This window comes from Halorientalis pallida, from assembly GCF_004118325.1.
GTDB lineage: Archaea > Halobacteriota > Halobacteria > Halobacteriales > Haloarculaceae > Halorientalis > Halorientalis pallida.
In genome coordinates, this window is record NZ_RDFA01000005.1 from 288,358 (window position 1) to 345,030 (window position 56,673).

Below are 56,673 nucleotides of genomic sequence, written 5' to 3' on the forward strand. Positions count from 1 at the left end.
GGAGGGTCGAGTGCCGCGTACTGTGCGTCGAAGGGCGGCGTTACGAATCTGACACGGCAGATGGCCCTCGACTACGCCGAAGACGAGATCAACGTCAACGCACTCGCGCCGGGTATCATCAAAACGGCCCAGAACGTGGAGTGGCGTGAGAACGATCCGGAGATCTTGGCAGACTGGGAGGAGAAGACGCCCTGGCCGCGCTTTGGCGACCCCGAGGACGTCGCTGACGCCGCAGTGTTCCTCGCGAGTGACGAGAGCGACTTCATCACCGGCGACATCCTCAGCGTGGACGGTGGCTGGACGGCGCAATAAGGAAGCACTCAAACAATGATCGAAACCATACTCATCGCAGTCGAGAACCAGAGAGAACGAATGCAGCCGGTCATCGACCACGCCGCCGAGATGGCCGCCGGTCTGGACGCGGATGTCGTACTGTATCACGTCTACGAGGACGAGGAGTTCCAGTCGTTGCTCGAGGCTCGTAACATCGAGTCGGCTGACCCCGACGAACTAGCGCGACAGAACGCGACGGTGGAGGCAGCGGCCGCGACGCTCCGTGAGTCCGGCGTCGACTTCTCGGTCGGAGCGTCGACGGGCGACCCCAGTGACGAACTGCTCGGGTACATCGCCAGTAGCGACATCGATCACGTGTTCGTCGGCAGCCGCAGGCGCTCGCGGACCGGGAAGGCGATTTTCGGGAGCGTTTCCCAACAGATCCTCTTCGAGACCGACGTGCCCTGCACGCTCGTTTGATAGTGGCGATAAACACATCCAACCATAACTACTAATACACGCCGTATCCGTCTGTTCTCCATAATGAGTTCCGAGCCAGCTGTGTCGATAGACGACCTTTCAAAACGGTTCTCGAACGAGACCGTCCTCCAAGACATCTCGCTCGACATCGAGACCGGGGAGTTCTGTGTCATCATGGGGCCGAGCGGAAGCGGGAAGAGCACATTTCTGCGGTGTATCGCCGGGTTGATCGAGCACCAGTCCGGGTCCATCGCGTTCGACGGCACGCCCGCAGAGACGATTCCAGTCGAGGAGCGAGAACTCGGATACGTCTTCCAGGAGTTCGAGGACGCGCTCTTCCCGCACAAGACGGTCGGCGAGAACGTCATCTTCGGCCTCGAACAGCAGGACACCGAGTACAGCGAGTCGGAGATCGACGAGCGCATCGACGAGATGCTCGACCTCCTGGCTATCTCGCACACGCGCGACGACGTCCCCACGGAGCTGAGCGGTGGACAACAACAGCGCGTCGAACTGGCACGACAGTTGGTCCGGGAGTGCGACGTGATGCTGCTAGACGATCCACTGGCAGACCTCGACTACAAGCTCCAGAAGCGTATGGAGCTCGAGATTCGGCAGCTCCACCAGGAGATGAGCAGCACTTTCCTCTACGTAACACACAATCAGGATCAGGCGCTCAAGCTGGCGGACAAGCTGGTGATCCTCAACCACGGCCGGATCGAACAGATCGGGACGCCGGAGGAGATCTACCACAACCCGGCGTCCGCCTTCGTCGGTCAGTTCGTCGGCGACTCGAATCCGTTCATCGCAACGGCGACGACACACGGTGACGGGACGGCTACTGTCCAGACCGAACTCGGCGAGATGGAGGCGACGGTTCAGGGAGATCCGCCCGGCAACGACCAGCGCTCGCTCACGATCGTTCGCCCGGAGAACATCGTCATCGGTGAGGCGGCCATCGACCGGGACAACGTCTACGAGGCCACGTTCGTCGACTGGACGTACATGGGCAAAGAGACGGAGTACGCCTTCGAGGTCGACGAACTCGACTACACGCTGCAGGCGATCAGGGACGGGATGCCTGCGGTATCCGACGAGGACATCGGTTCGAAGATGTCCCTCGGCTGGGACCGCGAGGACACCCTCTGTTTCGGGCGGTTGAGTTCTGAGCCGACAGTAACGCTCGAAACGATGATGGAGGATTGACAATGTCTGATTCGGAACACCACAACGAAAGCAAGTCGCACGGAACGCTCGAACAGTCACAGTCCGGGTCCCCGGCGGGACAAGACGCCGCCGACGAGGCGATTCTGGAGGTCTCGGGGCTGACGAAGATCTACCCGGACGGGACTCTGGCTGTCGACGATATCGACTTCAGCGTCCAGGACGGTGACTTCTGTGTCATCATCGGGCCGAGCGGGTGTGGCAAATCGACGACGTTGCACTCGCTGGTCGGCAAGGTCGAGGTGACCGAGGGAACGGTAGAACTCGACGGTGAGGATATCACCGACGCCAAGACCCACGATAGGGACATCGGGCTGGTGTTCCAGGACTTCCAGCTCTTCCCGCACCTCAACGTCGAGGAGAACATCCGATACGGTCTCGAGCGGTTGGAGTTGCCGAGCAGCGAGATAGACCAGCGGGTCGACGAGATTATCGAGACGATGAAACTCAGTGGGAACCGCGACCGCGACCCCACGGAACTATCCGCCGGTCAGAAACAGCGCGTTGCCTTGGCACGGAGCTTGGTTCTCGAACCGAAGCTCCTGTTGCTGGATGAGCCTCTCGGTGACATGGATTATAAACTCCAGAAACACATGGAGGAGGAACTGCTCCGTATCCACCGGGAGTTCGATACCACATTCGTCTATGTCACGCACGACCAGACGCAGGCGATGCGTCTCGCCGACCAGGTGGTCGTGATGAACGACGGGAAGGTAGAGCAGGCGGAGTCGGTCAATCGAACTTACAACAGCCCCGAGACCGCGTTCGTGGCGACGTTCGTCGGGGACTCGAACATCTTCAGTGGCCGGGTCACGGACGTCAGCGAAGATGAGACGACCGCGAGCATCGACACCCATCTCGGCGAGTTCGTCGGCTCGACGGACAACCTCGACTCGACGCCCGGGGACGTGGTCGGGCAGGAACTGTCGTTTTCGGTGCGGCCACAGCACCTCTCGCTCGACGGCGAGGGCGACAACCACATCGAGTGTCGAGTTCTGGACGTCATCACACACGCTAGCCAAGGGACGCAGGTACTCCTCGAACCGGTGGCCGACGACTCGATGGAACTGCAGTTGTTGAGTCGTGAACTGATCTCCGATCTGGACGAGCGCGTAACCGTCTCCTGGGACGCAGGCGCCACAGTCTTGCTCGAACGCACGAGCGTCGTCGACGGTGTGGACCTGCAGAAAGATATTCTCGGCGAATAACCCACTCTCACGGCCTCCGTCCTCGTGAGCGCTCCACGTCGCCCCCGCAGAATTCTGATAATTAACTCACTGGTTCAGCAATGTTTTAGTACCGAATGGTACAATTGGGAACTGCATGACGTCGACAGTATGCCTTACGTACGACTTCGACGCAGTATCGACGTGGCTCTGGTCATACGACTCTTGGGACATGCCGACCCGGCATTCTCGGGGTGTGTACGGCGCAAAGACGGGCGCACCGCGACTGCTTGACCTTCACGACAAACACGACGTCCCGGCGACGTGGTTCGTCCCGGGCCACACCATCGACAGCTTCCCGGAAATCTGTGGTGAGATCCACGACCGTGACTACGACATCCAGCACCACGGCTGGAGTCACACGGGGCCGGCGACGTACGACTCGAAAGAAGACGAAAAGGCAGACGTTGACCGTGCGATCGAGTCCATCGTCGACCTCACTGGCGAGAAGCCCAGCGGTTACCGCTCGCCCGCGTGGGACTACTCCGAGAACACGCTCGAAATCCTCGACGAAGTCGGTATCGAGTGGGACTCCAGCAAGATGGCCTCGGACTTCGAGCCCCACTGGGTCTACGACGGCTGGAGCGCACCCGAAGACGGTCCGTACGACCGCGGTGAACCCACCGACATCGTCGAACTGCCGGTTTCGTGGCAGCGCGACGACTGGCCGGCGCTGACGTTCACCTGGGCACGACCTCACCGGATGGGTTACGTGAGCGAGGATTCGCTGTTCCAGCGGTACTACGATCAGTTCGACTGGATGCACGAGCACGTCGACGACGGCGTCTTCATCCTGACGATGCACCCGCAGGTCATCGGCCAGGGCCACCGCCTCAGCCGACTCGAGGACCTCGTCCAGCACATGAAACAGCAGGAGGACGTCGAGTTCAAGGAAATGCACGACGTCGCGACCGAGTTCCGCGAGAACAACTGAGCGCGCGTCCGCGCCACTCAGATCCGGTCGAGCAGTTCCGTCTTCTTTTGTGCGAACTCCTCGTCGGTGAGAGCGCCACGCTCGTGGAGATCAGCGAGACGGTCCAGTGTGTCGAGCGGTGTGTCGGCCCCAGCCTCGCTCCCGGGTTCCGGTCGCACTTCGCGGAGAAACTCACTGGCGTCTCTCGTCTCTCCGTCCGCCGACCGGGACGTGTCGATGTGGTAGGCTTTGTCAGCCGTCTGCAGGACCAGCCGTTCGTTGCCACCGGGCGCACTTTCCGGCTCGGCAGTTTCCACCGCCCCCAGGTCGATGTCGAGACGCTCGGCCGTGTCCGGGCGAGGGATCAACACGAGTACACGTTCGTCGGTGACGAGGGTCACGAGCACGCCGCCACTACTGGCAACCTTCCGGCTCCGCCGGCCATCCTCGGACTCCGGAACCGTCCTGTCGACGATGTCGAGGATACTCCCACGGAGCAGGAACTGTGGTTGCTCGGCGTCCGCCAGGTGTTCCCGTAACTCCCGACCACCGACATCCGCCCGGAGTGCCTCTGCAGTCACCGAATCACCGGCCGCCTCCCCGGCGACACCGTCCGCGTCACGTTCGCTCATACAGTGGGGCACAGCGCGCAACAACTTGAATACAGCGCCCGAAAACGGCGAGCCAACAGTCGTGTCGACGTGACGGTCTCCCATCGCGAACGCAGGGAGTTCGCATCTCGGGTCGTGGCACGTTCCACGTCTCCAAAACCGGTTTGCGAGATGCAAAAATTCGTTTGTGAGGGCATGACAAACGCTGCGTGCTAGTCCGCCACGTACGTCGGTATTTATTCGACCCCGAGCAGCGGGTGGAAGAGAATCGGTTGAGAGCAGGGTGTTTTGCAGACAGTAAATCGAACCAGTCGTACCACTGCTGCTAGCTGTCGGTACCAATGCGACGGATGTCGTGTGTTAAGTAGTGTGAGGCGGACGTTGGTCGTTTGACGAGCGAGACCCCGACTATTTACACCTCGCAAATGTTTAAGTACACTCAGTCACACATTAGGGATATCGATGGGAAACGATACCAACCAAACCTCCAAGCCGCGAACTCTCCAGACGGCCGAGCGTACACTGAAAGTGATCGAGACGCTCAAGGAGTCCAACGGCATGACGGTCACGGAGATGGCCAACGAGTTGGACTGTTCGATGGGCGGTGCGTACAACCATCTGGCGACCCTGCGGGAGAAAGACTTCGTCGTCCAGGTCGACAACGTCTACAAGTTGAGCCCCCGGTTCGTCCTGATGGGCGAGCACGTCCGTCAGGACAACCTGATGTACCAGTTCGGCAAGGACGAACTCGAGGAGATCGTGGAGGAAACCGGCGAGTACGGCCAACTCATCACCGAGGAACACGGACTCGGCATCGTCATCTATCTCCACAGGGGTGAAAAGGCAGTGGGAAGTGACTATCGTTCACACATGGAAAAGAAACCGCTCTACCTCCATCACCTCGCCGCAGGGAAGGCAATCCTCGCGGAACTCCCCGAGGATCGCGTCGAGGCGATACTCGATAAACACGAGCTCATCCAACGGACGAGCGACACGATAACCGATCGAGAATCGTTGTACAGCGAACTCGAATCGGTTCGAGAGCAGGGGTACGCGTACAACGACGAGGAAGAGGTCGATGGACTCAGGGCAATCGGCGCACCTATCGTCGGGCCTGACGACGACGTTCTGGGTGCGTTGAGTATTTCCGGTCCGAAAAGTCGCATGCAGGGCGACCGCTTCGAGACGAAGCTACCGAAGATGGTGAAAAACACCGCCGACGTGATCGAGATCAACATTCAGATGGAGCACAGCACCAAGGACCTCTGAGCACTCGGATTTGTACACAACAAATTGTGGTTTGAGAACCCAGAACACGACTCGAGTCGCCGATAGAGACTCGACGCCAGTTCCCTCCACTGTACTCGGAACGTCTCGTCGTCGAACCCGAGCAGGTCGAATAGGGGCTACCGCAATCAAATAACAACACTATATTTGTTATCCATGGTTGGAAATATTATATTTCGACGGTTGCTCAGAACCGTCGAACATCCCTTGATTTTAATGTCAGGTCAGTCGTAGCTGATCGTGAACGATGGCCAATAACGAAGGCGACGAGGAGACAGGCACGGTCGACAGCAAGGTCGCCCGCCTGATCGACGAGTACGCGCTGGGAGAGGGGTACGGGGACCGCCTCGAAGCACTCTGGACCGCCAACGCCGGCGAACGTGAGAGCCTCAGAGCGCTCGCCGACCGATTCAACGAGCGCCTACTCAAAGCTGCGATTGCAGATACCGGTTTTTCGACCGTCGACGGTGAGGTTGCCAACATCTACCGACTACTGACGGCCGACGACGTAAGTAGCGGGAATCGGGTCGAGGCTCAACGGCGTCTCGAACAGCACGGCGTAGACGTCGACCAGCTCGAGCGGGACTTCGTCACGTATCAGGCAATTCGCTCGTATCTCAAGGAGTACCGCGGTGCCCAATACGAGGGCGATAGCGAGGAAGACCGGGTGGAAAGCGTAGTTGATACGATCCAGCGACTGAAATCACGCACGCGGTCCGTGGCCGAGCAGAGCCTCGAACAACTCCGTACGGTTGGCCACATCAGGCTCGGTGAGTTCCGCTTGTTCATCGATATCAGTGTTCTCTGTGAGGAGTGTAACTCTCAGTACGAGTTCATCGAACTGGTGAAACGAGGCGGCTGCGATTGTCAGTCGGAGTGATTCAGGTCATATATCAGTCACTCTGTCGTAGTCGTCGGAGAGCGCCTGTGCGTCTTCGGGCAGTAGTGCGACGACGAGGAACTGCACGTACTCCGAGAAGTAATCGACGAGATCGGCCAGCCGACTGGAATCGATGGCCTCCAACGAGTCCAGTAGCATGAACGGCACAGTTTCGTAAACATCGTGGACCAGATACCCGGCCAGTGCGAACGTCAGGCCCGTGACCTCGCGTTCGCTCTCCGAGAGGTGGTCGATAGTGTCCTCGTAAGTGGCGCCGGATTCGGTGGTCCGAACGACGTGAATCTCGAACACCGTCTTTTCGACGTTTCGCCGTCCCTCCTTGACGGTTTTCTCGATACGCTCGATCCAGATGCGGGCGAGGTTTTCGTAGCTTAGCAGGTCCAGCACCTCGTCCATGTGTTCGTTGAACTCCGCGACGGCCTGCTGTTCGATCTGGTCGATACGCGTCCGCTGGGTCTCGAGTTCGTCGCCAATCTCCTCGCGCCGCGCACGGAGGCTGTCTTCCTCGGTCAAGCGATCTTCGATCGTCGCGATCCGATCGGCGACATCGTCTAATTCGGATTCGAGCTGGCCCAGCTCGAACTCTAGCTCGTTGGCCTCCTTGTGCAGGTCGAGTATCTCGGAGAAGTCCTCGGACTCCAGAGATTCGACCTCCGTTTCGACCGTCTCGACTTCGTCGCTGAGTTCGCCACGCCGGTCTCTGAGATCAGCGAGTCGGTTCTCACGCTCCTGGATTTCCGCTTGGATGTCATCGATCTTCCGCTCCAGGGATTCGCGCTGGCGCTGCTGTTTCTCCCGTTCGCGCTTGTCGGCACGCAGCTCTTCGAGTTCGTCCTCGATTTCACGGATCTCGCTCATCTGGTTTTGCCGGACGGTCCGGAGCGTGTCCAGGGTGTCCTCGATACGTTCTGGGTCGACTTCGCTCCCGCAGGTCCAACAGATCGTCTGTTCTGATTCCAGCAGTTGGTCAGTCAGGTCCTCGTATGGATCGTCGTCTCGACTAAGGGCTTCGGTAACGGTTTCGTCTTCGCCGTCGAGCATCTCCTCGTTGAACTGAATGATGTCCTGGAGATCGCTAACGTCGGACTCGAGCGTCTGTTTGCGCTCGCGGAGCCGCGACACCTCACGGTCGATCTCCTCGTGACCACCCATCGGCGCGTCGGGTAACTCCTCGCGATCGGCTTCGAGGTCGGCCAACTCACGGGTGAGCGACTCGATGCTCTCCTCCTGGACGTCGATGTCAGACCGGACGGATTCGAGGTCCGAACGGAGTTCTCGGAGGTCGTCCAGCCGCGACTCGAGTTCACGCTTATCCTCGCGGGTTTCGTCGACATCGGCGTCGACCGACTCGATCTCATCTTCCTTTTCACCGATTTCTTCCCGTTTCGTCTCGATTTTCTCGTCGAGTTCCCGTTTGCGCTCTTCGAGGGACGGCAGTTTTTCTTTGAGCGAGTCCAGTTCGTCCAGTTCCTCGTCGATCTCGTCACGCTGGCGTTCGAGCCGATTGATCTCGGCCTGGATCTCGTCGGTATCGACGGGTCGCATGATCAGCTCTCGAAGATCACGCTGCTGGACAACCCCCCGGCGGGCTTCGTTCGATTCGATCAGGAAGGCAAAGAGGTCGGCGAGCGTGGGATCATGGAGATACGGATCACCACCGAACGCGATCGATCCATTCGTGTGGTGGAGTGTCCGCTGGTACGTGTCTCCGTCGATGGAGAGTTCGACTTCGCCTTCGTCAGCATCGCCTTTCAGTGTAACGTCGTCACTCCCCATGACAGCCATGATGGACTGCAGAAACGACGTGCGGTTTGTCGCGTTACGGCCGGACAGGACAGTCACCCCCTCTCGGATGTCGACCTCTGTCTGTGCAATGCCGCCGATGTTCTCCGCATAGACGGTGGCTCTTGATACACTGGTGTCAGCTTTCGACATACCTAATGGTTGATGACGAGGATACAAATAAGTATCTACTGTCATCTTTTTCGTTCTGATTATATCTTGGCTGTTCTATCGTACCCCACCTCTGTCTCAGTATTAATGTTACGAGACAAACGAGAAGTCGGGCGGTCGACACGAAAACGACGGACACCGAGCCGCACGAATCGACGCGACCGACCAGCAGAATCGGCAAACACGTGCTGTATTTCGTGGATTCTGCTTCGACGTCTGAAATAACTCTCGGGAATAACAGCTGAAGTGTTGTCGTTCTGCTTCGCAGGTCACTTCGTCGGTGTTCGCTACAGTTCGCCCCCTTGTCCAGTTCCCGGGCTTTCGTCGCCCCGACAGAGCGGTGTCCGGATGCGGTCGTTGTGTGTAGCGTCGCGTTTGCGAGTGCCCGTGCACGAAGACGCAACCGCCGGAGCGGCATCCACAGGACCGGATTAGTCTCCGTGTAGTGAGAGCCGACACAACAACTGCCGACGGTGCTCAGTATGCAGTTACATTTCGAGCACCTACCGCTTTCGAATACTGTTTCGACTTTCTATATTTTTCCGTTCGACACACCCGGTCACCGTCGAGAACTGAGTTCCAAAGTCGAATTCCGACACGGCGGCGGAGTTGGGCGACGTTGCAGTCGGCAAAGCTGTGGTCAGACTCACAACGAGTACCACTGGCAATCCGCCGCCGTCAATCCACGAACCGATTTACTACTTTCGAGGTTTGAACCGTCGTGATCCAACGGTCCCACCGATGCTCTCTGCCGGTCTTCGCAGAAAACACGCCGTCGAGGACGGCGTGCTTCTCATCGGTGACGTGACACGGTTGCTGGACGCCTGGCAGTGCCACGACGTCGATCTCAGAGACGGGAGTCACGGAAATCGAAACCGTGTCGAACATACCATGTTCGAAGTAATATGACTAAAATGTATGATTTTATACTATTCCAGCCAGTCGCGCTTCTTGTTCGCGATGTTCGGCGAGTTCCTCGGCAGGTCGAGCGATCCGCCGGAGTACCTCCGGGGATCGTTCATCGAGTTTCGAAGCGATGTCTGCTGGGACTTTCCGAAGTGAATCTGTTGAAAAACAGGACGTGGACTCAGCGCCGTTGACTAATATCGTCGGCCGAAATAGTAGAACTATCGTTCAATTTACTCGTCTGCACGATCGAGAACTCATCGAGAACCCTGCCCGTAGCTTGAAGATTCGACTGTCGTCCTACGCGTTCTTCGATCTCTTGCTCCAATTTACGATGCGTATCGGTCATGGATGTGTGTCGGAGCTTCAACCGGACAATCTGTCCCTCGCATCGTCAATCGCTTCCGGGAGTCACTATCCGGTTTCGCCCTCTACGTAGCCCACCGTCCACCGATCACTCTCGTTCTCTACAACGTCTTCGGCGGGGGCGGGTATCCGTTCCGAACCAGGATCGGCAGCTTGTAGAGCGGTTCTATCGCAGCGACGGTCAGCTTCGTGCCCACTCGAGAGCGACTTCCAAATCGTCGAAATCGTCGACCTCTGCACCCTGGATGTCCATCTTTGATGCGACCGCCATGGCGACGATTCCATCCGAGACGAACCCAACTTTGTCAACGCCCGTATACTCACCGTTTTTCGACCACTCTTCACCCATGTACTCCTGCGTCTCGTTCGGGAGATTCGTTTCCTCTCCGAAAACAGCTATCGTCGCTTCGATATCGTCTTGGACACCTCGTTCTCTGTAATGGTTGCTAGCGGCTTCGAGGTCCTCGTCCGGGAACCCCTTCCAGCCTTCCATATGCCAGATTCCAACTGTTCCTCGTTTCTCGAAGTCCCACTCGTAGTCGTCGGAATCGGGGATCGTTGCCATCACCGTACAAGTAGCATGGTGAATTTAATTAGATTCCCGACAGTATGCAGTACTGAGTTCTCCAAAACGCGTAAGTAACGGTCATCAGGTACCGGCAGCGTACGGTGAAGGATGCGTCCTCTATATTCAGTCGCTCCCTTCTGACAGATGCTGCGTAAATCACGTCCCAGACTGTCTCAGGACGCTTCTGTACTGACCGACTCCAGGGCGATGGTGGGTATCAGAACCCTCTTATAACGGATCGGACCGCTTTCGAAACGGTGGGTGCGACGTCCCCGGCATCTCCTCTTCTGCTGTTGGAGAGCGTCCGCAGCGACGCGAGCACGATCCCTCCAGCCGCGTTTCTGAGCGACGAAGGCCATCCACTCGTCGATACTCGCAGCTGCCAACTCGGCGACGTACTCACGATCGCCATCCGGAGCGACGGCGACAACTCGGTCAGTGACCGTATCGTAGATGTGATCGGTACCAGTCTCGTCCGTGCCACAAAAGAGCCACCGTGGCCGGACAGAAGGCTTTCAGCAGTGCGTGTGTTCGTTGCTATGGGTTCGAATCCCGTTTGGAACCCCAGCTCGCCTGTCTCTAGCAGGCGGGCGTCTTTCTACAAGGAACCGCCCAAAAGAGCCAGGACTCCGTAGCAAACTGTTGTGGGAGCACAGCCATACTACTGTTGTCCCACTACAACTTATCTCAGATGCGATCAGATGGCCACGAAAGGACCAGACCCGACTGTGAGTGATCGGGAATTAATCGATGCTATCGCCAAAGCGTCCGAACCATTTGCAACCGCAAGTGGTGTCGCTGACCGGTTGGACTCTCAGATTGGCGAGTTCGACAGCGATAAAGACCACTCGACGAGCGTGGTGAGCGTAATCGGGCACGCGTTGGCGGTGGTCCATGGATCTACTGGCCCGATGATTCGTTTTCTTCGGGATCTAGCTGACGACGCCCGTCATCCGTGAGCCACCAGACACGCGCATTTCCGATTTTGTCAGATTCCACCAACCGATAGTCTTCAAGACGTTGCAATCGCTTGGAAGTTGCCTGTTGGCTGAGTCCCACCCGTTCGGCTACTTCCGTTGTTCCAAGAGCTGGTTTGTACGCCAAATGAATCTCCAGTAGGAACGTCTCGTCCTCGACAGTGGGGTCTGGACCACGGCGATCTGACACGTCTCCATCTACAGCGCCACGACTACAAGATAAATTTGTACGAATTATGCTGTGCTTACACAACAAATAGGTCGTCTCTCTTCGAGATGCCAATTGGGCTCCACTGCGGATAGTCGTCTACGCAGCAGGTGCAAAAGACGACCCGATCCAGCGGGCCGCCGTGTGGGCTCGCTTGTCGGACGAAGCCATGTTTGGATATACTCGTGGGGGTGGTGAAATCCCCAAACGCCCGGTCGCATCGTTCGCAACCACACCCACCACGGGCGGCCACCGATGACGGACCTCGGAACCCTCGAAGCCCGAATCGCTGACCTCGAGGCCACCGTCGAGGCCCAACGAGACCAGATCGACCAACACCAGACGGACCTCGAACGTGAGCGCCAGGGCCGACGAAACGCTGAATCTCGCGTCGACAACCTCGAAATCACCGTCGAGTAACAGTCAGCCCTCCTCGACGCACTGCGAAACCGTACGGACACCACCCAGTGGGTGTCCTTGTTGGAGGTCGGCAGGTCTTCACAGGAGACTGAAAATGAAAGTACGTTCGACACCCTCGCCGACGTTTTCTTTGGAGAGTGACCCCTCGAGGTGTTTCTCGACATTTTTGATGTCTGCACCGGAGAAATATAGTTCATCGAGACACTTGGGAAGTCAAAGAAGACCTCGCGGTCATCGAACGTCTCACTGAGGTGCTCTGTACTGTGATTCTCGATTTTCCTGCTGCCGTCATGGTCTTGAAACTCGAAGCCCCCAGCCGTGCTTCCAGTTTCTCGTTGAGTTCTTCTTCGACACCCTCGGAGGTCGCGTCGACCAGTTCTCCTACTTCACCGCCGCGCTTTGTGGTTGAACCCATCTCTTTGACCGCCGGGATCGTGATGACATCGGGGAGAATATCTTCGTGAACGGCCGTTATCGAACCTTGGGGGAAGTCAGTGGGTGCAATTGTCAGGGCGAGTTCTTCCTCGTACTGCATTACATGTTCCTGGTGCTTGCTGATTCAGATGCCCTCGTTGCGCTGCTTTTCTCTGGGGATGCTGTCTGCCAATCGTTCGTAACGGTCCACCATCTCGCTCCGTTAATCGGCTTTTGAATACTTCGGGTCTGGTTTCTGCTTCTCCCAGAGACCGTTCCGTACCTCCTCGATCGAGGGTTTTCCGCAAAGCTTCTTCTTGTGGAACTCTCTGCAAAATATTGAACGATGGACTAAAATCTTCCTCACCGTCGAACTGGCGACAAATTCCCAGAACCCTATCATAGGAATCATACTCAGAAATATGAATATTTCTGATCGCGTTCCTTTTTCGGTGTCTTTGACTCTCTCCAAACCCTCGGAACTTATCTCGAAAAACCTCTCACTTCGACGACTTCGTCATCCCGTTTTTGTCAAAAGAGCGCATCGTCGTTTGGCTTCTTCTTTTCCCTGAGCAGGAACCGTACCGCGGATAGGGTACTGGTTTTGCCAGCGGTATTCCCGCCAACTAAACGGTCGAGGCCCCGAAATTCGATTGAGTCCTCCGCTATCTGGTTCTGGATCGATAGACGGGGTTCTGTCTCAGTGTCGACCGACTTCGTGGAGAGCAACAATCAACTACAGATAATGAAGTTACTGCATACAAGTTGGACAGTGGATTGTGCTGAGCCCCCTATGGGATATACCGCTTGCTCCAGCCTCTTCACTTACCAACGAAGAGATCGAGACCTGTAACATTGTTTGAATTCTGGGGATCATCTGTCGAACGGCTAGAGCCAAATTCGGCTGGCATAGGGAACCGATCTCATGAGATGGTCACGGAGCCGACATATGTAAAAGGAAGTGCATCATGTTTTGATTCCCCGATAGGACGTTCGATGTATCGGTTGTTCAATCTGTGTTCCCATTACTCAGACCGGAAGAGCTCGTACCGGATGGAGAGACTCGAAATGGGGCAGATCGAGTGATGAGTTCGGATAGTCGTAATCCGAACCGGATGCGATCGTCCCATCCGTCTGGATAGTTCACAGATTCACAGCGTAGCGTTGTCGATGGTGGCGCTTTCAGAACTGTTTACGGTCACGTTAGCTACTGAATTGAACGATTTCTTCGGATCCTATCCCGAAAATTATATAACGAGCATTTTTACAATTGCTCGATATAACCCCCTAGTCGTCAGTGGTTGAGATACTGAATGATACATATTGGACCGTCCTGAGATTCATTGCCGGGCTGTTATGTACTCTATTTGTAATATCAATCGTTTATTTTAGAATACTGGTAGATCTGGGGCGACGTGACTCGTCCAGTTGTTCCATTAGTCCAAATTATATCTGTAGCTACACTTTTCTTGGATCGATACCGATCAAAGGTAGAACCGGGAGTTTGCTGCACCGAGGCCGAAGTGCCGAGAGACGACGTGGGCGACGCCTCGGCTTCGGCGTCGAGTTTGGCTTCTTCCTCGTCCGGCTCGGAGTGGAGAATCGCGTGAGCGATCTCGTGGATCAGTGCCCGAGGGAGGTCGGCACTGTCGTCCCGGTCCCGAACTTCGATGACCGAGTGTATCGTCACGGGACTGCGACGCTTACAGATGCCCTTACTCGACCCGTGCTCCCACTGGTCGGGGGCGACGAGTTCGACCTCGAAACCAAGCTCTTCGCCGGCGTCGATCAGTGCGTCGACGAGGCCGTGCACGTTGCTCCGCCGGCCTGCGGTTCACGTGTAGTCGACCGTCCCCTGCCGACGTGGAGAGGACGGTTCGATCCGATCGGTCGCTCGTACCACTGCTACGCTGGTCGGAACCATACCTCTTGACGTATGTACAACTGCGATGGGGTCCAGTACGCAGGCGATGAGGGTCGGGAGTCCCGACCCCGACGACCGTAGTGGGGTCGCCACGGACGTCCCGTGGACCAGCTCGCTGTACCGCTCGCGGAGGGCACTGATATCCGTATCGGCGATCGTCTGTGGTCCCATCCACTGCACGTCGAGGGGATGGGGTGCAACCTGCCTCCGCGAAACGGCGCGGAGCTATCGTGTACCTTTTTCGCGCGGAACCCGTCTGGTGGGTATGAACCAAACGGCGATTTTGCACGCGACAGCCGCACTGGTAGCCGGCGGGGGGTTTCTCGTTTCGGGACGACTTCTCAAACTCGGGCTGTTCGGCCTGGCGGGTGTCCTCTTCGTCACCGGTATCGTGGTCGCCCGACGGGGCGACGACGGCACCGATTCCGTCGGCGGTGCCTGACCGCGCCCGTCGGCGACACGTTCTCCGTTACCGGCTGTGATCTACCCGCCCCGGAGTTTCAACAGCGTCCGCTCTTTCCCGTAGCTCTCCAGCATCACGTCCGCCCGCGCACTGAGCCAGTCGGGGACGCCGGCGACGTGTTCGGCGTGATCCTGTGGTCGTGCCTCCGGGTCGCCGTGGAGGCGTGCGGGCTCGGAGTAGTGGGCGATCGGCCGGACGCCGTCCCAGGTGTCCCGGCAAAGGGCGAACCCTTCGCGGTATGTGGTTCCGCGGTCTGTGAACGAGTGATGGTGATAGTCGAAGGTGACCGGGATGCCGACTCTGTCGGCCACCTGGTTGACGAGCTCCGCGACGCTCCACAGTGATCGCGTGTCGTCGTTTTCGACGACGAGTCGCTCGCGGGCACGTGGGGGGAGGTCCTCGACGACACTGCAGAACCGCTCGGCGGTGGCGACCTTGTCGCCGTAGTGGGCGCCGATGTGGACGTTGATCGCGTACCGGGGTGAGCGTGGGAGTCCCAGCAAATCCAGCCACCGGCCGTGGTGAGCGACCGACTCGACTGAACGCTCGACGGTTCCCTCGGATTCGCTCGCCAGCTTGCACCAGTGGCTCGGGTGGAAGGTAAGACGCATGTCGTTGTTCCTGACGAGATTGCCACACCGTTGCGCGATGCTGCGAACCCGCTCGTAGTTGGGGAGGTCCGTGAGCTGGAACTGGGAGTTCCACGGGACCAGCTTCGAACTACAGCGATAGAACCGGATGTCGTGGTCGAGGTTCCACTCGAGGATGCGTTCGAGATCGGCGAAGTTTCGCTCTGTGAGCGTGGCCGCGTATTCGATGCCCTCTGACTCCCAGGTGGACTCGTGCATGTCGCGGTTGCACCGACGCGGTTGGTCTCGGTCCCGAAGCGTGTGGTTCATCGCCGCGTACCCGAGCATGGCCGCCAGTACGAGCGCCGTCTGGATAGCTCCCCGGATCGCCACCGATCGTCACTGCCGGGCTCTGCGACGGTGCGGGCCGGTCGCTCACTGACGGCTTCCGGGGTGTGGCCGACACCACGTGTCCCTGGGTGGGCGGCCAGCGCCGAGGGTAGCGCCACAAGATGCATCTGGTAGCGGCGCCTTTCGAAACCAATGCGGGTTCTCGTTGTGGGTGCAACCGGGTTCGTCGGCAGCCGACTCGTCGAAGCGCTGGTCGAGGCGGAGCACGAAGTCGTGGCTTTCTCCAGGAGCGCCACGCCGTCGGACTTCCCAACCGGGGTCGAGGTGTTCAACGGCGACTTCGCAGAGCCAGCGTCACTGGCGGGCTTCTGTGACGATATCGACGTGGCGTACTACCTGATCCACTCGTTGACGGCCGAGAACTTTGCCGATCTGGACCGGACGTACGCACGCCGGTTCCGTGAGCGGGCCTCGGCGGCCGGCGTCGACAGGGTGGTGTACCTGAGCGGTATCAGCGGCGACGAGCGTGACCTGTCGCCACACCTGGCCTCTCGCCGGGAGGTGGAGTCGGTCTTGGAATCCGGGACGTTCGACCTCACCGTCCTGCGGGCGGCGATAATCATCGGGGCAGGGAGTTCCAGTTTCCGTATCGTCGACGATCTCACCGACAGGCTCCCGCTCATGACGGTCCCGAAGTGGGTTCGGACGCCGTGTCAGCCCATCGGCGTCGGCGACGCCGTCGAGTACCTCGTCGGCGTGCTGGACGCCCCCGAGACCCGCGGCGGCATCTACGACATCGGCGCAGAGTCCGAGTGGACCTACGAGTCCCTGCTAAACGTGACCGCCGAGCAGAAGGGCAAGCGAATCCGCATCGTCCCGGTTCCAGTCATGTCGCCGGAACTCTCTTCGCACTGGCTCCGGCTGACGACGGACGTCAAGTACGCCATCGCGCGGCCGCTCGTCGAGAGTATGCGCAACCCGGTGACGGTCGACCCGGAGCGGGACCTGCAGGCGGTCGTTCCCATCGACCGGACGCCCGTCGACGAGGCGATCCGGCAGGCACTCGCCGAGTGACGACCAGAGGCCGTCACCGTCGGTCACTCTGCTCGTCGTCCGACCCACTTCCGGTGACCGCCGAGAGGTCCGTCTCGCCGTGTGTCTCGGCGAGCACTTCCGCGAGCGCGTCGGCCAGTGCGTGGACGGACGTCGCGTCGACTTGCACCTCGGCGAACCCACGGTCACCGCGGAGTCTGACGGTCTTTATGTTCGGCGCGTCGTGGATGACGTCGCTCGCCTGGAGGAATCCGACCTCGACGGGGTAGTCGCCTTCGAGCGCCTCCCGGCCGGATCGTGTGATCTGGTAGAGGTCGCGGTCGACTTCGACGACGAGATGCGCCCCACAGAGGTCCGCGAGGACCGCCTTCACGCTCCGCTCGTCGAGGTCGGCCTGTTGGCAGACGTGATGCGTGTTCGACCGACCGTGGGCGAGTACCTGGAGCGCGCGTTCGTGCTCGTCCGTGAGGTCCATGATCGTCACCAGGGGCTCCGTGGACATACCGCTGGTTGATTCACACGATCGGTATTCGGCCGCCGGACGAATCCGTTCGGCTGTCCACCGAGGCGGTCGCCTCCCAGCCTCGCCGCGAAAGGGGAGCGGGGAGTTCGGCGATGCAGACGAGTGAACCGGACGTGGAGTTTCGGGTGGGTTTCCACACAATGATGTGACTGTGCGACCAACCGTTGCGCATGACCGATTCGCGCGTGTCCCGTCGCCGCCTGCTCGTCGCGGTCGCCGCTTCCGGCGCTGTAGCGGGCTGTTCCGGCGTGCTCGAAGGAGGCTCCGGATCGGGCCCGTCCGGGGGTTCCCCCACCGGCGTCTCGGTTACCGAGGCACTGACCGACCTCTCGAATCCCTGGGGGCTCGCCTTCCTCCCCGACGAGTCGGGGCTACTGGTGACCGAACAGGCCGGACGGCTCCTGCTGACGACGCCCGAAACCGGCGAGCGAACCACGCTGGCCGGCGTTCCGGACGTTTACGATCGGGGACAGGGTGGTTTGCTGGACGTGACGACCCACCCCGAATTCGAGACGAATCGACTCGTCTACCTCACCTATTCCGTCGCTGGTGAGGGGGGTTCGACCACGCGCGTCGGTCGCGGACGGCTGGACCGTGACAGTGGTCGACTCGCCGACTTCGAGCCGGTCTACACCGCTCGCCCGTTCGTCGAGTCGACCGGCCACTACGGCTCGCGGGCGGTTTTCGGTCCCGAGGGGTACCTCTACGTGAGCGTCGGTGACAGACAGTTCAAGGACTTCGGCCCGGATCACGTCGGGCAGCGACTGGGGGACGACCTCGGGTCGGTGTTGCGACTGCGCGAGGACGGGTCGATCCCGGACTCGAACCCGTTCGTCGACGATCCGGACGCCTCGGATGCAGTGTTCACCTACGGCAACCGGAACCCGCAGGGACTCGCGGTCCATCCCGAGACGGGCGCGGTGTGGGAGACGGAATACGGCGAGCGTGACGGCGACGAGATCAACGTCCTCGAGGCGGGTGGGAACTACGGCTGGCCCGTCGCGGACAACTCCTGTGAGTACGGGACCGACGACCCCGTCGGCGTCTCACACGCCGACCGCGAGGACGTCATCGGCCCGGTCTACGGGTGGCCCTGCGGGAGTGGCGGCTTCCCGCCCAGCGGCACCAGTTTCTACGACGGTGACGCGTTCCCCGACTGGCGCGGTGACCTGTTCGTCGCCGGGCTGGCGAAACGGTACCTCGCACACTTCACTGTCGACGGTCGCGAGGTCACCGAGGTGGAACCGCTCCTCGCCGACCGCGACCAGCGGATCCGTGACGTGACGGTATCGCCCGTTTCCGGGACCCTCTACGCGGCGGTCGACGCGGACAGTGCGCCGCTATACCGGATCGCGCCCGCCGAGTGAGTGCTCGATACGCCCCGCTCGGCTGCTCCCTCTTTGTCACGCGTCGAGGACTGCCACGTCTGTGAGGGAGACCGTCACGGCTGTCCCACCGAGGTCGCTCTCGTCGAACGAGAGCGACCCGCCCATGCTCTGGACGGCCCAGTTGGTCCCCCAGAGGCCCAGGCTACTGGCGTGTTCGAGAGGTGTCTCGCCGCCAGCTTCGATCACCGCTCGTTCCGACTCCGGAATCCCCGGACCGTCGTCCGCGACGACGAGACGGACGTCCGCCTCCGTCCGTTCTGCACGAACCACGACGCGTGGGGACTCCCCGTCGTTGTGCTCGACAGCGTTCTCGACGAGGTGGTCGATCACGTACCGGCACCGCTCCGGATCGATGGTTACGCTCACGTCGGGGGCAGTGACGGTCACGTCGGCGCTCACACCGGCCGTCGCGTCGGCGACGACAGCTTCCAGATGCGGGCGTAACCTGACTTCGGTTCGGTCGGCCGCGGATCGCTCCATGAGGTCTTGGATTCGCCGTGCCTGCTCGCTCAGTGCGCTCAGCCTGTCCACCCCGTCGACCGCCGGGGCGAGGTCGACCTCCTCCGCGTGCGCCCGGATCACGTCCAGTTCGTTCCTGACGTTGTGACGGAGAATACGGTTGAGCACCGCCAGTCGCTGGCGCCGTATCTCGCGGTCCGTCACGTCGATCAACATGACGGTGTATCCGAACGTCTCCTCGTACCCGTCGACGAGCGGCGAGACGCTGGGTTCGAACTGTCTGCGGCCCGCCGTCGTCCGGCAGGTGATGGTATCGTGCTCGGTCAGGGACGTCACCGAGTGGTCGGTGACATCGGCCAGCGTCTGTGCGCCGCCGAACATTCGCTCGGCCGGTTCGTTGACTCGGACCACCCGTGCCCGGTCGTCGAGGACGACAATCGCCTCGTCGGTCTCCGTCAGTGCCGCCCGCTCACCCAGTCGCCGGGTCGCGGGGACACGCGTCACCACATCGTATCGAGTGACCCCCAGCGTGAGGCCAGCGGCGACCACGAGGAACGTACTCCCGATCAGCACGTCGTTCAAAAGCGGCGTCGCAGGGCGAGTCGTCTGAACGGTAAAGATGAACCCGGCGATCGGTAGCACGACGAGGAGACCCTGCACCGTCGACAGTCGGTCGTGTCGATACGTCGCGACGACGACTCCCCCGATCAGTCCGAACACGAGCGTCAGGAGCGCGAGTGTGACCACCGACTGTGCCGTTTCGAGCGTCTGGAGCGCCTCGTTCCCCACCAGCGAGGTCGTGATCCACCCTTCCTGTATCAACCGTCCGAAGACGTTTACGCCGACGAGGACCGTCACGGCCAGGATCCCCGCGAACACCCGTCCGAGTGTGACGTACCGCCCGATCCCGATGTACCGTGCTGCGAACGTCGTCCACGGAACGGCCAACAGGAGGATGCCGGACCCCAGCGGCAGGTTCCAGAGCGGCGTCGCCGCGTGTAGACCGGCGTACCCGATCCCGAGGAGCGACACCACCACGGCGAGGACGACGTAGGGCCTGGCGAGTCCGGTGCGAGCATCGCCGTGCCGGAGCCGTCGGTACACCGTCACCCCCACTACCCCGGCGACACCGCCACTCGCCGCTGGAATACCGATCTCGAACAGCGCCCACGGATCGAGTTGAATCACCGTATCGTGTTGGATGTCCTCAGTGTCAAAGCGGTTGTGGACCGACCGTATTCGGACGGAACCCGGCACCTGCACGAGCTCCACGGACCGCGGTCACGCCCCGCCGACGGTCGACGACTGCACTGCAGTATCGGAACCGACAGGCTGTCGTCGCCTCGATCGACGCCACGAGCACCGGCCGGTCGGGCGACGCGTCGGGGTCGAATCCGAACGGCGTGGACGGGGTGTCTCTCGCCCTGAAACACCGCCAGCCCAGTTTTACTATTCGGTGCCCGAGCTCGGTGTACGGATGACCGACCACGGTATTCCACTCTATCCGATCGCCCTCGGCTGTGCTAACGTCGGGGTAGCGACCGCTCTGACAGCAGTCGCGGCACCCGTTCCTGTGCTACTACTGGGGGCCGTGACGGTGTTGCTTCTCGGGTGTCTCGCCGATTCCTGGTACCGCGCCGACCGGACCGACGGGCGACGGCCGAAGGAAAGCCAGCGGGGAGACCCGACCCGTCTCGACCGATCGAACGGGCGTCATCGGCCGTAGATGGACCGTGTGGCTCGTCCGTATCATCAGGGTCCGGGACTGCGACACAGCCACACTGCTCGATCGAGATGGTCTCCACTCGAGGACGGAACCGCAGGTCGTATGTCCCACCGTCTGTCTTGTTCACATAGCATGACCACAGTGAGTGTAGTCGGTTGCGGAAACATGGGCGGGGCCTTGGTGGCCGGGCTCGCGATGACCGACGACTACGACGTGACGGCGATCGATCTCGATCCGGACGCGCTGGCTGCGGTCGCCGACGACGCAGACCGGACGACCGACGACATCGCCGCCGCTCGAGAGGCCGACATCGTCGTGCTGGCGGTGAAACCGAAAGCGGTCGACGCAGTCCTCGAAGACCTCGACCTGCGTGGGGACCAGTCGCTGGTCACTATCGCCGCGGGTGTTCCGCGGGCGTACGTCGCCGATCGGACGGACGCCACCGTCGTCCGGATCATGCCGAACCTCGCGGCGGAAAGCGGTGACATGGCCGCCGCGGCAACCGAGACAGGCATCACAGACGAGGTGCGTGAGATGCTCGACGCCGTCGGCGAGTTCGCCGAGATCGACGAAGACCACATGGATATCTCGACGGCCGTCAACGGTAGCGGGCCGGCCTTCGCGTTCTACCTCATCGACGCGGTGAAGCAGGCCGGCATCGACGGGGGTCTCGACCCGGAGCAAGCCGAGACGCTGGCGGCGCAGACGTTCAAGGGTGCCGCCGAGACGGTCCTCAACGACGAACGGAGTGTCTCGGAACTCATCGACGCCGTCTGTTCGCCGAACGGGACCACCATCGAGGGGATGGAGGTTCTGTGGGATAGTGACGCCGACCAGGCCGTTATCGAGGCCGTCGCCGCCGCCGAGGAGCGGTCGCGCGAACTGAGCACACAATTTCAGGATGAGTGATTCCACCCTCACCGAAACCGTGGGCAGCGACACCGTCGAGCAGGCGCGTGAGCAGGCCGCCGCGGCGGACCGTGTGATCGTCAAGGCGGGGACGAACTCCCTGACGGACGACGATTCACGGCTCGACCGTGTGAAACTCGACAAACTGGTCAGCGACATCATGGATCTCCGGAGCCGAGGCAAGGAGGTCCTGCTGGTGTCGTCGGGTGCAGTGGGTGCCGGGAAGGGGATGCTCAACAGTGCGGAGATCGAAACCGGGACCCTCGAGGAGAGTCAGGCGCTGTCGACCGTCGGTCAGAGCCACCTGATGCGCCATTACACGCAGAGTTTCGACCGGTACGACCAGACGGTCGCCCAGATATTGCTCACCGAGCACGACCTGACCAACCCCGAACGGTTCACCAACGTCCGCAACACGATCGAGACGCTGTTCGACTGGGGCATCGTCCCCATAATCAACGAGAACGACGCCATCGCGACCGAGGAGATACAGATCGGTGACAACGATATGCTGTCGGCGTCGGTGGCGATCGGGATGGACGTCGATCTGCTGGTGACACTGACCGACGTCGACGGCGTGTACACCGGCAACCCCAAACACGACCCCGACGCCGAACTGATCGAGGCCGTCGAAGCCAACTACGACGCCGTCCAGTCACTCGTGGACGAGAGTACGACCGCCGAGTTCGGTGGCATCCGGACGAAAGTCGAAGGCGCTCGTGACGCGAGCGAACACGGGATGCCAGCCATCATCGCGGGGTCACAGGAACCGGACGTGCTGGAGCGAATCGCGACTGGCAAATCAGCAGGGACAATATTCGTGCCGATAAACGGAGCCACAGATGACTGAGTACGACACCGAATCCCAGGTCACGGAGGCACAGCAGGCAGCACTGAAACTGGCGAACGTCGACGAAGCGACGCGCGACGCGGCACTGGCGTCGATCGCCGACGCCATCAGAGACCACGCCGAGGAGCTCCTCGACGCGAACGCCGCCGACGTCGAAGAGGCCGAAGCCATGCTGGAACAGGGCGAGTACACGCAGGCACTCGTCGACCGTCTCGAACTCGACGACGGGAAACTCGAGAGCATCGCCGAGATGGTCGAGAGCGTCGCCGAGCAGTCGGACCCACTAGGTGAGACCCTCGAGGCCCGGGAACTGGACGACGGCCTCGAACTGTACGAGGTGGCGGTCCCGATCGGCGTCGTCGGAACGATCTTCGAGTCACGGCCGGACGCGCTGGTCCAGATCGCCGCACTCGCGCTCAAATCCGGCAACGCCGTCATCCTCAAAGGTGGCAGCGAAGCCAGTGAATCCAACCGCGTCCTCTACGAACTGATCAGGGAGGCGACCGCCGAGTTGCCCGACGGGTGGGTCCAGCTCATCGAAGCCCACGAGGAGGTCGACCAGTTGCTAGAGCTGGACGACAGGGTCGACCTGCTCATGCCCCGTGGCTCCTCGGAGTTCGTCTCGTACATCCAGGACAACACACAGATTCCCGTCCTCGGCCACACGGAGGGGGTGTGCCACGTCTACGTGGACGAAGCCGCCGACCTCGACATGGCAGCGGACATCGCATTCGACGCGAAGGTGCAGTACCCAGCGGTCTGCAACGCCGTGGAGACGCTGCTGGTCGACGACGACGTCGCAGCGGAATTCCTCCCCACCATCGTCGAGCGGTACGAGGAGGCAGGGGTCGAACTCCGCGGTGACGCTGCGACACGGGAAATCGTCGACGTGGGCGACGCGACCGACGACGACTGGGACAGCGAGTACGGGGACCTCGAACTGTCGATCAAGATCGTCTCGGACGTGTACGAGGCTGTCGAACACATCAACGCTCACGGCTCGAAACACACCGAGTCGATCGTCACCGAAGACGCCGAGGCCGCCGAGCTGTTCATGACTGGCATCGACGCCGCGAGCGTCTTCCACAACGCCTCGACGCGCTTCGCCGACGGATATCGCTACGGTCTCGGCGCAGAGGTCGGCATCTCGACCGGGAAGATCCACGCTCGGGGTCCCGTCGGCCTGGCGGGACTGACGACCTACAAGTACTACCTCGAGGGTGACGGCCACCTCGTGGCCACCTACGCAGGTGAAGACGCCACACCGTTCTCCCACGAGTCCTTCGATGGCGAGTGGACGCCCGGCCGACTCGAAGACGAATAGTCGAGATCGCGGCCGGGCGTCCGTTTTCGGAGATGAGCGACAGCCGAACAGACAGCCCTCGAACTGGATCGACTACCCATAATAGCTGACCGGTATAGCTATACCGATTAGTTGGCTTGCCTATTCAGATAGTATAGCTGAGTGGACTATCTAGACAGCATATCCAGATAGTATAGTTCGACAGCACATCTGAGTAGTGCATCCGGCTGGTCCGCCCAGATAGTTCGATTGGGTGGTACAGTCGTCCGGCCCATCCGAGTATTGTAGCCAGGTGGTACAGATAGACCGACCAGTGGATGCGACCAGCTGAACGGTTCCAGCTAACGGTCCCGGTGCCCTCGATACGGGAAGAGTAAACCGGTTTAGCTATACGCTATAGCTATACCGTCTGACTTACCTTTATAGTTAATCGCCGCAACGTGTCGCGTATGTTGGCGTACACGGTATACAGCGAGGCGGGCGGCGTGGGGAAGACGACACTCGCCGCGAACCTGGCGAAGGCGGAGGTGCGTGCGGGTCGAGACGTACTCGTCATCGACCTGGATACACAGGAGGCATCACTCTCACACCTCCTGGACGTCGCGGATCGACGGAACGATTCGGAAGCGGATAGCCTGCTTCGGCACATGATCGACCGGCCGCGAGGACCGTTCGAGGAGCTCGTCCGGACCAGCGAGGGGATCGACATCGTTCCGGCACACAATATCCTCGAGTACGCCTCGAAACACCTGCGTCGTCGGGAGGAAGAGGCGGCGGACTTCGGCGAGACGTTCAACCCCAACAAGCAGCTGTTGCGTGTACTCAGAGAAGCGGGCGTTCACGAGACGTACGACACGCTGATCGTCGATCCGCCGGCGACGGCCGACATTAAACTGCATAACGCGATACACACCACCCGTCACGTGGTCATTCCCTTCGAGCCCTCGGGGAAGGGGTACGAGTCAGTCCAGGGACTCGATCAACTCGTGGGTGGACTCGAAGCGAACCTCGACATCGAGGTCGGCGTCCTGGCGGTCGTTCCCAACCGGTACAAGGGGATGAACGACCAGGATCGGTTCCTGGAGACGCTCCAGGAGGACGGCTGGGACATTCCGGTAACGTTGCGGGAACGCTCGTCGATGCTCGAAGGCTGCTGGGCGGAGCAATGTACGGCCTACCGCTACGTCGAGGAGCATCGTGACCGCGAGCGCGACCACGAGCTGGAGACGTTGGAGAAGCTCGACGAGCTCGCCGAGCACATCCGACTGCAGACGGAGGTGCCGGCATGAAACAGGGCTCGACCGACGATCCGTTCGCGGACGACACCGCGACGGACACGGACACCGAGGAGACCACGGTAGCCGACCCGGAGGCGACACCGTCACAGGACACCACGGCTGGGGGCACGGCCGAGGAATCGGACGCCGCGGACTCAGACGACGAGAGCGGTTCGGAACCGGGCCGTCTCCCCTACATCTACGCCCGCGATACGGTCAAAGACGGCAGACAACAGCGACCGATCTTCCTCCGAGACGAGGTCGAAGACGGGATTCCGGAACTGGTCGGCGAACTCGAGGATCGATTCGGTGAGAACGTCTATCGGACGGACGTGATGGAGGCCGCCGTGGCGGTGGCGCAGGAACATCCGGACCTCCTCGAAGCGAAACTCGGAGAGTGGGGGTACGGCTGGGACTGAGGTCAGAGCTGGAGTGTGATACCGGCGACGACGAGGAGTGGCCCGGCGAGTCCGGTGCGTCGCTGCGCGGTCGGAAGGTGTTCACCAGGTCGTGCTACTCCGCGAACGGCACCGGTGCCAGCCCGTAGTGGGAGTTGGGAAAGTGTACTGCCTATGGAGTCGAGGTGACGGGGTGAAGGCCGTCCGCCGGGAGGAGACTCGCCTGCGTGAAGCCCGTCGTGGTTCGGTGGCGAGAGCACTCACTCGCTGATACGGAGTGTGGCGTCGAGGGCACCCTCGCGCAGGGTCCGTTCTTCGAGTTCGGCCAGTTCGTCTCGCGGTGTGTCGAGTGTCGCGAAGTGGTTCCCGGCCAGCTCACCGGCCGGACTCTTGAAGCAGGTCGGACCACAGGGTACCAGAATCTCCTGTTCGTTCCTGTAGCCAGGGTAGAGCAGGAGATCACCGTACGACGGGTAGACGGTGTGGTTCTCGCGTGGGATCTCGGGGAGGTCGATCCCGTCGATGTTGATCCAGGTGGCGTGGCCGCTCCATCGAACGTGCAGCAACTCGGTCTCGAGTGGCGTGAACTCCCTGACTGCGGCGACCGACTCCGGTGCTGCATCGGGTAGCAACGCCGCCGACAACACGTCGCCGTCGACGACGAGTTCCAGTTCGCTCATGCTGGCCTCTCTGGGGGGTGCGCGGCGGTGTGTTCGATGGCCGTTACTGTCGCTGAGGTTCGTCGGGGCAGTCGTGTCATGAGTGCTGTGATGGGTGCGCGGTATCTTCGCTGTTCGCGAGCGTGGACAGTGCTTCGGTCAGGAGGCTAGTGGTGACGGCACAATCGTGCCAGTCGGTCCACTCGAGGGGGTTGTGTGAGTGGCCGCCCCTGGACGGGGCGAACAACAGGCCGGCGTCGGTCGCGGTGGCGACCTGCATCGTGTCGTGACCTGCACCCGAGTGGACGTCGACGGTTTCGACGTCGAGTGACCGGCCGGCCTCGTGGAGCGCGGTTCGGCAAGTCGGTGCCATGTCGACTGGTGGGACGTCGTACGAGCGGTCGAGTGTCGTCTCGACACCGCGGTCGGTCTCGAGCGCCTGGAGTGTCTCCTCGGCGTGGGTGACGAGACGGTCGATCACGGGTTTCTCGACGTCACGGATGTCGATACTGAACTCGACCTCGCCGGGGACGACGTTGACGACGCCGGGGTCGACCGACAGCTCACCGACCGTCGCGACGGTCGTATCGGTCCGTTCGGCTTCGGTTCGCGCCGCCTGCTCCACGGCGAGGACGAACTCGCTTGCGGCCGCGAGGGCGTCGGTCCGATCCGCCATCGACGTCGTGCCGGTGTGATCGGCCTCGCCTTCGATCGTCCCGTGCAGACGGGTCGTCCCGGCGATCGTCGTCACGACGCCGGCCGTGACCCCCATCTCTTCGAGACGGTCGGTCTGTTCGACGTGGAGTTCCAGCCATGCGTGCCAGTCGCCGGCGTCGAGACGCCCCTCACCCTGAAAGCCGATTTCCAGTAGTGCGTCCCGGAGCGTCTCCCCGTCGTCTGTACGTTCCAGCGCTGTCTCCGTCTCAGTGAGGCCGGCGGCGACCGAGGACCCGAGGACACCGTCCGAGAACCGCGTTCCCTCCTCACCGGTGAACGAGACGACCTGTATCGGCCGGGTCGGGGTAGTGCCGGCGTCCTGCATCGCCCGAACCGCTTCGAGGCCTGCGTAGACGCCGAGTGGGCCGTCGAAGATGCCGCCGGAGGGCACCGAATCGAGGTGACTCCCGACGGCGACCGGTGCCGCGGACGGGTCACACCCGTCCGGGCGCCACGTGCCGGCGACGTTCCCGACGGCGTCGACGGTGACGTCCAGTCCGGCGACTATCATGCGGTCGACCAGGTGTTCCCGGGCACGCTGGTTCGGCTTCGTCCCCGGAAGCACTGTCCGGCCGCGGCCCTCGTCGGTCGGGACGGCACCGAACTGCGCGTTGTCCTCGATGTCTCGTCGAAGGCGGTCGCCATCGATCGGGAATCGGGACCCCGTCATGGGTTCGACCCGGCGGGTGCTCTCGCGACCGTGTGGTACTCGACGATCCGAATCGGAGCCGTTCGTGCCATGGTCGGCGTCCCTGTGATCGTCACTCCGTTAGCTCCCCCTGTAGGTCGTGTAGCCCCCGGGGGACAACAGGAGCGGAACGTGATAGTGTTCGTCGGCGTCGTCGACGACGAACCGTACCGGGACCGTCTCCAGAAACGTGGATTCGCTCGGGCCCTCTCTGTAGTAGGCCCCGACGTCGAACTCCAGTTCGTACGTCCCGGGCTCGATCTCCGTCTCCGTCAGGAGCGGGTCGTCGAGTCGACCGTCGTCGTTGGTTGTCCCCTGACTGATCGTCTCCGGTTCGCCGTCGGACGGCAGCCGTCTCAGCGTCACCACGACGCCATCGGCGGGTCCCTCACGGCTCGTGTCGAGGACGTGTGTCGTCAATCCGGCGCTCATTCCGGCGTGCCCTCCTCGAGATCGCTGTGGTCCATCGAGAACTGCTGGAATCCGGTGGGGCGAGGCGGCTCACGGAGTACCTTCGCGTCGCCCTCCAGGTCGTCACGAACCTTGAGCCAGGTGCGGTTGTTCGCCTCGAAACTGACCGATTCCAGCTGCGGGAACCGTTCGAGCGTGCGTTCCCCGATCCGGTAGATCAGGTCCTGGATCGAGTTCACGTCGTACTCGTCGAACACCACCTGCGCGATGTCCGAGACCTGCTCGGGCGGGACGTACCGCTCCGGGTCCTCGCCCAGCGCGTCGGCGGCCTCGGCGTACGTCCAGTAAATATCCATGCCCACGTACAGCGTCCGGTTCTCCCGCTCGGGCAGGGTCGTGTACTCGTCCTGGACGTAGCCGGTGAAGGAGTTGTCCTTCACTTTCACGAGTTCGATGTCGGTCACGCCGCTCTTTTGCTCCTCGACGACCGGGCCGTCGTCGCTGCGGCTGAGGACCACGTGGCCGAATCCGGACTCGCCATCGGCGACACGGAAGACGAGATCGCTCGGCTCGAATCCATCCTCGCCGGGAACCATCCGCTCCTCGAAGGGGAGCTCGTCGGCCGACACCTGCACGGTTTCCATCTGTGAGTAGGTCTCCAGGAACTTCCGGCCCACGAACTCGAGGAACCCTTCGACCGTGGCACCCTCGTACTCACCCATGTGGTGGTGGATGAAGTTCTTCATCGTGTCCGTCGCGACCACCTTGCTGTTGTCGCCCTCGCTGAACGACGGCAGGAACTCCTCCCCTGCGACCTGGACGCGAACCTCCATGCCCAAGAGGGTGTTGTCACGACCGTCGAACTCCGACTCCGGAATCGTCCGTACACCGTCCAGGGCGGTGGCGTAGGTCCGATAGACCGCGACGTGTTCCTTCCCGTAATTCATCGTCCGCTCCTGGCCGGAGCTGGGTCCGTCCGCGACCATACGTTATCGATCCCTCCCGACAGGTCCGACGTGCGCTTTCCGGCCGCTGTGCCGTCGCTTCTGAGTCTGCGTGCTGCCTACCGTCATATTCCGGTTCGATCTGCCCGCCCAGGGTACAAAATATTTTGTCTTAGCTCTCGATCCACCGCAACTGTCCGAATATTCCAAATATATACAGATACTCGGGCACGCTGTGGCAAAGGAACCACAGGTATTTCCAGGCTCGCATTCGTCGGATCGGCCGGCTACGCGAGCAGGTCCTCGAGCCGTAGCCGCGCGATCCGGTGAACCTGGTCCAGAGCGGTTCGGAACTCCACCTCTTCGGTGTTCTCGATTCGGTCTTCCATGGCGGCCTGGATCGCGTCGGGTGACTCGTTTTTCACAGCCATGATGAACGGGAAGCCAAAGCGCTCGCGGTACGTCTCGTTGAGCCGCTGGAAGGTCTCGTACTGGTCGGGCGAGAGTGAATCGAGACCGGCCGACGCTTGCTCCGCCTCGGAGGCGTCGGTCATCTCGGTCCGGTCCCCGAGGTCGGGATGTGCGCGCAGGAGTTCGAGTCGTTTCGCCCGTGGAGCCTCCTCGACGGCGTTACGCATGCTCTCGTGGAGAGCTTCGAGGGATTCGAACGGCCGGTCCGACCAGCTCCGTTCCGCGACCCACGGCGAAGTCTCGTAGACTTCACCGAGCACGTCCACGAAGGACGTTTCGTCCAGATCGTTCAACTCGTCGATCGTGTACTCACTCATCCGTCGGTGGTCTCCGCACACTCGCTACTTAATCGCTCGCATCACCCCCCTCCCGAACGGACCACAGCACCGGACTGGCGATCTGTGGCACACACGTGTGGCGTGTGTCGTGTACAGGCCCGAACCGACGCCACGACAGCCCCGCGACTCCCGAGCAGGCATGTTTTTCCGATATGGCAGCTTCGTTCGAGATAAAACAACTAATAGTCGGTTATAGCGACGCAATCGACACAGATTTCCGAATATTATGTGTATAAAGAAAGATTTGAAGTGATCGGGTTTGGCACGAGTGCACATGGCAAGTTCGAACGACGGCAGTTCGGTCGTGCTGTACGACATCGAGGACAGACCACCGCTCGGGGAGGCGGTCCCGCTCGGCATCCAGCACGTACTGGCGATGTTCCTTGGGAACGTCGCGCCCCCGCTGATACTCGCGGGCGCGGTGGGATCCGTCACGGGTGAGACGACGTTCCTGGTCCAGATGGCGTTGATCGTCGCCGGTGTGGCGACGCTCGTCCAGGCGTTTCCGATCGGGCCGGTCGGTGCGAAACTTCCCATCGTCATGGGAACGAGTTTCGCGTTCCTGGGGCCACTCATCGCAGTCGGGAACCAGTACGGGCTCGCGGCAGTGTTCGGAGCGGCACTGATCGCCGCACCCGTGGAGATGGTCATGGGGGTCTCGCTCGATCGGTTCCGGGAGTACTTCCCGCCCCTGGTGACCGGCATCGTCGTCATGCTCATCGGGTTGACGCTGATCCCGACCGGCATGAACTACGCGGCAGGGGCCTCCGCCGGGCCGTCGGCACCCGGGTACGGCTCTTTCACGAACCTCGGCCTCGCGGGACTGGTCCTCGTCGTGACCGTCGGCCTCAACCAGTTCTTCGAGGGGTTTCTCCGGGTCATCAGCGTCTTCGTCGGCATCGTCGTCGGGTACGTCGCCGCGCTCGCGCTGGGCGTCGTCGACCTGTCGGCCGTCGCGTCGGCCGGGTGGGTGACCGTTCCCGTCCCGCTGAAGTACGGAATCGCCTTCGAGCCCAGCGCGATCGTCACCGTGGCGTTTCTCTACGTGATCACCGGCATGGAGACCATCGGTGACATCTCCGGGACCGTCTCCGCCACGGGCCGGGACGCGACGCAGGAAGAAATGCGCGGTGGACTCATCGCAGACGGCGTTATGAGCGCGTTCGGCGCCATCTTCAACGCGCTCCCGAACACGTCCTTTTCCCAGAACGTCGGCCTCGTCAACTTCACGGGCGTCGCGAGCCGCTACGTCGTCGGGATCGGCGGGGTCGCCCTGCTGATCCTGGGATTCGTCCCGAAAGTCGGCGCCGTCGTCTCCGCGATGCCCGACGCGGTCCTGGGCGGTGGTGCGTTGATCCTGTTCGCGATGATCTTCTCCTCGGGCGCCCGGATCGTCACCCAGAACGTCACGCTCGATCACCGGAACTCGACGATCCTCGCGCTGTCGATGGCGCTGGGGCTCGGCGTCGCGTTCCGCCCCGAAGTCCTCCAGCAGTTCCCGAGTGAGATCCAGACGCTGTTCGGCTCCGCGCTCGTGACCGGCGGCTTCACCGCGCTGGTGCTCAACATCGTGATTCCCGGTGGCGGCGTCGGTGCGGGGCCGACCGAGTACACCACTGGGCTCGCGCCCGAGACGCCGACCAACGTGGAGGAGGACATCCCCGACCCGGCGCCCTCCCCCGACGACGACTGAGTCCCGGCACACGGAGCACAACACCTCCGACACACCCGGACACGCCCGCTGTGTGGGTCGAAGCTATGAAGATTCGCGACGGAGTCCGCTCCCCCATGAGACTGATTCACGATGCAGACAGCGGGAACCGCGGTCAGGTGGCCGGCGTCGTCGGTCGCTCGCTCCGGACCGCTGTCGCTTTCGAGAGTCCCGTGGAGCGCACGTCCATTTCGGGAGACGACCGAACGGAGCGCCACTCGTAACCGATGGCCGCCATCGATACACTGCTCACCGGCGGGACGGTCGTGACGGCCGAGACCACCGTCGACGCCGCGGTCGGCATCGACGACGGGACCATCGTCGGCGTGGCGGAAGAGCAGGTCTTCCCCGAGGCGGACCGTCGGATCGACGTCGACGGCGACCTCGTCCTCCCCGGCGTCGTCGACCCGCACGTCCACGTCGCCGGCTACAACTCGATCGACTCGTACGAGACCGGCTCGAAAGCCGCCGCTGCCGGCGGCGTCACGACCTTCCTGAACTTCGCGTGGCAAGGGTGGGACGACGGCGACTGGGACACGACGGCGTCCCTGTCCGAAGCCGTCGAACGCCACCGCGATCAGGCGGCCCCGGTCATCGATTACGGTCTACACCCCGTCATAACCCAGGAGACGACCGCAGTCCTCGACGAACTCTCCGGCCTCGTCGCGGACGGCGTGACCTCGTTCAAGATGTTCACGACCGACGACATCCGGCTGTCCACCGGGTTCGTCGGGGAGGTGTTCCGAACACTCGCGGACCTGGGCGCCGTGGGCATGGTCCACACCGAGGACTACGCCGTCTGTGAGCAGCGCACAGAGGCGGTGAAGTCGGCGCCATCCGGCGAGTCGACAGCCAACTATCCACGGTCGCGACCCGACTACGCCGAGGCGATGGCTGCCGACTCGGTCGCGCGGCTGGCCGCCGCCGCCGACGCGAAGTACTATGGCGTCCACACGACCTCGGCGGCCGCCGCCGACGCCATCGCGTCGGTACGGACCGACGGCTCGAACGTCAGAGCCGAGACCTGTACGCACTACACCGTCTTCGACGAGTCGCTGTACGAACGCCTCGGGAACCGCGCCATCATGTCTCCGCCGCTCCGGACACCGCACGACATCGACGCCCTGTTCGAGCACCTCCGGGACGGGACGCTCTCGGTCGTCTCGACCGACCACGTCCCGCTCCCGCGCAGTCGCAAGGAGGGCGGTCCCTGGTGGGAGAGTGCGTTCGGCGTCAACGGCCTCCAGCGCAGTCTCCCCGTGTTCCACGACGAAGCCGTCACTCGACGCGGCTTCTCGTATCCGGAACTCGTCGCACTCATGTGTACCAACCCGGCGCGCACGTTCGGTCTCCCGAGGAAGGGTCGGATCGAACCCGGCGCCGACGCCGATATCGTGGTCTTCGATCCCGAGGAGACCTACACGATCTCCGCGGAGCGAAACCACTCGAACGCCGACTACTCGATCTACGACGGCCGGGAGGTAACGGGACGGGTCCAGCAGACGTTCGTCCGTGGAACGCTGGTCGCTGAGGATGGCGAGATCGTCGCCGAACCGGGCCACGGTGAGTTCCGACGCCGTGTGCTACCCAGTTGGGACTGACGGGGATACGGCTCAGTTCGACTGCTCTCTCATCTGTCTGGTGATGTACCCGGAGATACGGTTGCGGACGCGTCTGGACTCGACTTCGGTCAGGTTCGCCACACGGTGTTTGTTCTCCTCGAAATCGTCGGTGAACCGATCCGGGTGGCGCTGTACGAGCGTCTCTCCGATGTCGATGATCTCCTCGGAATCCAGCGTCACGTCACTCGGTTGCTCGGCATCGCGCATAGTTCTTTCGCGTCGTCGAGCGCGGGGAACCGCCGGACGGGCCGATCACTCGGCGTCGAGTGCGGCCCTGATCTTCTCGGCAGTGATCGGGAGGTCGTCGATGCGAACACCGACTGCGTCACGGATCGCGTTGCTCAACGCTGGCGGCACGCCGTTGGTCGGAATCTCGGCGACGGCTTTCGCCCCGAACGGCCCGCTCGGTTCGTGTGTCTCCACGAAGATGGGCGTCAGTGGCGGCTGGGTGTCGGCTTTCGGGATGCCGTAATCGCCGAACCCGACGACCTCGGGCTGGCCGTCGTCGTCGAACGAGAAGCCACTGCCCACCGCCAACTCGTAGCTCATGTGCATCGCCCCGGTCACCTGTCCTTCGGCGAGGTCGGGATTGATGACGGTACCACAGTCGATAGCGTACACGAGGTCGTGAACCTCGAACTCGCCGGTCCGCTCGTCGACGGTAACGTCGGCGAACTGCGCGCCGAACGGTGGGGGTGATTCGGGTGTGCTGTGGCTCGCCTCGCCCATCACCTGGGCCCGTTCCTCGTCGCCGTAGATGGACTCGTATCCGATCGCTTCGAGCGAGACCGACTCGCCGGACCGCTCGGCGTAGACCGCGCCGTCGCGGGCAGTGAGCGTGTCGCGGGGCTCCCCGAGCATCCGCGCGGCGAAGTCGAACAGTTGCTCGCGGGCGTCCTGGGCCGCCTTCTTCACCGCCGTGCCCGTCACGTACGTCGTCGAGGAGGCGTAGGCCCCGTAATCGAAGGGGGAGACGTCGGTATCCGATGGCTGGACGAGGATGTCCTCGGGCCGGGCACCGAGGATTTCGGCCGCGATCTGTGCCATGGCGGTGTCGGCACCCGTCCCGATGTCCACGGCCCCCGTCTGGAGGATGAACGAACCGTCTTCGTTCATCTTGATGTGTGCGGCACCGAGTTCGTCGTTCGGAACCCCACTGCTCTGGATCGTCAGCGCGGCGCCGATGCCCCGGTGAAGGTGGGGCGCGTCCGGCTGCTCGACGTCACCCCATCCGATCGCCGCCTTGCCCCGTTCGATACACTCCGGGAGGCCACACGAACGGACCCGGCGTGCACCGCCTTTGATCTCCCCGTCGCCTTCCTTGAGGATGCTCGAAGCGACGTCGAGATCGCCTTCCCCGATGACGTTTCGTGAGCGAAATTCGAGGGGATCCATCCCGAGCTCACGGGCGACCGCGTCCATGTGCCCTTCGAGTGCGAAGTGCCCCTGAGGCGCCCCGTAGCCGCGCATCGCGCCGGCGACGGGGAGGTTCGTGTGAGCGGCGGTCATCTCGAGCCGGATGTTGGGCGTGTGGGTGTACAGGGCCAGCTGTTTCTTGCCGATGGCACCGGACGCCGTCAGTCCGTGGGACCCGTACGCGCCGGAGTTCGTGAGCACGGACATGTCGATCGCTTCGAGGTCACCCTCGTCGGTCACGACGCTGCGGACCGTGATCGAGGCGGGCCGACGGACCCGCATCGCGTGGAACTCTTCTTTCCGTGTGGCCTCCAGTTTGACCGGGCGGTCGGTCGCCATCGTGAGCGCCAGCGCGATCGGTTCGAGGACGATGGACTGTTTGCCGCCGAAGCCGCCACCGATCCGCGGTTTGGTCACACGGATATCCCGGATCGGCACGTCGAACAGCCGTGCCAGCTGTCGGCGTGCGTGATAGGGGACCTGTGTGCTCGTGATGAAGTGGTACCGGTCGTCCTGATCGCGCCGTGCGATGGTGGTGTGCGGTTCGCCGACGCAGTGAGACTGGTGTGGCGTCGCCCACTCCGTCTCGACGACCGTCAGGTCCGACCGGTCGGCTGCTGCCTCGAAAGCGCCATCGACGTCGCCGATCTCGCCCTCGGCGTGGGCCTCGATGTTCCGCTCGTAGTCGGCCCCGGGCTGGTGGTTCTCGACGCGCTCGGGGTCGTGGATGCGCGGCGCGTCCGGCTCGATCGCCGTCTCGGCATCGAACACCGCGTCACGTTCGTCGTAGGTGACGTCGATGGCTTGCACGGCGGCACTGGCGGTCGCGACGTCTTCGGCGGCGACGGCGGCGATCGGATCGCCGACGTACCGGACCCGTTTGCGCAGGACACGCAGGTCGTAGGGTGACGGCTCGGGATAGGACTGCCCCGCCGAGGTGTAGGGATCGTTCGGCACCTCGGGCGAGTCGGGTGTGACGACGGCGTAGACACCGTCCATCTCCTCGGCGGCGCTCGTGTCGATCGCCGTGACGACGCCGTTGGCGACCGTCGAGCGGAGAACTTTGGCCGCTGCGAGGTCCGGGAACTCCCGGGCGTAATCCGCCGTGTACTTCGCCTCCCCGGTGACGATCTTCCGCGCGTCGGCTTTCTCCTCGCGACTCGACACGGCGGTGAGTTCGTCGGGGCCCCGCCTGTTGTCCGGTCCCTCCTCGAACTCCACTGGTGGTGCATCGGTCTGGGACGCTCCGTCCGGCGTCGTCTCTTCGTCTCCGTCTTCGGTCCGACTCATTCGCCGTCACCACCGTGGCAACCACCGCAGTCCACACACGATCGGTTCGACGAGACGGGACGGCCGCCGTCGGAGACCACCGCCCCGTCGTTCGACAACCGCGTCGCGGCGTCTTGCACCGCGTCGACGATCTTCTCGTAGCCAGTGCAGCGACAGATGTTACCCGACAGCGCCTCCCGGATCTCCCTCTCGTCGGGGTCGGGATTCGATTCGAGTAACTGCGTCACGCGCATGATCATCCCGGGAATGCAGAAGCCACACTGCAGCGCCGCGTTGTCGACGAAGGCAGCCTGGACGGGATGCAGTTCGTCCTGCGTTCCCAGGTTCTCGATGGTCTCGACGGTCGCACCCTCCACGCGAGCGACCGGCTGGAGACACGACTTCACCGACTCGCCGTCGACTGCGACGGTACAGAATCCGCAGTCACCCGTTCCACAGCCGCGTTTCGTCCCGGTGTAGCCGGCACCTCGAAGCGCGTCGAGCAGCGTGTCCGACTGAGCCGCGGTGAGCGTTACGTCTTCGCCGTTCAGCGTGAGTTCGACGTCCATGGGTGTCCCGTCAGCGACCCCCTTCGAAGGCGCTGTGGCGGTCTCGGTCGTGGGTCGGGACACGCAGCGGTTCAACTCCTCCCGCCGACGTCGCGTCCGTGCTCGATATTCCTACGTCTCTCATGGTTCGCCGTACTCGTGAGAGGGTTTTTAATCTTAGCATCGAAAATAGAGACAAATCGATTGTTTCTGGGCATATTCTCATTTGTTTGTAAATTATCGATCGATGCGGGCTGGGGATGCCGGCCCCCACCGGTGGGCAGGCGTCGACGACGGTGACTCTCCCGAGAACGTTATCCCACAGCGTGGGACCCAGGGTGGACCGCCGCCACCGGTGCCACAATGCGGACACATCCGTGGATCCTGTGGCAACGTCGTGCCAGCGATTCGTCGACTGGTCCACGATCGGGACACAGGGGCAAAGAGCGCCACGGCGGAGTGCCCACGACCCGGCAGTCACCCCTGCCCGGATGGGCACACGGACCGTGAATATACACCCTAAGTCCGTTAAAAACACTCCCGGACAGCACCACAGGAGCGACGGGTCGGGGACGGACCGTACACGGATCGTAACAAACTATATTAGCGGGCGGCGGATTGGACGAGACGATGACTACGGACGCTGGTTGCAAGGTCGATCGGGTGATCGAGACTTACGGACTCACGTCGGCCGATCCAGTCTTCGACTCTATCGACGAGGGGCTTCTGTCTCGCTGGACGGGTGCCGGCGAGCGCTCGGCGGTCGGCTACCGATCGCTCACCGAGTGGTTCAACAAACGGCTGCTGAAGACAGTCTACGACGACTACGGCCGTGACACGCTCGGTGCGACCGTGGACCGCGACTACGAGGTCCTCGAGGGTGACGACGAACTGGTCACCGCCGAACTGGCGGAGAGTCTGCGCGCCGATGGGATCGACGCCGACGAACTCCGGGGAGCCCTCGTCTCGTGGGGCACCATGCGAACGCACCTGCAGGACTGTCTCGACGGGCAAAAAGAGCCACAGACGGCCACCACCGACTGGGAGGTAGAGAGCGTTCGGAAGGCGATGGGAGTGACCGAATCCAAGGTCGAATCGGCGCTCTCCGCACTCGCCCAGAAGGAACGGCTCGCCGGCGGTGGCACTGCGGACATCGAGGTACAGGTGCAACTGGGCTGTGACTCCTGTCCGACCCGGGTTCCGTTCGACGTCGCGCTCGAGCGCGGGTACGTCTGTGAAACGCACCACGCACGATCGCTCTCACGGGACGCACGATGACCTGGACGGTCGACGTCGAACGGATCGCAGGCATCCTCGCGGGCAGTGCGACGATCGACCCCGGCGTCAACGCCGTTCGGGGCTCGAACTGGCAGGGCAAATCGAGCTTCATCGAGGCCCTCAAGGCGGGATTGGGCACGTCGACGGAACTGACGGAGGGCGCCGACAGCGGGCGCGTCGAGTTACGGACTCCAGATGGTACGGTCACCGTCGACCTGGTTCGGGAGAACGGGAGCGTCGTCCGGCAGGGGACGCCGTACCTCGACGACGAGTACGACGTCATCCGGGCGGAGCTGTTCGCCTGCCTGGACGAACGAAACGAGATCCGACGAACGGTCCGACGCGGCGAGAACCTGGAGGACGTACTCATGCGCCCGCTCGACTTCCAGGACATCGACGAGCGAATCGCCGATCTGAAACGCGAGCGCGAGCAGGTCGACGCCGAACTCTCCCAGGCCGAAGAGGCCAGCAAGCGGCTCCCGTCGGTCCAGCGGAAGGTCCAGAACCTCGAAGCGGAGATCGAGGAGTTGCAGGGGAAACGCGAGAAGATAGCGTCCGCCGACGAGGACGGAGACGACGACGGGTCGGCCCAGCGTGCGCTCAGTCGGGCACAGACCGAACGCAACGAAGCCGAACAGCGGGTCGAGCGGCTGGAGGCGAGCATCGAGCGAACGGAACAGCGACTCGAGGAACGTCGCGAGGAACTGGCCGAACTGGAGGTGCCCGAGGACGACGTCGAGGAGCGTCTGGTAGCGGCGCGAGATCGACTCTCCGAACACGAACGCGATCTGGAGATCCTCCAGTCGCTGTACTCGGCGACAGAGCTGGTCCTCGACGAGAATCGGGTCGACCTCGTCACGGAAGTCCAGCGTGATCTCGTGGCCGACGAACTCACCTGCTGGATCTGTGGACAGGAGACGACCCGCAGCGACGTCGAGTCACAACTGGACGCGCTAGGGGACGAACTCACGGAACGTAGAGCGACGACCGAATCGCTCCAGTCGGAAGTGGAAGACCTCGAGAACAGGCGCGAGGAAATCCAACAGCGGCGACGCCGGCGGACGGACCTCGAAACCGAAATCGTCGACCTCGAAGACACGCTCGCGGACCGGGAGGAGAGCCTCGAGGCGGCCCAGGAACGACTGCGGGAAGCGACCACGCGTGTCGAGGATCTCTCGGAAGATATCGACGAGACGATGGAGGAACTGTCCGACGTCGAGAGCGAGATCAAGTTCCGCGAAGCCGAACTCGACGATTCGCAGGCGGAACTGGAACAGCTCCAGACCCGGGCCGACAGGCTCGACACGTTGCGGGCCGAGCGCGAGGACCTGACTTCGGAGATCGAGACACTCCGGAACCGGAAGGATCGGATCCGACGCGAAGCCCGCGAGGCGTTCGACGAGACGATGGGGGAGATCATCTCGCGGTTCGACACCGGCTTCGAGACGGCACGGCTCACGGCCGATTTCGAGATCGTCGTCGCACGCGACGGGCGCGAGGCGAGCCTCGACGCCCTGAGTGAGGGTGAACTCGAGTTGATCGGGTTCGTGGCCGCCCTCGCGGGACGGGAATCGTTCGACGTGGACGAGTCGGTGCCACTGTTGCTCGTCGACGGCGTCGGCGGCCTCGACGACGCGAACCTCCACACGCTCGTCAGGTACCTGCAGGACCGCGCGGAGTACCTCGTGTTCACCGTGTACCCCGAGTACGATGGGTTCGACGGCCGCGAGATCGATCCGGCCGAGTGGACCGTCGCGAACGACGGCCGCGTCTCAGTCGACTGAACGACCGTCGAGACCCGAGAGATTGTGTATTCGTCACCCCCGACGTCACCGCTGTGCCCCGTCCCGCCACGCCGAGTCGCCCGTGGCGAACGTCGTCACCACCCCAGCCAGCGTAGCTGAGTGGACGTTCGTATTATTCTACTCCGAGCTAGTTCCACATTCACATCGTAATTCGCAGAGTTGTAGAAGAAGTTGAGGAAAATATGGCCGAAGACAGGATATAATAGTATCACTGGCCGCAGGTACTGCACATGGCTGTTAGTAACGCCTTCGAAGAACTGTCGGCTGTGGTCGCGCGGCTCGAGGCGGCGAACGCCGACGTCCGCGCGGCGACAGTCCAGGAGTCAGAACTCGGTCCCGGTGGTGAATTGACCGCGAAACTCACGGTAGCGGTTCCACTCTTCGCCGCATCGTCGCTCGGAGACGGCATCACGGTCGAGGCCGAGAATGCCGACGTACAGGACCAGCGCGTGTCGGTCGATCTCACGGTGACGGTCGCAGTGACCGACGACGACCCGGCAACCAGCCTGGCGGGGCTGGTCGACCAGCCGAACTCGGCGACCCAATCCGACAGGACGCCGGCGTACAAGGATCCCGACGCGCTGGCGACTGCGTACGCGGAGTGTGACACGTTCCCGGAGATGACGACGGCACTGGGTGTCGACGTGACGTCCGAAACCGTCCGCAGACACGCGATCAAGTACGGGATCCACGACCCTGACGACAGCACCCCGCGAGCGGGACAGGACGGCATCCTCGGCGAGGGCCACGGCACCGAGACGGGCGGGGCTGTCGAGGAGGCGGAACCCGGCGCCGTGGCCGGAACCACCGCTACGGGTTCGGGTGACTCGGGCACGGCGGAAGCGCCTCGGAAGGAGGACGAACGTTCAGCGGCGGACGAGACGACCAATCGGGCTGGTGACGCCCCAGCGAACTCGTCAGAGTCGTCGGATCACGGTGGGCACGCGTCGTCGCGGGCGGCGAAGCCGGTGCTGGACTCGCCACTCGCGGACCGTCCGGTCGCGGAATTCCTCTCGAAGACGAGCGAGGAGGAACACGAGAACACCGTCGTCACCGATGGATTGGGTATCTCGTCGGACCTGACCGTCGGGAAACTCACGACGGCGATCAACCGGTCGCGCACGGTTCACGAGGCGAAACAACACCTCGACATGAGCCGGAACAACGCCCACCAGTTGTTACAGCGACTCGATCTCATACAGTTCGTCTCACACCCGCTGGCGACCGATCAGATCGAGGTCACCCCGGAGGAGGTCGTGCGCCGCATCGACCCCGAGCGAGCCTGATCCCGTGCACGACGGACCGACACGGTCGCGGACGAGTAGTGACGACGCCGGATCTCGAACGGGGGCGACACGTTCACATCCAGAGACCGGTACCCAACACCGTCACTCGTCGGTGATCGAGACGACGACGTTTTTCGTCTGTGTGTAGTTTTCCAGGGCCTGTTGGCCTTTGGCGCGGCCGATCCCGCTCTTCTTGTAGCCGCCCGACGGTGCCTGCTGGGAGGCAAACAGGTACTCGTTGATCAGGACGGTCCCGGCTTCCAGTTTCCGCGCCATCCGGTGGGCGCGGCTCACGTCGGTCGTCCACACGAGCCCGTACAGACCGTACTCGGTGTCGTTCGCGCGGCTGACAGCCTCCGACTCCGAACCGAACTCGGAGACGGTGACGACCGGCCCGAAGATTTCGGTACAGGAGACCGGTGCATCGTCGGCCACGTTCGCCAGCACCGTCGGTTCGTAGAAGTACCCATCGCGATCGAGACGAGCGCCACCGGTCAGCAACGTCGCGCCGTCGGCCAGCGCCGATTCGACGAACGACTCGACGCGGTCGAGCGCGGCCGCGTCGATGAGTGGTCCGATCGTGTTCCCGTCGATTCCCGGCCCGACGTCCATCTCCTCGACGGCCTCGACGAGCATGTCCGTGAACGGTTCGGAGACGTCTTCGTGGACGAAGATCCGCGTTGGTGCGAAGCAGGTCTGCCCGGTGTTCCAGAAGGCCTTCGCCGAGTCCGCGGCCGCCCGTGTCAGATCGGCGTCCGGGAAGACGACGTTCGGGCTCTTCCCGCCCAGTTCCAGGTGGACCGGCGTGATATGATCCGCCGCCGTCTTCATCACCTCCCTGCCGGTCTCCGTCGATCCCGTGAACTCGATGTGTGCGACACGGTCGTCGTCGGTGAGCTGTCGGCCGGTTCTCGCTTCACCACCGGTCACGACGTTGAACACGCCGTCCGGGATCCCCGCCTCCGTGGCGATCTCCGCGAGCGTGAGCATCGACAGCGGCGCTCGCTCGGGCGCTTTCGCGACGACCGTGTTCCCGGCGGCCAGCGCCGGCGCGACACTGCGTGCGGTCAAGACCAGCGCGGCGTTCCAGGGCACGACGTGTGCCGTTACGCCGTAAGGTTCCCGTATGGTGTAGTCCAGCACGTCGCCATCGCCGTGGATCGGGATCGTCTCACCCTCGATCTTGTCGGCGATGCCCCCGTAGTAGTCGAAGTACTGGGCTGTCTTTCCCGCCTGTGCCTCCGAGGCACCCAGCGACCGCCCCATCTCGAGGGTCTCTGTCCGTGCAAGTCGGGAGACGGTCTCCCGAATCCGGTCGGCGAATCGACCGAGCAGCTGGCTGCGCTCGACCGGGTCGAAATCGGCCCAGGCGTCGGCCGCCGCGTCGGCCGCGGCGATGGCCGCCTCGACGTCGTCCGGTGTGGCCACTGCCACCTCGCCGATGGCCGCTTCGGTGGCGGGGTTCAGGATCTCGAACGTCGCTCCGGTCGTTCGCTCCGCACCGTCGATCCAGCTCCCGACGGTACCGAACTCCATGTTCGTCATTCGGTGTTCGGTTCGCCTGTCGGTTTCATAGTGGTATCGGGGGAAAGGGACCACACACTTCGAATTGGATCCGGCCGTGGGAGAAAGACACGGCGACGTGGGGCACGGGGACTCAGTCCGGGTCGTCACACGGCACTGGCTCCGTCTCGAACGTCGATTCCACGTCGCCACTCGGGAAAAAGCCCAGCAGGCGGGCCGTCTCGGTTCCCGTGTTCCGGACCGAGTGCGGGACGTCGGCCGGGACGACGGCCAGGTCTCCGGTCGCAGCCGTCGTCGTCTCGTCGTCGACGGTCGTTTCGATAGTGCCGTCGATGACGTACACGAGTTCGTCGACGCCGTCCCGGTGTGTCCCGATCATCGTTCCCGGTTCGAGTTCGTTGTAGACGACGGTGTAGTCCGTCGCCTCCGCCACCGTCTCCCCTGGTCTGTCCGCGGTGAACGGGAACGTCCCCAGCCACCGGGCACCGTCGATGCCCTCCTGTTCGACCGCTTCGAGTGCGAGCGAATCGAGTCGCAACGGGTCCATGCCCCAGGGTTCTCGGGCCGGCTGTTATGCGTTCGGGTGCCACTGTGTCGGAGCCGCGTTTGGCACATCCGACACAGGTGTTGGAACGGGTCCACGAGCGTCGTGGTCGGTGTCGACGTTCGTTCACGCCGCACACGCCCCGTGCCCCCCGTACTGTTTAGTCGCGGCCCGTCCCAGCGGGGATATGGAGACACGTTTCACCTGCTGGGCGAAGCGTCGCGGCTGCCGGCCGAGCGCGTCGGTCCCGTCGCCGCCGCAGTCGAACGGGATGCCGAAGTGGTGTGCATGAGTGGGTACGAGTACGTCGTCGTCGGCGGCGGGTCGGCGGGGTGCGTGCTGGCGAACCGGCTCTCGGCCGACGGCGAGGACGTGTTACTGCTGGAAGCCGGGCAGGACTGGCGAGCCGACACCGTCGACGAGACGGTACTGACCGGGAACTTCATGGACCTGCTGGCGGCCGACCGCATGGTGTGGCCGGAGCTAGAGGCCACCCTGAGTAGCGCGAAGCCGCCCGAACGGTACTACGTCGGAAAGGGGCTCGGCGGTGGGTCGGCGGTCAACGGGCAGCTGTGGCTCCGGCCGCCGCTCGCCGATTTCGACCGCTGGGTGGAGGCGGGCTGTGCCGGCTGGTCGGCCGAGGAGATGGCCGACCGCCTGCGACAGTGCGAGGCCGACGAACTCGGCGATCGGGCCCACCACGGACGGGACGGGCCCACGCCAGTGTGGCGACCGCGACCGGAGCGCGACGAGTGGGGCCCCGTCGATCACGCGTTCCGAGACGCGGCGGTGGAACTTGGCCACCCCGTCGCGCCCGATTTCGACCTGAACGCACCCGACACGACGGGGCTGGGCGCGACGCCGCGGAACGTCGAAGCCGGGGCCCGGGTGTCGACCAAGCAGGCGTATCTCGACCCGATCCGCGAGCGCGACACCCTGACCGTCCGGACGGGTGCCCTGGTCGACACCGTCCAGTTCGACGGACGTGTCGCGACCGGCGTCGAGGCCCTCGTCGACGGGACCCGACAGTCCTACGAGGCCGACACCGTCGTCCTCTCGGCCGGCGCGATCTACACCCCGACGATCCTGGTCCGGTCGGGGATCGGGCCGCGGGCGCAGGTGGAGGCGGTCGACGCCCCCCTGCGCTCGGTTCAGCCCGGACTGGGTCGGGTGATCGATCACCCGCTACTGGCGCTGTCGTTCCCACTGGAACCGGACGCTCGCGTCGACGACCCGTCGGGGTTCTTCGCGTCGACGATCCTCTTCTGGGAGGCCGACCTGCCTTACTCCCGACCGCGGGAACTCCACGCGCTCGCACGGAACTTCACCGAGACGAACCGAAAGGGAGCCGAACGCGGTGGTCTGGTGATCGGGATGTTCGACACCCACTCGCAGGGGCGGGTCGAGGTCACCTCGGCCAACCCGCGGGACGACCCAACAGTCGACGTGGGGATGCTCTCGGATCGCCGCGACCTCGTCCGGCTCCGCGAAGGCGTCAGACACGCCGTCGAACTGCTGGACACGGAGCCGATGCGGTCGATCAGGGCCGGCCCACCGGTCCTGGAAACCCACGACGGGGGCACCGAACCGATCGACGTCTCTGACGACGCCGCGCTCGACGCTCGGATCAAACGCAACGTCGCCCAGTACTACCACCCGGTCGGCACCTGTCGGATGGGTGCGCTCGACGATGAAGCGGCCGTCGTGACGCCACAGTGTCAGGTCGCCGGCGTCGAGGACCTGTTCGTCGTCGACGCGTCGATCATGCCGACGACGGTGCGTGCCCACACCAACCTCGCGACGGTCGCGATCGCGGAACGGGCCGTCGAGTTCCTCTCCGCCTAGAGTCGGGGAGGTTCTGGAGTTCGGATGCGGTCGCCCTCGTCAGAGCGGTCCTTCGACCGGATCGTCCTCGGGGCCGAAGGGCGTCCGAAACCACTCGGAGAACACGTAGGTGTCGGAGACGGTGGTCAGCGCACGGAGACTGCGCACGCCGAGGTTGATGCTCGTCCCCCGCGCCGGCGTCTCGATCTGGATCGCCTCGCCGGCCGCCGTGTGGATCTTCCGGACCGTCGTGTGGGAGTACTCGTTCGAGATCGATACCTCGTCGACCGAGTCGTCGGGATCGCCGCCCGTGAGCGGGACCGGATCGGGCTCGTCCAGGTCGCCGATCACGTCCGCGAGGACACCCCGTTCGCGCTGCCAAGAGAGCCCCTCGAGCAACAGCGAGTCGAGTTTGATCTCGTCGTGTTCGTCGGAGATTTCCAGCCGCTCGCCCTGTGAGACCAGCTTCTGGACCCGTATCGTTCCGTGCTCGTCGGTGAGCGTCAGATTGGCGTCCGCCGGCCGGTGGACACTGCTGTACTGTCGCGACATGATCAGAGAAGCGGGAGCGTGATGTTCTTCGTGTTCAACACGGTGTGGTCGAGATACACCGTCCGGTCGGCGATCCGGAAGCCGTCGGCGCTCTCCCTGAGGACGGTGTGTCGCTGTGCGGACAGCAGGTCGTGGTCGGGCTTGTCACCGTAACTCCTGAACACGTGCTGGTTGTTCGAGACGGTCAGTTCGTCGTCCTCGGCGTCGAGGACCCGGACGTTGCCGACGACGTGTCGAACCCGGGACCGTGGATTCTCCGACCAGGCGTACTCCTTCTGGAGCCGACCGACACGCTCGCGGATCCGCTCGGTCCCTTCCCGCAGGTAGTACGAGCGCGAACTGAACTCGTCCTGTTCGGACCCGGGGTCTCGTGAGGCCCGGACCGGCACCGAGAGGGTGAAATCGTCCGTCAGGAGGTCCAGCCACTCTTCCAGCGCGAACGTGTCCAGCAGGTCGGTCTCCCTGTAGATGAACGCCTCGACGCGCTGGCGGGTCTCGGGATCCACCGCCGGTCGCGAGCGCTGGGTACTCATCGCTCGCCCTCCGGGTTCGCGGCGCCGGACATCATCTCACACCACGCCTGGTAGAACATCCGCGAGTTTCGTTCGTCGAAGTAGCCGCCCTGCCAGGTCGTCTCTGCGGGCCCGTACACCGGATCGTCGACCGTCTCCGTCAGATCCGTCATGCCGCCCATCCCCTGTTGCATGTTCCCCTCGGTTTCGCGCAACTCGTGGGTCAGGGCGCCGCTGCTCTCGGAGATGCCTTCCCACACCGTGAGGTCGTCCGACTCGAACGCCCCGGCGGGGCTGAGGCTGTTCCAGCCGCTGTGGGAGTCGTCGAGGAACGACTCGTCGTCGGCGAACTCCTCGGGGACGAGCCACCAGCTGATCGTCTCCGTCTTGCCACAGCCGCGGGGCTGCCACTTCCGGAGGCAGACCCACGGGCCGCCCCATCCACCCGACTGGATCCCGTGGATGTAGGACGTGTTCGGAAAGATCGTCCCGAAGTGAAACACCGACCGGGCGAACAGTTCCCGCTGTTCCGGGGTCAGATCCTCGTGCATGCTCTCCTCGATCCCGTCGGGGTAGCCCATGTGCGTGTCCGGGTCCTCGGACAGGTAGTAAGCGGCACAGTGAGAGTCGGTACAGCTGAGGTACGCCGCCTCGAGGTAGTCGTCGAGTTCCTCCCACGGCCCCAACTCCAGTTCTTTCGTCTCCAGGGAGGCCTGGTGGGTCGTGAGGACGTGGTAGGAGTCCCCGGAGAAGTTGTCCGCCGCTGTCTTCCAGTCGTAGTCGGCTTCCCACCGGTGGGGTTCGCCCACGACCGTCAGCCCGCCCTCTGTCGCGTTGAACAGCACGTCCAGGTACCAGGTGAAATCACCGAGATACTCCGTCAGCGACGGCCCCTCGTCGGCGATGCGACCGAAGATGAGGCCGTGATACGTCGCCAGGTTGGCCTCCTGTAACTCGATCTCCTCCTCGTCGAGTTCCTGATAGGCCTCGTTCATGTGAGGCATCCCCTGAAGCGTGCCGTCGTTCTTGTAGGTCCAGCCGTGGTACGGACATCTGAAGTGGGAGGTGTTCCCCGTCTCCGCGGTACAGAACTGTGCGCCCCGGTGCATACAGCTGTCGAGGAACGCGTGCATCTCCCCGTTCTCGTCCCGGGTGACGATGAAAGGGTCCTCGCCGATGTACCGGCGGGCGTAATCACCGGGCTCTTCGAATTCGGAGGTGTGACCGAGGTACACCCAGGCGCGAGCGAACACGCGCCGGAGTTCCGCCTGATACACTTCCTCGTCGTTGATGATCTCCATGGGGAACCGCCCGCTGTCGAGACCCGACTCCGTCCGCTCGACGAGCCGGTCCGTCCGATCGGGGTCCGAACGCTCAGTTGCCATCACGGTGTAAAAATTTTACAGGATACTTATTACTTCTCGTCGCAAATTCGACCAATAGAGCAAACAAACCAGGTCCGTTTCCGGCAATAGGTTGAATAACAGAACTGGCCCGGACGCACTCACTGTGGCAACCCGACCGTGGGAGGCACGTCGACTCGGGAGGATGAGTCGTGGGCGGACCAGTGTGCCGCTTGTGGCGTGGCGACACGCGGCCCGACACAGCGGTGTACGGTCGTCCGGGAGATACCCGCCCGTGGGAGCACGCTCGTGCGGCTCCGAACGCCCAAATTCGACGAATTTGTGTATTCTCTCAGTTTCCGCAAAGGTACGTTTATTGTTGGCCGGCAGGAAGCCACGTCCAGACAGACGATGACAGAAGTACTCGTAGCAGGCGGCACAGTGGTAACTGTCGACGACGAGAATACGATCTACGAGGACGGCGCCGTCCTGGTCGCGGACGACGAGATACGGGACGTGGGGCCGACGGCGGAACTCGAATCGAAATACGACGCGGACGAGACCGTCGACGCCAGCGGGAGAGTCGTGATCCCGGGGCTGATCAACCTCCACGTCCACTCCGGTTTCATTCGCGGGCTCGCCGAGGACCTCCCCGTCTGGGAGTGGCTCGTCGAACACGTCGACCCGACACACCGCGCGCTCCGCAGGGAGGACGCCCGGGCAGCCTACGAGCTGTGTTACGCGGAGATGGCGAAAGCGGGCATCACGTGCACGCTGGACATGTACCGGTACATGGAGGAGGCCGCCGAGGTGGTCGACGACTACGGCCTCAGAGCGGTCCTCTCGCCGTACGTCGCGGACCGGGACGGGTTCGAGTACTTCCCCTCCGTCCAGGACAACGTCGACCTCGTCGAACGGCACCACGACACCGCCGACGGCCGGGTGAAGGTCTGGTTCGGCCTGGAACACATCGAGTACTGTACCGAGGCGGCGTATCGGCGCGTCGCGGACCTGGCGGCGGAGTACGGCGTCGGCATCCACACTCACGGCGAGGAGTCGCCGAAGAAGGCCCAGGAGTTGACCGACAAATACGGTATGCGCCCGATCGAGGTCTTCGAGGACTGGGGTATCCTCAGTCCCAAGACCGTCGTGGCCCACTGTGTGTGGCTCACGAACCGGGAGATCGAGGTGTTGGCGGAGACCGACACGAGCGTCGCACACTGTCCGACCAGCAACGAGAAACTCGCCTCCGGCGTCGCGCCGGTCCCGAAACTGCTGAATCACGGGGTCCCCGTCGGCCTCGGGACAGACGGGATCAAGGAGAACAATCGACTCGACGTGATCCAGGAGATGAAGAACGCGGCGCTCTTACAGAAGGTCCACCGGCTCGACGCGCGGGCGATCCCCGGCGAGCAAGCGCTCCGGATGGCGACGATGGGCGGGGCACGCGCACTCGGTCTCGACGACGAGATCGGCTCCATCGAGGCGGGCAAACAGGCGGATCTCGTCCTGCTGGATTTCCAGCAGCCACACCTGAGCCCGCACTTCGGCGCCGAGAACGTCGTCCCGAACCTCGTCCACGCCGCGATGCCGTCGGACGTGGAGACGGTGTTCGTGGCCGGCGATCGGGTCGTCGACGACGGTGACTTCCGCTCCGGCGATCAGGACGCCATCATCGAGAACTACGACGAGAAGGCGAAAGCGCTAGTCGAGCGTCGCGACAACGAGGAGTGGGCCTGAAGGCCTGCGTTCTCGGCCCGTCGACTAGTCCGCCTCGCGACTGTACGCCTGGACGAGAGCCGCCGGTTGTGCGCTGTCGTCGTCCCGGCGCAGGACGATCGTCGCGACGAGGACGACGAGCGTGACGATGTAGGGGTACATCGACATGATCGCGGGGTTGAGCAGGAATTCGATCACCGGGTTGAGCAGTCCAGCCAGCGGCGACTCCGGACCGAGCGCGAGGTCGAGGCTCTGTGACCGGAGCCGAAGCGAGTTGAACAGGCCGAACAGGTACGCCCCGAACAGGAGTCGCCCCGGACGCCAGCGCGCGAAGATGACCAGTGCGACGGCGATCCAGCCCTGTCCAGCGGCGATGTTGTTCGTCCAGATCCCGTTGAACGCCAGGGAGAGATGCGCACCGGCGGCTCCGGCGAGGAGACCACCGATCAACACTGCGAGATACCGCATCCGAAAGACGTCGATGCCCATGGTGTCGGCCGTCTCCGGATCTTCGCCCACGGAGATCATCTCCAGGCCGAGGTTCGTCCGCGTCAGCAACCACCAGACCGCGACGACGAGGCCGAGCGCGACGAAGTCGGTGGCCGGCCCCTCGAACACCGTCGGCCCGAGGAGCGGAATCTCCACGAGCAGGCCGCCGATCACCGGCAGGGTCCGGTCCGGGAACCCGGTGAACTGGGCGCTGGCCCACTGCTGGCCGAAGTAGGTCGTGACTCCGGTCCCGAGCAGGGTCAGCATGATCCCGCTGATCGCCTGGTCGGCTTTCAGTGAGATACAGAGGAACGCGTGGATGGTCGCTGTCAGGAGGCCACAGATCGAGCCGACGGCGAATCCGATCCAGTAGCTGCCAGTCATCACGGTCGCGACGACGCCCGAGAGAGCGCCCACGAGGATCATCCCCTCGACGCCGAGGTTGAGGATGCCCGCCCGTTCGCTGATGAGTTCTCCGAGGCCCGCGAGGATGAGGACGGTACTCGCACTCACCGTCGCGTCGGCGAGTCCGATGAGGAACGAGGCGTCAGTCATCAGTGGTCACCTCGGTTCCGCGGATCGATCGGCCGTCGTCTCTGCGGCCGATGGAGACGCTGAGACGGTACCGCTGGAAGAACTCCGCCGTGATCAGAAACAGGATGACGAGCGCCTGGACGATGTCGATGATCGCCGACGGGACTTCCATGGCGACCGTGACTCTGTTGCCGCCGACGAACAGGAGGGCGAAAAACAGCGCCGCCAGCAACATCCGGAAGACGCCGTTGCGACCCAGCAACGCGATCGGGACCGCGGTGTACCCGTAGCCCGGTGCGAACGACGCGTGCAGTCGGCTCTGGTTGCCCGCGATCTCGCTGATCCCCGCCAGCCCTGCGAGCGCCCCGCCGGCGACGAGCGTGAGCAGGTACACCCTGTACCGGCTCATCCCGGCCTGTTCGGCGGCGTCCGCGTTCGACCCGACGAAGTTGACCCGGAACCCGAACCGAGTTCGGTTCATCGCCACGTAGACCAGCACGACGATCAGCAGTGCGACGAGGAGGCCGACGTGAGCTCTCGTGCCCGGGATCGCCGGGAACTCGGCGGCCTCCGGGAGCAACTCCGTCTGGGGGAACCCGCCGGAGCCGCCCTGCATCGGGCCCCGGACGAGGTACAGCTGGATGTCCGCGGCGATGAACGTGAACAGGAGGGTGGTGATGATCTCGCTGATCCCCCACTTCGCGCGGAGCCAGGCGGGAATGAACGCCCACAGTCCGCCCGCGATGGCCGACCCGAACAGTATCACGGGGATCACGAGCAACTGCGGCAGGGTGACGTTGATGGCGATCCACGTGCCGACGATCGCCCCCGCGAGCAGTTGCCCTTCCGCACCGATGTTCCACAGGCCCGCTTTCATCGGCAGGTAGACACCCAGCCCGACGAGTATGAGCGGCGTCGCACGCACGAGGACGTTCGAGATGGTCGCGACCGTTCCGAAGGGACGCAGGAACATCTCGACGTACGCCGCGATCGGGTTCACGCCGATCGCGACCAGCGCGACGACACTGACGGCCAGTGCCGCCGCGATCGCGAACAGTGGCGTCCCGTAGGCGATCCAGGAGGGCGTTTGCTCCCGCGCGTCGATTTCGATGTCGACCAGCATCACTGGTCACTCCGGCCACCGTCGGCCGCGCGTCGCGTCGCCGTGTCCGCCGGGTCCGCGTCCGCCACGGACACCTGTGCCTCGCCACCGCCGTTCATCTCGACGCTCACCTGTTCTCTGGTGGTCTCCTCGGGCGTCGTTCGCAGCACGATCTCGCCTTCGTAGATCACCAGCAGCCGATCGCTGAGATCGAACAACTCGTCGAGGTCCTCCGAGAACAGGAGGACCCCGGTGCCGCGATTCCGCTGTTCGAGCAGGCGCTCTCTGACGAACTCGATCGCGCCGACGTCGATCCCGCGGGTGGGCTGGTTCGCGACGAGCAGGTCCGGGTCCCGCGCCAGCTCCCGGGCGAGGATGAGTTTCTGGAGGTTCCCTCCCGAGAGATCTTTCGCACAGTTTGTGGTCACGTCGCTGACACCACGAACGTCGAAGTCGTCGACGAGTTCCGAAGCGAAATCGCCCACACTGCCGTAGTCGAACAGGACGGAATCGCCGAACTGCTCGTCCCGGAAGTCCTTCATCACGGCGTTGTGCATCACCGACAGGTCACCGGCACAGCCGTGTTCGTGTCGGTCCTCGGGGACGAACGAGACACCCTGCGCGACGAACTCCTCGGGTGACGCGTCGGCCAGCCCCTGACCGCTGATCTCGATCGTCCCGGCCGTCGGATCCCGGACACCGGCGACTGTCTCGGCGAGCTGTTTCTGCCCGTTGCCGCTGACGCCCGCGATCCCGACGATCTCCCCCGCGTCGACGCGGACGTCCACACTCGACAGTTTGTCGACGCCGCGGTCGTCGATGGCGCTGACACCGGTCGCCTCCAGCACCGGTTCGCCCACGGTCGTGTCCGGTTTGTCGATCTCGAAGAGCACGTCGCGTCCCACCATCATCCGCGCGAGTTCCGATCGGTCGACGGTCGCCGTCTCGACGGTGCCGATGTCCTCCCCTTCCCGGAGCACCGTCACCCGGTCGGTGACCGATTTGACCTCTTTGAGTTTGTGCGTGATGAGAATGACCGAGAGCCCGTCGTCGACGAGTCGCTCCAGCGTCTCGAACAGCCGCTCTGCCTCGACCGGCGTCAGTACGGCCGTCGGCTCGTCCAGAATCAGCAGATCGACGTCCCGGTACAGCGCTTTCAGAATCTCGACGCGCTGGCGCTGCCCCACGTCGAGTTCCCTGACGGGCGCGGACACGTCGACGTCGAACCCGTACTGGTCGGCCAGGTCACTGATCCGTCGTTGCGGTCGGTCGAGGCCGAGCGAGAACCGTGACGCGACCGCCTGCACGGGGTCGGAGGACCGGAGGGTCGCCAGCAGGCCATCCCCCAGGTTCTCCTGGCGGAACGGAGCCGCCGGCTCGCGGCTCCCGAGGACGATGTTCTCCGTGACGCTCAACCGCGGGATCAGCTTGAAGTGCTGGTGGACCATCCCGATACCCGCGTCGATGGCGTCCTGTGGCCTGTCGAGGCGCAGCGGTTCCCCGTCGAATCGAATCGTCCCCTCGTCCGGCGCGTACATCCCATAGAGAACCTTCATGAGTGTACTCTTGCCGGCACCGTTCTCGCCGAGCAGGCCGTGGATCTCGCCCCTGCGAACGGTGAGATCGACGTGGTCGTTGGCGATGACCCCCGGAAACGTTTTTACTATCGACTCCATCCGAAGAAGGTCGTCGGTCATGACGGTCACTGGTGGCTGAATATACGACATCCACATATAATTTCTTCTGTTGGCAGAACCTTTGCGGCCAATATGTCTGCGTTTGTAGCGTGCTGTGCCGGAAAGCACTACAAACCTGGTCGGGGTGGCCGTCTCCGGCTTGCGGCCGATCTCCTGTTTACCGAGATGCCTACATCCCCACACTATTGTGAAAGATCGAAAAGTAGTAGTCGGCTGTAGATACACACTCGTGTACCATATGGGCGGAAGCATGGGCAATCATGAGAATATACTGGAGGCCAAGGACGTAACCAAGCGGTTCGGGGACGTCGTCGCCAACGACCAGGTGAATCTGTCCGTTCGTCGCGGTGAGATTCACGGAATACTCGGCGAGAACGGTGCCGGGAAGAGTACGCTGATGAATATTCTGTACGGACTGTACACCCCCACGGACGGTACGGTCGTATTCGAGGGGGAGGCACGGCAGTTCGCCTCCCCGAAGGACGCGGTCGATGCGGGCATCGGGATGGTCCACCAGCACTTCATGCTCGTCCCGAGCATGTCCGTCCTGGAGAACATCGTCCTCGGCGAGCGGGAGCTACCGCCGGGGTACGAACCGACCGGAATCGGCGTCCTCGACCGACTGGTGGGGATGCTCACACGGCATCGCAGCGCTCCAAGGGAGCGGGTCGTCGAACTGACCGACGAGTACGGTCTCGACATCGACCCCGACCGGAAGGTGTGGGAACTCGACATCGGTGAGCAACAGCGTGTCGAGATTCTGAAAGCGCTGTACCGGGACGTCGACCTCCTCATCCTCGACGAGCCGACGGCCGTGTTGACGCCGAACGAGGCGGAACAGATGTTCGAGACCATCCAGTCGCTCGTCGAGGAGGGCCTCACCGTCATCTTCATCACGCACAAACTCTGGGAGGTCGAGGAACTCGCCGATCGAGTGACGGTGCTCCGTGACGGGGCCAGCGTGGAGACGGTCGCGACCGACGGCGTGACCCAGTCCGAACTGGCCGAACTGATGGTCGGCAAGGAGGTGTTGCTCGACCTCGAGAAAGCGCCGGTCGACGTCGGCGACCCGGTACTGCAGGCGGAGACCCTCCGGGTCGAAGACGACCGCGGGATCGAGGCGCTCTCCGGGGTCGATCTCACCGTCAACCGTGGCGAGATCGTCGGCGTCGCGGGTGTCAGCGGCAACGGCCAGCGGGAACTCTCGCAGTCGCTGTTCGGTTTCAGGCCACTGCTCGACGGCCGGATCCGGATCGACGGCGAAGATCTGACCGGCGAGCCACCGAGCGGGTTCATGGACGCGGGCGTGTCCTACATCCCGCAGGATCGACACGAATACGGCGCCGCGCCGGGCCTGAGCGTGATGGACAACGCCTGTGCGAAGGAGTTCGAGTCCGACCGCTTCAGGCGATACGGCTTCCTCCTCGACTACCCGAACATGGCCGAATACACCAGGGACGTCGTCGACCGCTTCGACATCCGTGGCGTCGGCGACGTCGAAGAGACGCCGGCCGGCGATCTGTCCGGTGGGAACCTCCAGAAACTGATCCTCGGACGGGAACTCGACCGGCAACCCGACCTGCTCGTCGCGAACCAGCCGACACGGGGCGTCGACGTCGGTGCCATCGAGAGCATCCGAAACCTCGTGCTCGAACGGCGTGCGAGCGGGACCGGGGTCGTCCTCGTCTCGGAGGACCTGGACGAACTGTTCGACCTCAGTGACCGGATCCGGGTCATCTACGAGGGCGAGTTCGTCTTCGAGACCACTCCGGCGGCGACCACGAAGACCGAAGTCGGGATGGCTATGACCACGGGTGCACCCGGCGAACAGTCCCAGGCGACCGCCGGGGCCGGCGTGAGGGCCGAGGACCGATGACGGTCTCGGTGACCGTCGAGCATCGGGAATCGACGCCGTCGTGGCTCCGGTACACCGCGCCCCTCTTGACCGGGGCCCTGGCACTCCTCGTCGCCGCGGTCCCGTTGCTCGTTCTGAACGTGAATCCCGTCGAGGCGTACCTGGTGCTGTTCGTCGGGACGCTGCTCTCCCCGAGCGGGATCGTCAACACGCTCGTCACGGCCGTCCCGCTGTTTCTCACCGGGCTGGCGGTGTACATCCCGTACCGTGCCGGGCTCTGGAACCTCGGTGCGGAAGGGCAACTGTTCTTCGGAGCCGTCGCCGGCACGTTCGTCGGCGTGAACGCCGACTTCTCGGCACCCGTTCTCCTCGGTCTGATGTTCGTCGCGAGCGGGATCGTCGGTGGACTGTACGGGGCGATCCCTGGCTACCTCCGAGCCAAGCACGACGTCAACGAGATCATCACGTCGCTGATGCTGTCGCTGGCCGCGGTCTCGCTCACCCACTATCTGGTTCGGGGGCCGATGCAGGGCAGCGGCGGGTCGGCCGCGACCGAGAGCCTCCCGGAAGCCGCCCTCGTCCCGACGGTATTCAGCCCACGGCTCCACGTCGGTGTCGTCCTGCTGGTGGTCGTCGCCGCGTGCATCGCCGTGCTCATGAACCACACGTCGCTCGGGTTCAGGATCTCGTTCGTCGGTGCGAACGTGGGCGCGGCCAGACAGTCCGGCATCAGTGAGTACAGAACGTACCTGGTCGTGTTCGTACTCGGTGGGGTCCTGGCCGGCGTGGCGGGAATCGTCGAGGTCGCGGGCGTGTACGGTCGTCTCTTCGAGGGCTTCTCACCCGGGTACGGGTTCACCGCTGTGGCGGTGGCACTGCTCGGGCGCAACGGCGTGACGCGCGTCCTGGCGGCCGCGCTCTTCTTCGGCCTGCTCCAGACCGGTGGCTCCTCGCTGGCCATCCTCATGGACGTACCCACGGCGCTCGTGGACGTCATCGTCGCATTGATCATCCTGTTCATCCTGACGGCCGAGTTCTTCAAGACCCACCGCATCGACCTCCGAACCGGTCGGAACACCGACCGGGAGGGCGTGTCATGAGCTTCGTCGCGGGCATCGCGGACTCGACGGTCAGCCTCGCGACCCCGTTGCTGCTGGCCGCGCTCGGCGAAGTGATCGCCGAACGCAGTGGGGTCATCAATCTCGGCGTCGAGGGGATGATGCTGGCCGGTGCGCTCGCCGGGTTCGCGGCCGCGGTCGTCACGAACAGTATGTGGCTCGGCGTCCTCGTCGGCCTGCTCGCCGGTGTGTCCCTCGCGCTCGTTCACGCAGTCCTCGCCGTCTCGCTGAACGCGGATCAGGTGGTGAGCGGCATCATGATCACCATCCTGGGCATCGGTCTGACGACGTTGCTCGGCCGATCGTGGGTCGGGCAGTCGGTCAGTGGATTCGAGGAGATCGCTGTACCCGGTCTGTCCCGGCTCCCGATCGTCGGGCAGGCGATGTTCAACGTCACCGCGCTCGATTACCTGGCGCTGGCCCTGACCCCGATCGTCTGGTACTTCCTCACACGGACCAACATCGGCGCGGAGATTACCGCCGTCGGCGAGGACCCGGAGGCCGCGGACACCGCTGGGGTCCCGGTGTTTCGGATTCGGTACGGGTGCATCCTCATCGGTGGAGCGCTGGCCGGCATCGCCGGCGCTCAGCTCTCCGTCGCCTTCACGAACTTCTGGACCTCGGAGATGATCGCCGGGCGAGGCTGGATCGCCGTCGCGCTCGTCATCTTCGGGCAGTGGCGTGTCGGGAGTGTGTTCCTCGGCGCGTACCTGTTCGCCGCCGTCGACGCGCTGTCGTTCCGGTCCGGCGACGTCGGCCTCGGCAGCGAGGTGTTCG

Annotated in this window: 53 protein-coding genes (2 of these 53 cut by a window edge); 27 read left to right on the top strand and 26 right to left on the bottom strand. The window is 63.3% G+C overall.

The window, feature by feature from the left end; translation table 11 throughout:
* The 5 genes from EAF64_RS14925 to EAF64_RS14945 all read left to right on the top strand — a co-directional run.
* Nucleotides 1-312 carry the 3' end of an SDR family NAD(P)-dependent oxidoreductase gene (locus EAF64_RS14925; RefSeq protein ID WP_129069779.1) on the top strand. The gene continues 456 nt to the left of window position 1, outside the view, so the window shows 312 of its 768 coding nt (coding positions 457-768); its start codon lies beyond the left edge, outside the window; it ends in the stop codon at nt 310-312.
* A gap of 15 nt (nt 313-327) precedes the next feature.
* Complete coding sequence (locus EAF64_RS14930; RefSeq protein ID WP_129069780.1) at nt 328-753, top strand: universal stress protein; 426 nt, start codon at nt 328-330, stop codon at nt 751-753.
* Nucleotides 754-816: 63 nt separating this feature from the next.
* Nucleotides 817-1,959, top strand: coding sequence for an ABC transporter ATP-binding protein (locus tag EAF64_RS14935; RefSeq protein ID WP_129069781.1), 1,143 nt, complete (start codon nt 817-819; stop codon nt 1,957-1,959).
* A 2-nt stretch (nt 1,960-1,961) separates the two neighbouring features.
* A complete protein-coding gene (locus tag EAF64_RS14940) occupies nt 1,962-3,185 on the top strand; it encodes an ABC transporter ATP-binding protein (protein ID WP_129069782.1) in 1,224 nt (407 codons plus the stop codon).
* 190 nt (nt 3,186-3,375) lie between these two features.
* On the top strand, nt 3,376-4,137 hold the full coding sequence (locus EAF64_RS14945; protein WP_129069783.1) for a polysaccharide deacetylase family protein: 762 nt from the start codon (nt 3,376-3,378) through the stop codon (nt 4,135-4,137).
* A 17-nt stretch (nt 4,138-4,154) separates the two neighbouring features.
* Here the strand turns inward: EAF64_RS14945 and EAF64_RS14950 are convergent, their stop codons facing one another.
* Entirely contained in the window at nt 4,155-4,748 is a 594-nt protein-coding gene (locus EAF64_RS14950; RefSeq protein WP_227738995.1) for an SHOCT domain-containing protein, read from the bottom strand.
* Between the two features lie 441 nt (nt 4,749-5,189).
* Here EAF64_RS14950 and EAF64_RS14955 point away from each other — a divergent pair, with 441 nt between their 5' ends.
* Together EAF64_RS14955 and rdfA (EAF64_RS14960) are read left to right on the top strand one after the other, a co-directional pair.
* On the top strand, nt 5,190-5,996 hold the full coding sequence (locus EAF64_RS14955; protein ID WP_129069785.1) for an IclR family transcriptional regulator: 807 nt from the start codon (nt 5,190-5,192) through the stop codon (nt 5,994-5,996).
* Nucleotides 5,997-6,261: 265 nt separating this feature from the next.
* A complete protein-coding gene (gene rdfA / locus EAF64_RS14960; protein WP_129069786.1) occupies nt 6,262-6,894 on the top strand; it encodes a rod-determining factor RdfA in 633 nt (210 codons plus the stop codon).
* 6 nt (nt 6,895-6,900) lie between these two features.
* On the opposite strand, the gene EAF64_RS14965 is transcribed toward rdfA (EAF64_RS14960), so the two are convergent.
* From EAF64_RS14965 to EAF64_RS21685, 4 genes are all read right to left on the bottom strand, one after another.
* Nucleotides 6,901-8,850, bottom strand: a complete 1,950-nt coding sequence (locus EAF64_RS14965; RefSeq protein ID WP_129069787.1) for an archaea-specific SMC-related protein — start codon at nt 8,848-8,850, stop codon at nt 6,901-6,903.
* Nucleotides 8,851-9,546: 696 nt separating this feature from the next.
* Nucleotides 9,547-9,756 (bottom strand): hypothetical protein, encoded by a 210-nt coding sequence (locus EAF64_RS14970; RefSeq protein ID WP_129069788.1) that lies wholly within the window; start codon nt 9,754-9,756, stop codon nt 9,547-9,549.
* 565 nt (nt 9,757-10,321) lie between these two features.
* Complete coding sequence (locus tag EAF64_RS14975) at nt 10,322-10,705, bottom strand: hypothetical protein (RefSeq protein ID WP_129069789.1); 384 nt, start codon at nt 10,703-10,705, stop codon at nt 10,322-10,324.
* 903 nt (nt 10,706-11,608) lie between these two features.
* Nucleotides 11,609-11,875 (bottom strand): winged helix-turn-helix domain-containing protein, encoded by a 267-nt coding sequence (locus EAF64_RS21685; protein ID WP_227738996.1) that lies wholly within the window; start codon nt 11,873-11,875, stop codon nt 11,609-11,611.
* Between the two features lie 273 nt (nt 11,876-12,148).
* Between EAF64_RS21685 and EAF64_RS21075 the strand changes: the two genes are divergently transcribed.
* Nucleotides 12,149-12,313 (top strand): hypothetical protein, encoded by a 165-nt coding sequence (locus tag EAF64_RS21075; protein WP_193767708.1) that lies wholly within the window; start codon nt 12,149-12,151, stop codon nt 12,311-12,313.
* Nucleotides 12,314-12,506: 193 nt separating this feature from the next.
* On the opposite strand, the gene EAF64_RS14985 is transcribed toward EAF64_RS21075, so the two are convergent.
* Together EAF64_RS14985 and EAF64_RS14990 are read right to left on the bottom strand one after the other, a co-directional pair.
* Nucleotides 12,507-12,848: a hypothetical protein gene (locus EAF64_RS14985; protein ID WP_129069790.1), complete on the bottom strand. Its 342-nt coding sequence runs from the start codon at nt 12,846-12,848 to the stop codon at nt 12,507-12,509.
* Nucleotides 12,849-14,102: 1,254 nt separating this feature from the next.
* Entirely contained in the window at nt 14,103-14,540 is a 438-nt protein-coding gene (locus EAF64_RS14990) for a hypothetical protein (RefSeq protein WP_129069791.1), read from the bottom strand.
* A gap of 376 nt (nt 14,541-14,916) precedes the next feature.
* Between EAF64_RS14990 and EAF64_RS21080 the strand changes: the two genes are divergently transcribed.
* Nucleotides 14,917-15,093, top strand: a complete 177-nt coding sequence (locus EAF64_RS21080) for a hypothetical protein (protein WP_193767709.1) — start codon at nt 14,917-14,919, stop codon at nt 15,091-15,093.
* A gap of 41 nt (nt 15,094-15,134) precedes the next feature.
* Here EAF64_RS21080 and uvsE read toward each other — a convergent pair whose 3' ends face one another.
* A complete protein-coding gene (gene uvsE / locus EAF64_RS14995; RefSeq protein WP_129069915.1) occupies nt 15,135-16,031 on the bottom strand; it encodes a UV DNA damage repair endonuclease UvsE in 897 nt (298 codons plus the stop codon).
* A 195-nt stretch (nt 16,032-16,226) separates the two neighbouring features.
* On the opposite strand from uvsE, the gene EAF64_RS15000 reads away from it, so the two are divergent.
* Complete coding sequence (locus EAF64_RS15000; protein ID WP_129069792.1) at nt 16,227-17,108, top strand: NAD(P)H-binding protein; 882 nt, start codon at nt 16,227-16,229, stop codon at nt 17,106-17,108.
* Nucleotides 17,109-17,121: 13 nt separating this feature from the next.
* Here EAF64_RS15000 and EAF64_RS15005 read toward each other — a convergent pair whose 3' ends face one another.
* Nucleotides 17,122-17,589: a hypothetical protein gene (locus EAF64_RS15005; RefSeq protein ID WP_129069793.1), complete on the bottom strand. Its 468-nt coding sequence runs from the start codon at nt 17,587-17,589 to the stop codon at nt 17,122-17,124.
* A gap of 191 nt (nt 17,590-17,780) precedes the next feature.
* Between EAF64_RS15005 and EAF64_RS15010 the strand changes: the two genes are divergently transcribed.
* Complete coding sequence (locus EAF64_RS15010) at nt 17,781-18,977, top strand: PQQ-dependent sugar dehydrogenase (RefSeq protein ID WP_129069794.1); 1,197 nt, start codon at nt 17,781-17,783, stop codon at nt 18,975-18,977.
* Nucleotides 18,978-19,013: 36 nt separating this feature from the next.
* Here EAF64_RS15010 and EAF64_RS15015 read toward each other — a convergent pair whose 3' ends face one another.
* On the bottom strand, nt 19,014-20,645 hold the full coding sequence (locus EAF64_RS15015; protein WP_129069795.1) for a sensor histidine kinase: 1,632 nt from the start codon (nt 20,643-20,645) through the stop codon (nt 19,014-19,016).
* A 670-nt stretch (nt 20,646-21,315) separates the two neighbouring features.
* Here EAF64_RS15015 and proC point away from each other — a divergent pair.
* The 5 genes from proC (at nt 21,316) to EAF64_RS15040 (ending at nt 25,941) form a co-directional block, all read left to right on the top strand.
* Entirely contained in the window at nt 21,316-22,092 is a 777-nt protein-coding gene (gene proC / locus EAF64_RS15020; protein ID WP_129069796.1) for a pyrroline-5-carboxylate reductase, read from the top strand.
* Nucleotides 22,085-22,942 carry a glutamate 5-kinase gene (gene proB, locus EAF64_RS15025; RefSeq protein WP_129069797.1) on the top strand — a complete coding sequence of 286 codons (858 nt, stop codon included), beginning with the start codon at nt 22,085-22,087 and terminating at the stop codon, nt 22,940-22,942. The genes proC and proB overlap by 8 nt, the downstream gene beginning before the upstream one ends.
* Entirely contained in the window at nt 22,935-24,266 is a 1,332-nt protein-coding gene (locus tag EAF64_RS15030) for a glutamate-5-semialdehyde dehydrogenase (RefSeq protein WP_129069798.1), read from the top strand. Before proB ends, EAF64_RS15030 begins: the two co-directional genes overlap by 8 nt.
* Nucleotides 24,267-24,694: 428 nt before the next feature.
* Entirely contained in the window at nt 24,695-25,534 is an 840-nt protein-coding gene (locus EAF64_RS15035; RefSeq protein ID WP_129069799.1) for a ParA family protein, read from the top strand.
* Nucleotides 25,531-25,941 (top strand): hypothetical protein, encoded by a 411-nt coding sequence (locus EAF64_RS15040; protein WP_129069800.1) that lies wholly within the window; start codon nt 25,531-25,533, stop codon nt 25,939-25,941. Before EAF64_RS15035 ends, EAF64_RS15040 begins: the two co-directional genes overlap by 4 nt.
* Before the next feature lie 239 nt (nt 25,942-26,180).
* On the opposite strand, the gene EAF64_RS15045 is transcribed toward EAF64_RS15040, so the two are convergent.
* The 5 genes from EAF64_RS15045 to uraD all read right to left on the bottom strand — a co-directional run bounded on the left by EAF64_RS15045 (nt 26,181) and on the right by uraD (nt 30,127).
* Nucleotides 26,181-26,600 (bottom strand): DUF3830 family protein, encoded by a 420-nt coding sequence (locus tag EAF64_RS15045; RefSeq protein ID WP_129069801.1) that lies wholly within the window; start codon nt 26,598-26,600, stop codon nt 26,181-26,183.
* 76 nt (nt 26,601-26,676) lie between these two features.
* Nucleotides 26,677-27,966 (bottom strand): Zn-dependent hydrolase, encoded by a 1,290-nt coding sequence (locus tag EAF64_RS15050; RefSeq protein WP_129069802.1) that lies wholly within the window; start codon nt 27,964-27,966, stop codon nt 26,677-26,679.
* A 99-nt stretch (nt 27,967-28,065) separates the two neighbouring features.
* The gene (gene uraH, locus EAF64_RS15055; RefSeq protein WP_129069803.1) at nt 28,066-28,416 is read right to left on the bottom strand and encodes a hydroxyisourate hydrolase; all 351 of its coding nucleotides are present in this window, start codon (nt 28,414-28,416) and stop codon (nt 28,066-28,068) included.
* Nucleotides 28,413-29,381 (bottom strand): factor-independent urate hydroxylase, encoded by a 969-nt coding sequence (gene pucL / locus EAF64_RS15060; protein WP_227738998.1) that lies wholly within the window; start codon nt 29,379-29,381, stop codon nt 28,413-28,415. The genes uraH and pucL overlap by 4 nt, the downstream gene beginning before the upstream one ends.
* Before the next feature lie 245 nt (nt 29,382-29,626).
* Nucleotides 29,627-30,127 carry a 2-oxo-4-hydroxy-4-carboxy-5-ureidoimidazoline decarboxylase gene (gene uraD / locus EAF64_RS15065; RefSeq protein ID WP_129069804.1) on the bottom strand — a complete coding sequence of 167 codons (501 nt, stop codon included), beginning with the start codon at nt 30,125-30,127 and terminating at the stop codon, nt 29,627-29,629.
* A gap of 295 nt (nt 30,128-30,422) precedes the next feature.
* Between uraD and EAF64_RS15070 the strand changes: the two genes are divergently transcribed.
* The 3 genes from EAF64_RS15070 to EAF64_RS15075 all read left to right on the top strand — a co-directional run bounded on the left by EAF64_RS15070 (nt 30,423) and on the right by EAF64_RS15075 (nt 33,460).
* A complete protein-coding gene (locus EAF64_RS15070) occupies nt 30,423-31,841 on the top strand; it encodes a uracil-xanthine permease family protein (protein WP_129069805.1) in 1,419 nt (472 codons plus the stop codon).
* A 95-nt stretch (nt 31,842-31,936) separates the two neighbouring features.
* The gene (locus EAF64_RS21085; protein ID WP_193767710.1) at nt 31,937-32,083 is read left to right on the top strand and encodes a hypothetical protein; all 147 of its coding nucleotides are present in this window, start codon (nt 31,937-31,939) and stop codon (nt 32,081-32,083) included.
* Between the two features lie 3 nt (nt 32,084-32,086).
* On the top strand, nt 32,087-33,460 hold the full coding sequence (locus EAF64_RS15075; protein WP_129069806.1) for a dihydroorotase: 1,374 nt from the start codon (nt 32,087-32,089) through the stop codon (nt 33,458-33,460).
* A gap of 12 nt (nt 33,461-33,472) precedes the next feature.
* Here the strand turns inward: EAF64_RS15075 and EAF64_RS15080 are convergent, their stop codons facing one another.
* From EAF64_RS15080 to EAF64_RS15090, 3 genes are all read right to left on the bottom strand, one after another.
* A complete protein-coding gene (locus EAF64_RS15080) occupies nt 33,473-33,661 on the bottom strand; it encodes a 30S ribosomal protein S17e (protein WP_227738999.1) in 189 nt (62 codons plus the stop codon).
* A 72-nt stretch (nt 33,662-33,733) separates the two neighbouring features.
* Nucleotides 33,734-36,187: a xanthine dehydrogenase family protein molybdopterin-binding subunit gene (locus EAF64_RS15085; RefSeq protein WP_129069808.1), complete on the bottom strand. Its 2,454-nt coding sequence runs from the start codon at nt 36,185-36,187 to the stop codon at nt 33,734-33,736.
* Nucleotides 36,184-36,735, bottom strand: coding sequence for a (2Fe-2S)-binding protein (locus EAF64_RS15090; protein WP_129069809.1), 552 nt, complete (start codon nt 36,733-36,735; stop codon nt 36,184-36,186). The genes EAF64_RS15085 and EAF64_RS15090 overlap by 4 nt, the downstream gene beginning before the upstream one ends.
* Before the next feature lie 609 nt (nt 36,736-37,344).
* Here EAF64_RS15090 and rdfA (EAF64_RS15095) point away from each other — a divergent pair.
* The 3 genes from rdfA (EAF64_RS15095) (at nt 37,345) to EAF64_RS15105 (ending at nt 41,083) form a co-directional block, all read left to right on the top strand.
* Nucleotides 37,345-37,992 carry a rod-determining factor RdfA gene (rdfA, locus tag EAF64_RS15095; RefSeq protein ID WP_129069810.1) on the top strand — a complete coding sequence of 216 codons (648 nt, stop codon included), beginning with the start codon at nt 37,345-37,347 and terminating at the stop codon, nt 37,990-37,992.
* Nucleotides 37,989-39,776, top strand: a complete 1,788-nt coding sequence (locus EAF64_RS15100; protein ID WP_129069811.1) for an archaea-specific SMC-related protein — start codon at nt 37,989-37,991, stop codon at nt 39,774-39,776. Before rdfA (EAF64_RS15095) ends, EAF64_RS15100 begins: the two co-directional genes overlap by 4 nt.
* A gap of 251 nt (nt 39,777-40,027) precedes the next feature.
* Nucleotides 40,028-41,083: a hypothetical protein gene (locus EAF64_RS15105; protein ID WP_129069812.1), complete on the top strand. Its 1,056-nt coding sequence runs from the start codon at nt 40,028-40,030 to the stop codon at nt 41,081-41,083.
* A 102-nt stretch (nt 41,084-41,185) separates the two neighbouring features.
* Here EAF64_RS15105 and EAF64_RS15110 read toward each other — a convergent pair whose 3' ends face one another.
* Together EAF64_RS15110 and EAF64_RS15115 are read right to left on the bottom strand one after the other, a co-directional pair.
* A complete protein-coding gene (locus tag EAF64_RS15110) occupies nt 41,186-42,628 on the bottom strand; it encodes an aldehyde dehydrogenase family protein (RefSeq protein WP_129069813.1) in 1,443 nt (480 codons plus the stop codon).
* Nucleotides 42,629-42,740: 112 nt separating this feature from the next.
* On the bottom strand, nt 42,741-43,154 hold the full coding sequence (locus EAF64_RS15115; protein WP_129069814.1) for a cupin domain-containing protein: 414 nt from the start codon (nt 43,152-43,154) through the stop codon (nt 42,741-42,743).
* 285 nt (nt 43,155-43,439) lie between these two features.
* Between EAF64_RS15115 and EAF64_RS15120 the strand changes: the two genes are divergently transcribed.
* Nucleotides 43,440-44,996, top strand: coding sequence for a GMC family oxidoreductase (locus tag EAF64_RS15120; protein ID WP_193767711.1), 1,557 nt, complete (start codon nt 43,440-43,442; stop codon nt 44,994-44,996).
* 39 nt (nt 44,997-45,035) lie between these two features.
* Here the strand turns inward: EAF64_RS15120 and EAF64_RS15125 are convergent, their stop codons facing one another.
* Genes EAF64_RS15125 through EAF64_RS15135 form a run of 3 tightly spaced genes read right to left on the bottom strand, consistent with a single transcriptional unit; the run spans nt 45,036 to nt 47,424 of the window.
* Nucleotides 45,036-45,527 carry a hypothetical protein gene (locus tag EAF64_RS15125; RefSeq protein WP_129069816.1) on the bottom strand — a complete coding sequence of 164 codons (492 nt, stop codon included), beginning with the start codon at nt 45,525-45,527 and terminating at the stop codon, nt 45,036-45,038.
* A gap of 2 nt (nt 45,528-45,529) precedes the next feature.
* Nucleotides 45,530-46,060 (bottom strand): aromatic-ring-hydroxylating dioxygenase subunit beta, encoded by a 531-nt coding sequence (locus EAF64_RS15130; RefSeq protein ID WP_129069817.1) that lies wholly within the window; start codon nt 46,058-46,060, stop codon nt 45,530-45,532.
* On the bottom strand, nt 46,057-47,424 hold the full coding sequence (locus tag EAF64_RS15135; RefSeq protein WP_129069818.1) for an aromatic ring-hydroxylating oxygenase subunit alpha: 1,368 nt from the start codon (nt 47,422-47,424) through the stop codon (nt 46,057-46,059). Before EAF64_RS15135 ends, EAF64_RS15130 begins: the two co-directional genes overlap by 4 nt.
* 399 nt (nt 47,425-47,823) lie before the next feature.
* Between EAF64_RS15135 and EAF64_RS15140 the strand changes: the two genes are divergently transcribed.
* Complete coding sequence (locus EAF64_RS15140) at nt 47,824-49,122, top strand: amidohydrolase family protein (protein ID WP_193767712.1); 1,299 nt, start codon at nt 47,824-47,826, stop codon at nt 49,120-49,122.
* Nucleotides 49,123-49,146: 24 nt separating this feature from the next.
* On the opposite strand, the gene EAF64_RS15145 is transcribed toward EAF64_RS15140, so the two are convergent.
* From EAF64_RS15145 to EAF64_RS15155, 3 genes are read right to left on the bottom strand one after another with little or no spacing between them, the layout of a single operon-like run.
* A complete protein-coding gene (locus EAF64_RS15145; RefSeq protein WP_129069820.1) occupies nt 49,147-50,145 on the bottom strand; it encodes an ABC transporter permease in 999 nt (332 codons plus the stop codon).
* Nucleotides 50,138-51,247 (bottom strand): ABC transporter permease, encoded by a 1,110-nt coding sequence (locus tag EAF64_RS15150; protein ID WP_129069821.1) that lies wholly within the window; start codon nt 51,245-51,247, stop codon nt 50,138-50,140. The genes EAF64_RS15145 and EAF64_RS15150 overlap by 8 nt, the downstream gene beginning before the upstream one ends.
* A complete protein-coding gene (locus EAF64_RS15155; RefSeq protein ID WP_227739014.1) occupies nt 51,247-52,923 on the bottom strand; it encodes an ABC transporter ATP-binding protein in 1,677 nt (558 codons plus the stop codon). The genes EAF64_RS15150 and EAF64_RS15155 overlap by 1 nt, the downstream gene beginning before the upstream one ends.
* Before the next feature lie 250 nt (nt 52,924-53,173).
* Between EAF64_RS15155 and EAF64_RS15160 the strand changes: the two genes are divergently transcribed.
* The 3 genes in view from EAF64_RS15160 to EAF64_RS15170 are tightly spaced (each overlapping or abutting the next) and all read left to right on the top strand, a layout consistent with a single transcriptional unit that may run on beyond the window.
* A complete protein-coding gene (locus tag EAF64_RS15160; protein ID WP_129069822.1) occupies nt 53,174-54,799 on the top strand; it encodes an ABC transporter ATP-binding protein in 1,626 nt (541 codons plus the stop codon).
* Complete coding sequence (locus EAF64_RS15165; protein WP_129069823.1) at nt 54,796-55,878, top strand: ABC transporter permease; 1,083 nt, start codon at nt 54,796-54,798, stop codon at nt 55,876-55,878. Before EAF64_RS15160 ends, EAF64_RS15165 begins: the two co-directional genes overlap by 4 nt.
* On the top strand, nt 55,875-56,673 hold the 5' portion of the coding sequence (locus EAF64_RS15170; RefSeq protein ID WP_129069824.1) for an ABC transporter permease. 173 nt of this gene lie beyond the right edge of the window; 799 of the gene's 972 nt are visible here — the first part of the coding sequence; the start codon lies at nt 55,875-55,877; its stop codon lies beyond the right edge, outside the window. Before EAF64_RS15165 ends, EAF64_RS15170 begins: the two co-directional genes overlap by 4 nt.

What these genes read in the sequence shown, in the direction of transcription:
- EAF64_RS21075 (WP_193767708.1), top strand. Translation starts at nt 12,149, where the DNA reads ATGACGGACCTCGGAACCCTCGAAGCCCGAATCGCTGACCTCGAGGCC.
- EAF64_RS15075 (WP_129069806.1), top strand. Translation starts at nt 32,087, where the DNA reads ATGGCCGCCATCGATACACTGCTCACCGGCGGGACGGTCGTGACGGCC.
- EAF64_RS21080 (WP_193767709.1), top strand. Translation starts at nt 14,917, where the DNA reads ATGAACCAAACGGCGATTTTGCACGCGACAGCCGCACTGGTAGCCGGC.
- EAF64_RS15145 (WP_129069820.1), bottom strand. Translation starts at nt 50,145, where the DNA reads ATGACTGACGCCTCGTTCCTCATCGGACTCGCCGACGCGACGGTGAGT.
- EAF64_RS15160 (WP_129069822.1), top strand. Translation starts at nt 53,174, where the DNA reads ATGGGCAATCATGAGAATATACTGGAGGCCAAGGACGTAACCAAGCGG.
- uraD (WP_129069804.1), bottom strand. Translation starts at nt 30,127, where the DNA reads ATGAGTGAGTACACGATCGACGAGTTGAACGATCTGGACGAAACGTCC.
- proC (WP_129069796.1), top strand. Translation starts at nt 21,316, where the DNA reads ATGACCACAGTGAGTGTAGTCGGTTGCGGAAACATGGGCGGGGCCTTG.
- EAF64_RS14985 (WP_129069790.1), bottom strand. Translation starts at nt 12,848, where the DNA reads ATGCAGTACGAGGAAGAACTCGCCCTGACAATTGCACCCACTGACTTC.
- EAF64_RS14930 (WP_129069780.1), top strand. Translation starts at nt 328, where the DNA reads ATGATCGAAACCATACTCATCGCAGTCGAGAACCAGAGAGAACGAATG.
- EAF64_RS15115 (WP_129069814.1), bottom strand. Translation starts at nt 43,154, where the DNA reads ATGGACCCGTTGCGACTCGATTCGCTCGCACTCGAAGCGGTCGAACAG.
- EAF64_RS15165 (WP_129069823.1), top strand. Translation starts at nt 54,796, where the DNA reads ATGACGGTCTCGGTGACCGTCGAGCATCGGGAATCGACGCCGTCGTGG.
- uraH (WP_129069803.1), bottom strand. Translation starts at nt 28,416, where the DNA reads ATGAGCGCCGGATTGACGACACACGTCCTCGACACGAGCCGTGAGGGA.
- EAF64_RS15150 (WP_129069821.1), bottom strand. Translation starts at nt 51,247, where the DNA reads ATGCTGGTCGACATCGAAATCGACGCGCGGGAGCAAACGCCCTCCTGG.
- EAF64_RS15135 (WP_129069818.1), bottom strand. Translation starts at nt 47,424, where the DNA reads ATGGCAACTGAGCGTTCGGACCCCGATCGGACGGACCGGCTCGTCGAG.
- EAF64_RS15010 (WP_129069794.1), top strand. Translation starts at nt 17,781, where the DNA reads ATGACCGATTCGCGCGTGTCCCGTCGCCGCCTGCTCGTCGCGGTCGCC.
- uvsE (WP_129069915.1), bottom strand. Translation starts at nt 16,031, where the DNA reads ATGCTCGGGTACGCGGCGATGAACCACACGCTTCGGGACCGAGACCAA.
- EAF64_RS15100 (WP_129069811.1), top strand. Translation starts at nt 37,989, where the DNA reads ATGACCTGGACGGTCGACGTCGAACGGATCGCAGGCATCCTCGCGGGC.
- EAF64_RS15105 (WP_129069812.1), top strand. Translation starts at nt 40,028, where the DNA reads ATGGCTGTTAGTAACGCCTTCGAAGAACTGTCGGCTGTGGTCGCGCGG.
- proB (WP_129069797.1), top strand. Translation starts at nt 22,085, where the DNA reads ATGAGTGATTCCACCCTCACCGAAACCGTGGGCAGCGACACCGTCGAG.
- EAF64_RS14970 (WP_129069788.1), bottom strand. Translation starts at nt 9,756, where the DNA reads ATGTTCGACACGGTTTCGATTTCCGTGACTCCCGTCTCTGAGATCGAC.
- EAF64_RS15130 (WP_129069817.1), bottom strand. Translation starts at nt 46,060, where the DNA reads ATGAGTACCCAGCGCTCGCGACCGGCGGTGGATCCCGAGACCCGCCAG.
- EAF64_RS15070 (WP_129069805.1), top strand. Translation starts at nt 30,423, where the DNA reads ATGGCAAGTTCGAACGACGGCAGTTCGGTCGTGCTGTACGACATCGAG.
- EAF64_RS14940 (WP_129069782.1), top strand. Translation starts at nt 1,962, where the DNA reads ATGTCTGATTCGGAACACCACAACGAAAGCAAGTCGCACGGAACGCTC.
- EAF64_RS14975 (WP_129069789.1), bottom strand. Translation starts at nt 10,705, where the DNA reads ATGGCAACGATCCCCGATTCCGACGACTACGAGTGGGACTTCGAGAAA.
- EAF64_RS15090 (WP_129069809.1), bottom strand. Translation starts at nt 36,735, where the DNA reads ATGGACGTCGAACTCACGCTGAACGGCGAAGACGTAACGCTCACCGCG.
- EAF64_RS14955 (WP_129069785.1), top strand. Translation starts at nt 5,190, where the DNA reads ATGGGAAACGATACCAACCAAACCTCCAAGCCGCGAACTCTCCAGACG.
- EAF64_RS15085 (WP_129069808.1), bottom strand. Translation starts at nt 36,187, where the DNA reads ATGAGTCGGACCGAAGACGGAGACGAAGAGACGACGCCGGACGGAGCG.
- EAF64_RS14950 (WP_227738995.1), bottom strand. Translation starts at nt 4,748, where the DNA reads ATGAGCGAACGTGACGCGGACGGTGTCGCCGGGGAGGCGGCCGGTGAT.
- pucL (WP_227738998.1), bottom strand. Translation starts at nt 29,381, where the DNA reads ATGGTCGCGGACGGACCCAGCTCCGGCCAGGAGCGGACGATGAATTAC.
- EAF64_RS15005 (WP_129069793.1), bottom strand. Translation starts at nt 17,589, where the DNA reads ATGTCCACGGAGCCCCTGGTGACGATCATGGACCTCACGGACGAGCAC.
- EAF64_RS15110 (WP_129069813.1), bottom strand. Translation starts at nt 42,628, where the DNA reads ATGACGAACATGGAGTTCGGTACCGTCGGGAGCTGGATCGACGGTGCG.
- EAF64_RS15030 (WP_129069798.1), top strand. Translation starts at nt 22,935, where the DNA reads ATGACTGAGTACGACACCGAATCCCAGGTCACGGAGGCACAGCAGGCA.
- EAF64_RS15035 (WP_129069799.1), top strand. Translation starts at nt 24,695, where the DNA reads ATGTTGGCGTACACGGTATACAGCGAGGCGGGCGGCGTGGGGAAGACG.
- EAF64_RS14965 (WP_129069787.1), bottom strand. Translation starts at nt 8,850, where the DNA reads ATGTCGAAAGCTGACACCAGTGTATCAAGAGCCACCGTCTATGCGGAG.
- EAF64_RS15120 (WP_193767711.1), top strand. Translation starts at nt 43,440, where the DNA reads ATGAGTGGGTACGAGTACGTCGTCGTCGGCGGCGGGTCGGCGGGGTGC.
- EAF64_RS15045 (WP_129069801.1), bottom strand. Translation starts at nt 26,600, where the DNA reads ATGAGCGAACTGGAACTCGTCGTCGACGGCGACGTGTTGTCGGCGGCG.
- EAF64_RS15000 (WP_129069792.1), top strand. Translation starts at nt 16,227, where the DNA reads ATGCGGGTTCTCGTTGTGGGTGCAACCGGGTTCGTCGGCAGCCGACTC.
- EAF64_RS14945 (WP_129069783.1), top strand. Translation starts at nt 3,376, where the DNA reads ATGCCGACCCGGCATTCTCGGGGTGTGTACGGCGCAAAGACGGGCGCA.
- EAF64_RS15155 (WP_227739014.1), bottom strand. Translation starts at nt 52,923, where the DNA reads ATGACCGACGACCTTCTTCGGATGGAGTCGATAGTAAAAACGTTTCCG.
- rdfA (WP_129069810.1), top strand. Translation starts at nt 37,345, where the DNA reads ATGACTACGGACGCTGGTTGCAAGGTCGATCGGGTGATCGAGACTTAC.
- EAF64_RS15125 (WP_129069816.1), bottom strand. Translation starts at nt 45,527, where the DNA reads ATGTCGCGACAGTACAGCAGTGTCCACCGGCCGGCGGACGCCAATCTG.
- EAF64_RS14935 (WP_129069781.1), top strand. Translation starts at nt 817, where the DNA reads ATGAGTTCCGAGCCAGCTGTGTCGATAGACGACCTTTCAAAACGGTTC.
- EAF64_RS15040 (WP_129069800.1), top strand. Translation starts at nt 25,531, where the DNA reads ATGAAACAGGGCTCGACCGACGATCCGTTCGCGGACGACACCGCGACG.
- EAF64_RS15050 (WP_129069802.1), bottom strand. Translation starts at nt 27,966, where the DNA reads ATGACGGGGTCCCGATTCCCGATCGATGGCGACCGCCTTCGACGAGAC.
- EAF64_RS21085 (WP_193767710.1), top strand. Translation starts at nt 31,937, where the DNA reads ATGAGACTGATTCACGATGCAGACAGCGGGAACCGCGGTCAGGTGGCC.
- rdfA (WP_129069786.1), top strand. Translation starts at nt 6,262, where the DNA reads ATGGCCAATAACGAAGGCGACGAGGAGACAGGCACGGTCGACAGCAAG.